Source organism: Streptomyces sp. NPDC033165 (assembly GCF_055577965.1).
On the sequence record NZ_JBVIPK010000005.1, the window covers coordinates 39,224 to 81,232 of the forward strand.

Genomic DNA, 42,009 nt, shown 5'->3' on the forward strand with positions numbered 1-42,009 from the left:
TCCCTCTCCCCCCCCACCCCTCCCCCCCCCCCCCCCCCCCCCCCCCCCCCCCCCACCCCCCCCCCCCCCCCCCCCCCACCCCCCCCCCCCCCCCCCCCCTCCCCCCCCCCCCCCCGCGGCTCTTGTGCGTGCCCGGCCGGGGCGACCTCAGGGCGTGAGGGGCGGGCGGGGGTCCTGGGGGTCCTCGTCGGCACGGGAAGGGGCCTGGGTGCCGTCCTCGCGGATGACCTCGCCCGGGACGACCTTGCCGTCCGGCCGGTACATCCTCGCCTGCTGGAAGGCGTCCGAGAGGCTGCCCGGCTGGGCGGCCCGCATCCGGCGCTCCAGGGAGCGTTCCGCGTACCGCCCGATCGTGGTGCGCACCGGCGGCACGAGCAGGAGCAGTCCGGCCGCGTCCGAGATCAGGCCGGGAATGAGGAGCAGCAGCCCGCCCAGCATCAGCAGGCCGTTGCCCTTGGTGCCCTTGCCGCCCGCCGAGGCGATCGGCGGGGCGTCGGTCGCGCCGGGCTGTCCCGGCATCTGCTGGAGGGTCTCGGTGAGGTTCTTGAAGGCCCGCCGGCCGGCGGCCTTGATGACCGCGGCGCCGAGCACGGCCCCGGCCACCAGGATCAGCAGGACGGTGAGGCCGCCCGCGGCCGATGCGACCACGGTGAGCAGCCAGATCTCCAGCACCAGCCAGGCGGCGAGGGCCGGCGGCAGGAATCTGCGGGCGCGCGAGCGCCGGGGACGGGTCGGGGGCGGAGTGCCGGTCGTCATGCCCCCAGTGTGCCCGTAGCGGCGGGGAAACGGGACAAGGGGGTGATCATGGACCGTGCCCGGCCGCCGACGAGAGCCGGTCAGGAGTTCTTGCGGCCCAGAATCTTGTCGGCACGGGAGGTGATGCCCCAGCCGGTGACCCGCCACAGCGCCTCGACGAGGATGTCCTTGCTCATCTTGGAGTCGCCGACCTCGCGGTCCACGAAGGTGATGGGGACCTCGACCACGTGGTAGCCCGCCTCGACGGAGCGGCGGGCCAGATCCACCTGGAAGCAGTAGCCCTGGGAGGCGACCTGGTCGAGACCGAGGCCCTGGAGGGTCTCGGTGCGGAAGGCGCGGTAGCCGCCGGTGACGTCGCGGACCGAGAGGCCGAGGGCGAGACGGGAGTAGAGGCTGCCGCCCCGGGAGATCACCTCACGGCTCTTGGGCCAGTTCACCACCCGGCCGCCGGGCACCCAGCGCGACCCGAGGACCAGGTCGGCGCCCTTGAGCGCGGTGAGCAGCCGGGGCAGCTCCTCGGGCTGGTGGGAGCCGTCGGCGTCCATCTCGACGAGCACGCCGTAGCCGTGCTCGGAGCCCCAGGCGAAGCCCGCGAGGTAGGCGGCGCCGAGCCCTTCCTTGCCCTTGCGGTGCAGGACGTGCACCTGGTCGTCGGTCGCGGCGATCTCGTCGGCCGCCTTGCCGGTGCCGTCGGGGCTGTTGTCGTCGGCCACCAGGATGTCGGCATCCGGGACGGCGGTGCGCACCCGGTCGACGATCGGCCTGATGTTCTCGACCTCGTTGTAGGTCGGGATGATCACCAGAACCTTGCCGAGCGGGCCGAACTGCCTCTGACCGCCGTCGTTCACTACTGCCCCTTAGAGTCCGTACACAGAGGGACACCATATCCAGCACATCGCCCCGTGGGACTCGCACCCACCGGCGGTCGGCGGATCGGGGCCCGGCGTCCTTCGGGCCGGCCTGGGACCCGCTGGCTGCGGGTCGACCGAATGCCGTTGTCTACTGAACGTCCGGGCCCCACCCGGGTCCCACCCTCCGGCCGGCTGAAACCTTCCCTCGCCCCCGAGGCGCGGGCGCTGAACCTGGCTGTCGGCGGTGGTGCGCCGGTGCGGCACACCACCTCATGACCCAGCGGCGTTCGACGACTGCGTGGAGTCCAACCGGCCGGACATCCTGTGGTGGACCCGGCCGAACCTACCGGCCCCTGGGCGCTTTCTGTCAACAGCCGCTCGACCTGCGACTTCTGACCAAACTACCTGGTCAGCGCCGAGGGCGCCCCGGCGGCGGAGCGGCCCGGCGGCCATCGATCGGCGGTACGAAATGTCCCGACGTCACTCGTTCGGTCGCACGTAGACCGTTTGTCCGAGGACCACCGTGCGCAGACAGACCGGGAGCGGCGCCCCGGGCGTGAGATCCGGCAGGCCGGGCGTGCCGGACCGGGGGTCGGTGGACCATCGGGCGACCCGGTCGTCGGGGGCCTGGACCAGCAGGTCGGCGGCCCGCCAGACGGTGTAGTCGGCCGGCGCCCCGGGCACCAGGAGCCCCGCGTCGTCCCGGCCCACGGCACGCCAGCCGCCCCGGGTGTGGGCGGTGAATCCGGCGCGGACCGAGATGCGGTGCTCCGGGGTGCGGTGGTGGGCGGCGGCCCGGACGGTCCCCCAGGGGTCCAGCGGGGTGACCGGGCTGTCGGAGCCGAAGGCGAGCGGCACACCCGCGCGCAGCAGGGCGGCATAGGGGTTGAGGGTGGCGGCCCGCTCAGCGCCCAGGCGCTCGGCGTACATGCCCTCCGGTCCGCCCCAGGCGGCGTCGAAGGCGGGCTGGACGGAGGCGGTGAGGCCGAGCTCGGCGAAGGCGGCGACGGTTTCAGGGGTGAGCATCTCGGCGTGCTCGACCCGGTGGCGGGCGGCCCTGACGCGGGCGAGGCCCAGCGTTTCGGCGGCGGCCCTGATCCCGGCGACGACGGCGGAGAGCGCGGCGTCACCGATGGCGTGGAAGCCCGCCTGGAGGCCCGCCTCCGTGCAGGCGGTGACGTGGGCGGCGATCCGGGCCGCGTCCAGGTGGCCGGTGCCGGTGGTGCGCGGGTGGTCGGCGTACGGCTCGTGCAGGCAGGCGGTGTGCGAGCCGAGCGAGCCGTCCACGAAGAGGTCACCCGCCGCACCGATCGCTCCGAGCTCCCGGATGCGGCGGGCGCCCTTCTCGTCGGCGATCTCCTCGGCCCAGAGGCCGAAGACCCGCGGTCCCGGCCGCTCGGCGGCGAGTGCGAGGAGGGAGGTGAAGTCCTCCTCGTCGGAGATGTCGGGCCCGGCGCACTCGTGCACGGTACCGATGCCGAGGGAGGCCGCGTGGTCGAGAGCGGCGCGCTGGGCGGCAGCCCGCTGCGCCGGGGTGACCGCGCCGTGGGCGGCGGCCCGTACGGCGTGGTGGGCGTCGCCGGTGAGCGGCGCGTCCGGGTGATAGCCGGTCATCGCGGTGACGCCGGGGACCAGGTCGAGGAGGGCGGTGGTGACGACGGCGGAGTGCACGTCGATCCGCGGCAGGTACAGCGCCCGCCCGCCCGCCGCCTCGTCCAGCTCGGCGCGCGAGGGGTGACGCCGCTCCGGCCAGCGCGCGGCGTCCCAGCCGTGGCCGAGCAGGACGTCTCCGGCAGCGCGGCCGTTCGCGAACGCACGGACGAGGCCGAGTGCCTCGGAGAGCGTACGGGCGCCGGAGAGGTCGAGCCCCGTCAGCGCGAGGCCGGTCGCGGTGGTGTGCACATGGGCGTCGGTGAACGCCGGGGTGACCAGGGCCCCTTCGAGGTCGACCACCTCGTCCACGCCGCTCGCGAAGGCGTCGGCGGCCCCTTCGGATCCCACCCAGGCGACATGTCCGCGTTCGACGACCATCGCGGTGGCGAACGGGTCGGCGGGGCTGTGGACGTCGCCGCCGCGCAGCAGCACGGTGCGGTGTTCGGGGGCGCTCTGGGGGGCGGTGCTCTCGCTCATGGGACCAGTCTCGCGCCTGCGGGCCGCCGCCGGGTCCGCGGCCCCCTCGGAGCGCGCGGAACAGGGGCTCTCAGATGCTCGGGGGCCGGGCCTCGTACGGGGTGGAAAGGACGACGGTGGTCCGGGTGGACACGCCGGCGAGCGAGCGGATGCGGGTGAGCAGGTGCTCCAGCTCCAGCGGGGTCGCCACGCGCACCTTGAGGATGTAGTTCTCGTCCCCGGCGACGCTGTGACAGGCCTCCAGCTCCGGCACCCCGGCGAGCCGTTCGGCGATGTCGTCGGGGGCGCTCGGGTCGAACGGCTTCACCGAGATGAACGCGGTGAGGGGCAGCCCGACGGCCTCGGGGTCGACGACCGCGGCATAGCCGCGGATCACCCCGCGCTGCTCCAGCCGGCGGACGCGCTGATGAACCGCCGAGGTGGACAGGCCCGTGGCCTTGCCCAGGTCGGTGTAGCTCATCCGCCCGTCCTTGACGAGCAACTCCACAATCTGACGGTCCAGCTCCTCCATGCGGATCAACCTACGGCCCCGGACGCCTGTCGGCACAGTCGCACGAGGTCACGGATCGGCACCTGCGGGCGGCATGTGACGAATGCCACAGGTTTACGGGTCGGTAGCGGGCCGCCTCGCGGTTATCGGCCACGTACGGCGGGAAGTGCTTGCTGTGGTCGAGGCCGTGCGCCTTGTCGGCCCACCCGAGGGGGGAATTCTCATGCAGAGCCTGAAGCTCACCGGACGTACCGATCCGGAGCCTGTCGATCCGGAGCCTGTCGATCCGGAGCCTGTCGATCCGGACGAGGACAGTACCGCCGACGTGTACGACATGTTCGAGATGGTCCGGGTGGTCTGCCCGGACTGCGCCCAGCCGATCGCGCTGCTGGCCGACGAGGATGTTCTGCCGGAGCACGCCCGCTGCCCCACACCGTGGAACCCGTTCGTCCTGACCGTCTGCGCCGGGACCGGCCGCGGCGCGGCGGAGGCCCGCCCCGCGGACGAGTCACTGGAGCTCCAGGAGCAGGAGACGGGGCTGCTGCTGACGCTCCCCCAGGGCCTGGACTGGCGGATGCAGCCCTTCTCGCACGCCGGAGGGCCCGGCTCCCGCCCGCTGCGCGTGCCGCGGATGCGGCGCGAGGCCGCCTGATCCTGGCGCCCGGGCCCGTACCGCGTCGCGGGCGTACCGCGTCGCGGGCCCGGGCGCCCGGGCCGTACGGCGGGGCCGCCGCGCCCGGCCCGTACGGCCTCGCGCGTCACGGACCTCGTGCGCCTGCCGGAGCATGTCTCCCGGGCCCCCGGCGAACGGGCTCTCGAATCGGCCGGACGGTGACTCCGGCGTGCCCGGGCGCGTTGGCCGCGTATGACCACGCTGCATTCAACAGCCGGAACGGGGCGTCGGCGCCTCGCCGCACCTGCCGCCGAAGAATCGATTCCGCAGCCGGGTACGCACGCCCCGCAGCCGGGCGCTGCGACCGGCCGGCAGCCGGTGCCGCACCCCGCTCAGCACTCCGCGCCCCCGCCCGCGCCCGCACCTCAGGGGCCGGTGACCGGCGACCGCACCCACCCTGGCGCCCCCGACCGGCCGCTGCCCCGTTCGACCGGGACCTCGGGCTTGGGCTCGCCCGCCGATCCACCGATCTACAGCGCACTGCTGCGGCACTGGGAGAGCACCGGCCGAACCCTGCCGGGCCGCCGCGACCCGGAGTGGACCCAGGCCGCGGCGCCGCCTGTCCGGTCCGACCGGCCGCTGTGGTTCAGCGGGTCTCAGGACCCGCGAGGTGGCGCGCGATGACCATGCGCTGGATCTGGTTGGTGCCCTCCACGATCTGGAGCACCTTCGCCTCGCGCATCAGCCGCTCGACCGGGAAGTCCAGCGTGTAGCCGTATCCGCCGAGGACCTGGACGGCGTCGGTGGTGACCCGCATGGCCGCGTCCGTGCAGAACAGCTTCGCCATGGCCGCCTGCCGCGAGAAGGGCTGACCCGCGTCGCGCAGCCGCGCCGCCTCCAGGTAGAGCGCCCGGCCCGCCTCGATCTGGGTGGCCATGTCGGCGAGCATGAACCGCAGCCCCTGGAAGTCCGCGATGGGGCGGCCGAACTGTCGCCGGTCGGTGGCGTACCGGACGGCCTCGTCCAGGGCGGCCTGGGCGACCCCGATCGCGCAGGCCGCGATACCGAGGCGGCCGGAGTCGAGTGCGGACAGGGCGATGGCGAAGCCCTGGCCCTCCTCGCCGATGCGGCGGTCGTCGCCGACCCGTACGCCGTCGAAGTTGAGCTGGGCGGTGGGCGAGCCCTTCATGCCCATCTTCTTCTCGGGGAGGGCCGCGTTCAGGCCTTCCGCGTCGCCGGGGACGAGGAAGGCCGTGATGCCACGGGGGCCCTCCACACCGGTGCGGGCCAGCACGGTGCAGAAGTCGGCGACGCCGCCGTGCGTGATCCAGGCCTTGGTCCCGGTGATGACCCAGTCGTCCCCGTCCCGTACCGCCCTGGTGCGCAGGGATGCGGCGTCGGAGCCGGAGGCGGGCTCGGAGAGGCAGTACGCCCCGAGCAGGCCGCCGGAGAGCATGGCCGGGAGATGCGCGGCGCGCTGCTCGTCGGTGCCGTATCCGGCGAGCGCGTGACAGGAGAGGGAGTGGACGCTGACGCCGAGGCCGACCGTGAGCCGGGCGGCCGCCAGCTCCTCCAGGACCTGGAGGTAGACCTCGTAGGGCTGGTCGCCGCCGCCGAGGGCGGAGTCGTACGGAAGTCCGAGGAGTCCGGCTTCGGAGAGGAGGGTGAAGACCTCGCGCGGGAAGACGCCCGCTTCCTCTTCCTCGGCCGCCCGGGGAGCGATCTCCTTCGAAACGATGTCGCGGACGAGCGCGACGAGCTGCCGGGACTCCTCGGTGGGCAGACGGCGTTCCACCTGCTGCGGGGCACGGTCGGACATGACGGCGCTCTCCTCCCTGTCGGGCGTTGCGGCGGTCGCGCACTCGGGGTGGGAGAGGCGCCGCCGGGTGATCTCCCGGACGGACCCGGGAAAAGCAGACTGCTCAGCCGATCCTGCCCTCCCGGGTCACGGGGGGCGAGGGGCAGCGGCTGTGGCGGGTTGAGTATGCCCGATCGGGTGCTTTCCGTCACGGGGTAACAGCCGGTCAACGGCAGGTCGGAGGGCTGGAGCGGCCCTTCGGTGATCGCCGGGTCGGTCCGGACCATTGCCCCAGCTGGTCTAGTCCTTCTGTGGTTCCACTGAACGCTTTGCCGCGTTCATGCCAAAGCAGGCGCCGTCTCCCGGAGCTTTTCCCCTCCCACGCACCAGCCCTCCCCCACGAGGAGCCACGATGATCGGACCGAACCGTTCCCGCGCCCGATCGGCGACTCCTACGCCGGCTACGGGAAGGCCTACACGACCGAGGAGCCGGTCGACGGGGACGCCGACACCTGGGACCAGGAACTGCGGGGCGACTTCAACCAGTTGCGCAAGCTCAAGGAGCGCCACCCCGGCCTGAAGGTCCTCTGGTCGCTCGGCGGCTGGAGCCGGTCGGGCGGGTCCGGTGAGGCCGCGCGGAACCCGGCCGCGTTCGCGAAGTCCTGCTACGACCTGGTGGAGGACCCGCGGTGGGCCGATGTCTTCGACGGCATCGACATCGACTGGGAGTACCCCAACGCCTGCGGCCTCACCTGCGACACCAGCGGCCGTGACGCGTACGGCGAACTGCCGGGCGGGGTGCCGAGCGGGGTGCCGGGCGGGCGGCACGCCCGCTTCCGTACGCGTCTCCCCGTTTCCGTACATGCCCCGCCGGTTCGCGTACGTGCGGGCTTCCCGTACGCACCCTCGCTCCAGGCGCTACAGCAGGCCGAGCTGGGTGACGAGCATCGCGAAGACGACCACGAACGCCCAGCCCGCGAGGTGCTCCAGCAGCTTCGAGCCGTCGTCGGGGCCGCCGGTGCGGGCGCGACGGGAGTGGTGGACGGTGGCTGCTGCTGCGGTGGTCGCGGTCATGGCGTCTCGCTGTTCGTCCGGCTTCGACTGGGGGTCCCCCGTAATCCGGTTCAGACTGCCAGGGGGCCGGGCTGACCGGAACGAGATCCCGGTCACGGCAGGGCGGCCGCCGACGGCACGGGCTCTTCCCGCTCCCCCGGTACGAAGCGGATTACCGGCCTCCGGACCGGCCGCGGGGAGGGCTCGGGAGCGGGGTTCGCTGTGGGCGACGCCACACCGCTCCCGAGGCTCCAGGGGCGTCCGCGCCCCAGACGAAGGTCTCGGTGCTCGGGCCGTGCTCGGATAACCGGCCCGCCGAGGAGACGCCCGCGAGGAGCCGCCGGAGATCCGCCCCGAAGCGGTCAGCACCGCCGCCTCGCCGCCACGCGTGCCGTGCGGAAGGACGCCGCGGCCTGCCCGCCCGAGGGGCGCAGACGGCGAAATACCGGTGAGCACCGCTCCGATGATCGCCAGACTGGGTCCCATGAATGAATCAGACCCCAAGGATATTCTTCGCTTCTATCTGCAGAACGCCCGTGACGCCCTCCTGTGGAAGCTCGACGGGCTCCCGGAATACGACATCCGCCGCCCCCTCACCCCGACCGGCACCAATCTGCTGGGGCTCGTCAAGCACGTGGCGAGCGTGGAGCTGGGCTACCTCGGCGACACCTTCGGGCGGCCGTCCGGCGAGGCGCTGCCCTGGGTGGCCGAGGGCGCGGAGGCGAACGCGGACATGTGGGCGACCGCCGACGAGCCGCGCGAGGAGATCGTGGGCCTCTACCGCCGGGCGTGGGCGCACGCGGACGCGACGATCGACGCGCTGCCGCTGGACACGGTCGGCAGGGTGCCGTGGTGGCCGAAGGGCCGGGACGACGTGACGTTGCACCATGCCGCGGTGCGCGTGATCGCCGATACGCACCGGCACGCCGGGCACGCGGACATCCTCCGGGAGCTCATGGACGGCGCCGTGGGGATGAACCAGGGCAACGACAGCATGCCGCCGGGTGACACGGCGTACTGGACGGGGCACCGGGACCGGCTGGAGCGTGCGGCCCGGGAGGCCGGGGAGAAGTACGGGGGCTGAGCCACAGGCCCGGGCCGGGGCAGGTGCTCCTCCGGCTCAGGGCGGGGACTGAAGCGGGCGGGAGGAGCGGGGCGGATCGGGCTCCCGGCCGGAGTGGCCGGAGTGGCCGGACATGTATGCCCAGCGTCCGAATTCACACGGGGGTGTTTCTGGCCATGCGGCCGACTACCGCCCCACGGGAAAGAGGCCTCAGCACGGGACCCGGGGTCGGGTCCCTCGACCGTGCTGGCTACCTTGTGTCCATGCGTGCACGGGGCGGCTGGCCGACGCGAGCGGCCAGGGGCCTGCTCTGCGCTTCGGCCTGCCTGCTGCTCGGCGCCGTCAGCCATGTCGCGGCGGGCGGGCAGCTTCCCGGCACGGGAGTGCTCACTCTCCTGTTCCTCGCCCTGACGGCACAGGGGGCCCTGCTCTTCGGGGGGCGGCGGCGCCGCTTCGACGTCGTGACACTGGTGCTGGGCGGAACGCAGTTCGGCCTGCACAACGCCTTCCACTTCCTCGCCGCACCGCAGCCGGTCGCCCACGGGCACCACATGGCCGGGGCGTCCGGCGGGCACGCCATGCACGCGGACTCCGGGCACGCCACGCACGCGGACTCCGGGCACGCCATGGACGCCGGGATGACCCTGGCGCACGCGGCGGCCACGCTCGGAACCGCCCTCTGCGTGATCTACGGGGAGCGGGTGCTGCGACGCCTCGCGACTCTGCTCGCCCCTCTCCTCGCCCTCCGGCCCGCTCCGTCGCTCCCCTGCCTCCCCCGGCTGCGACGGGTGCCGCCGGTGGTCAGGCGGATCCGGTTCGGAGCGCTCCTCGCCCGCTCCCGGCACCGGCGCGGCCCGCCGTCGGCGGCCCTGGCCTGACAGCCGCCCCGCTCAGCCGCAGACGCCGGATACGACCGGCGTCCATGAGGCATGCCTGCGGGGCTGTCCGGTCGCGCGTCCGCCATCGCCCGCCCTTCGAGGAGCATCCATGTCCCGCAGAACCGACGAACTACCGCAGAACGACCACGATCCCACCGACGCCGCCCCGGACGGACGGGCGACGGACGAACCAACGACGGGCGGACCGACAGACGGACCGCCCGCGGTCCGGCCTTCTCCCGACGCACCGGCACCCGGCGGGCCGGACGGCCCCGCGAAACCGGAGTCCGGGCAGTCCCGGCCCGCCCGCTCCTGGGAAGCCGTACGCCACCTCCTGGTGCGGCTGCACTTCTACGCCGGTGTGCTCGTCGCACCCTTCCTGTTGGTGGCCGCGCTGACCGGGCTGGCCTACACCTTCACGCCCCAGCTCGACCAGCTCGTCTACGGCGATCAGCTGCGGGTCGAGAAGGTCGGCGACGAGCCGCTCCCGCTGGCGGAGCAGATAGCCGCCGCGCGGGCCGCGTACCCCGAGGGCACCACGGCGTCGGTGATCACCCCGCCGGGCCCCGAGGACACCACCCGGGTGGTGCTCTCCGTTCCGGAGCTGGACGACAAGCAGCGCACGGTGTTCGTGGACCCGTACACCGCCGAGGTCCGGGGCGAGCTGACGACCTGGTTCGGGTCGACGCCGCTGACCACGTGGCTCGACGACCTCCACCGCAATCTCCACCTCGGTGACACGGGGCGCCTGTACTCCGAAGTCGCCGCGAGCTGGCTGTGGGTGGCCGTCGCGGGCGGCCTGGTGCTGTGGCTCGGGCGCAGCCGGGGGCGGCGCGCGAGATCGGTCCGGGGCGTGCTGCTTCCGGACCGTGCGGCCCGGGGGGTGCGCCGGACCCGCGGCCGGCACGCGGCCACCGGGGTGTGGCTGGCGCTCGGGCTGCTGTTCCTCAGCGCCACCGGCCTCACCTGGTCGAACTACGCCGGTGAGCGGTTCGGACGGCTCCTGGACGCGGCCAACGGCAACGCCCCGGCCCTCGACACCGCGCTCCCGGGTGCCGAGGCCCCCGCCGAGGACCACTCGGAGCACGCCGGGCACGGCGGTTCCGGCGAAGCGAAGGCCGACGCCTACCCGGCCGACTTCGAGGCGGCGCTCGCGGCGGCCCGGGACGCGGGCCTCGGCGGCACCGTGGTGATCACTCCTCCGGCGGACGCGGCGAGCACGTGGGTCGTGGCGCAGAACGACAACGTCTGGCCGGTGCACTACGACCGGGTCGCCGTGGACACGAGCAGCGGCGAGATCACCTCGCGCACCCGCTGGGCGGACCACCCGGTCCTGAACAAGCTCAGCAAGCTCGGCGTGCAGGGGCACATGGGCGTGCTGTTCGGCGTGGTCAACCAGATCGTGCTGGCCGCCGTCGCGATCGGCCTGACCGCGGTGATCGTCTGGGGCTACCGCATGTGGTGGCAGCGGCGTCCCACCCGCGCCGACCGTCCGGCACTCGCCGGGAAGGCCCCGGAGCGCGGGGCGTGGCGGCGGCTTCCGCTGCCGGTCCTGATCCTGGGCATCCCGGCCGTGGCCGCCCTGGGCTGGGCGCTCCCGGTCCTGGGAGTGACCCTGGCCGGGTTCCTCGTGGTCGACGTGGTGGCGGGGGCGCTCCGCCGGCGGCGTAGCGCCTGAGGTCCTGTCGGGGCCGTCCGGCCGACGGGGCCGCCGGACGGCTCCTGGGGGGATGTCCCGGCGCCCCCCCAGGACAGTGTCAGGAGGGACGCCTGGACGCCTGGATGTCCAGGCGTCCGACCGGGCCGTAGTTCCGGACGTCTAATACTCCAGTGTGATTTCGTGATCTATCCAGCAGGTTCGTCGGCGGATCGTCTTCGGTAGTGGCTGTGGCGGGCTGCCGCTTGGTGGTGTCTGCGCCAGATCGACCAGTGCAGAAGCCCGGCGGCAGTCAAGGCCGGCTGGCCGAAGACTGCGGTAAGCAGATGGCGGATCTCGGGGACGGTCAAGGAGATCGGGTCGCTGCTGTGAGCTGAGCGGTGCGGATCGGCGGGCCGCTTCGGTGCCGCATCGGCGGCGACGGCGGACAGGAAGACTAGAGCGAGCATGGCGAGTGTGATGTGCCGGTGCCATGAGGTCCAGTGCCTGACCTGGTAGTGGTCGAGTCCGACTTGGCTCTTCGCGGCCTGGAAGCACTCCTCGACGCTCCAGCGGACACCGGCCACGCATATCAGCCCGGGAAGGGTCACCGCGGTGGGTGACCAGCACAGGTAGAAGGCCAGTTCACCACTGGTGCGGTTGCGGCGGATGAGCAGATGGCGGTGTTCATCGACGCCGATGTGGATCCAGGCCCAGTCGTAGTAGCGCGGGCCCTTCGCGCCGGGGCCAGCACTCTGCCGCTGCCAGGCGGTGGCGGGCAGGCGTTCGGCGAGGGTGTCCGCGCGGACGGGGGTGCGTCCGTGGTTGATCCACACCCTGGTTGAGCAGGCGACGGCCATCACGTAGCCGGTGCCGCGCGCCTCCAGACCGGCACGGAGCTGTGGGTCCTGTCCATAGGCTTCGTCGCCGGTCACCCACGGTGCCTCCACTCCGGCGTCCAGCGCGGCGGTGATCATCTCCCAGGCCAGGCGGGGCTTGGTCGCGAACCGCACCGTCCTGGGTATCCCGGCCGCCCGGCGGCGTTCGGGATCGGTGGACCAGGAATGCTCGGGCAGGTAGAGCCGGCGGTCGATCAGCGCCCGCCCCCGGCTGGTGACGTAGGCGAGGAAGACGCCGACCTGGGAGTTTTCGATGCGCCCGGCGGTGCCGGTGTACTGCCGCTGGACGCCTGCTGAGGACCGGCCCTTCTTGAGGAACCCGGTCTCGTCCACGATCAGCACGCCGCCGTCGTCGCCAAGGTGCTCGACGGCGTAGGTGCGGATGTCGTCGCGAACGGCATCGGCGTCCCAGCGGGCGTAGCGCACCAGGCGCTGCATCGGCCCCGGCCGGGCGTGACCAGCCTGTTCGGCCAACTGCCAGCAGTTCTTCCGCTCTGCTTGCGAGAGCAGCCCGAGCAGATGGGCGCGGGCACTCGCCCTCGGCTCAACTCGACCGAAGCGGCCCGCCATCCGGGCCATGACCTGGTCGAACATCTTCCGCCAGAGGGCAGGATCCACGTCATGGCCCGCGGACACCGAACGATCTTCGTTTGTCCCCACACCAACCGATGATCACGCGGTGGCTGCTCCCGTTCCCAGCCGGGCCCGTCACGAGATCGCGCAATCAGAACGGATTACCAGGAGCCCCGTCGCCGTCGACATTGGCCACCATCCTGCGCAGCACCTTGAGCGCCGCCACGTACTCCTCGTCGCTGATGCCCTGGTGGACCACGGCGCGCACCTCGGTCGCCAGCTCACGGAGCCGTACTCTGGCGGCCTCCCCTGCATTCGTGAGGTGCAGACGCTGCCCGTCGTCGATGCGGAGCCATTCGCGGTGGAGCAACTGGTCGACGGCCCTGGCGATCTCGTGCGGCCCGTCGGCAAGGTGCGTCAACTCCGCGACGACCTCCTCGCGGCTCGGCGCCGCGGGGCCGCCGCTCACGCGGTTGAGTACCCAGTACTGCGGCTGCGTGACGTCGATCCTGGCCATGGCGTCGCGCAGATGCCGGGTGACGGCCGCTTGGGTCAGGCCGCACCAGTACCCGACCGGCTGAGTGGCCAGCATGTCATCGGTGGCGGCAGGGTTCGCCGGCGCCTGGTCGGTGGTGGATCCAGTCAGCAATTCCATGATCGCGACGCTACATTCCTCCGGCGCGCCGAACCATCGGAATACGACATCTACTACAACTCACGCCGGGTGCACATCGGAACCACCGGCCACCGTACTCTTCGGGTCCGTCGCAGCCCGCGCCGTCATGCCGAAGCCCACCGCGGCCTATGCCGACGATGGCTCACCCATGCAGCCAGCGGGTGCATCACGAAACCACACTGGAGTACTAGACCAGTCGGTCGTCCTCACCGCCATCCCCACCCTCCAGCAGTCGCTCGGCGCCACACCGGCCGCCGTGCAGTGGCTGGCCGCCGGATACGCGCTGACCCTCGCCCTGGGCCTCATCACCGGCGGCAGGCTCGGCGACATCTACGGGCGGCGCAAGATCTTCCTCATCGGCACCGCCGTGTTCACCCTGGCCTCACTGCTGTGCGGCCTCGCCAGCAGTGCGGGCATGCTCATCGCGGCCCGCGTCCTGCAAGGCGGCGGAGCCGCGGTGATGATCCCGCAGATCCTGGCGACCCTCCACGTCACCTTCGACGCCGCTGACGCCAAGAACCGCAGCCGGGCCTTCGCCCTTTACGGAGCGGTCCTGTCTGTCGGCGCCGTCCTGGGTCCGGTTCTGGGCGGTGTGCTCACCGAGGCGGATCTTCTCGGGCTGGGCTGGCGGCCGATCTTCCTGATCAACGTGCCCATCGGCCTCGCGGTGATCACCCTCGGGCGGAAGTTCATCACGGAGTCGACCGCACCGAAGGCCGAGCGCCTCGACCTCCCCGGCATGATGCTGTCCGCGCTGGCCGTGGTTCTGATCGTCTTCCCGCTCACCGAAGGCCACACCCACCGGTGGCCGCTCTGGTCCTTCGCCATGCTCGCCGCCGGTCTCCTGGCCCTCGGCATCTTCCTGCGCCACCAGCGCGGGAAGGAAGCCCCGCTCGTCGCCCTGTCCCTCTTCCAGAACAAGGCGTTCTCCGGCGGCCTGGCCGCGCAGTTCCTGATGGGTCTGCTGTCCGAGATGTTCTTCATGACCTGGACGCTGTACCTCCAGCGGGGCCTGGGCATGAGCCCGCTCCAGGCGGCAGGAGCCTTCGTGCTGATGGCATGCGGTGAGATGGCCGGTGCGGTGATCGCGATGAAGACCACTGGCCGCCACGGGCGCCGCGTGCCGCAGGCTGGAGCATTGTTCGCCGTAGCCTCGATGGCGCTCTACGGGATTCAGATCAGCAGCCGGCAGGCCGACCTGACCCTCCTCGCGATGACGGTCCCGCTCCTGCTGCTCGGTCTCGCCTTCGGCACCATTGGCGGGCCACTCGCCGACATATCCCTGGCCAAGGTCCCGCACAGGAATGCAGGATCGGCCTCGGGCCTGTTCAACACTGCGGTCCACCTCGGCATTGCCCTCGGCACCGCGCTGACCGCCCTGGTGTTCCTCTCCGCCACCGGCGGCTCGCCCGACGCCGCGGTCAACCGGGACGCGTTCACCGGCGTGCTCTGGTGGGTTGGCGGCGCCTTCGCTCTCATGTGGGCCCTGATGTTCTGCCTGCCCAGGCGCACGAACAGTCAGGCTGATTGATCCACACCGGCTCCCTGTATCGACCGCCACGATGTACAACACCTGTCACACACCAAACCGTCCGGTACCGAGTCGTTGACCAGCGCAAACGTCAGCCAGTCGGCAGATACTTCCGTCCTACACCAACAGAAGCGACGTGGTGCAGGCACGCCTTACGGCCGTCGGCCGTGCCGGGTCGTCTTCTCCTCGGTGACCGGGCCCTGGTGGGTGACCGGGTGGTCGTCGGAGGCGCCCTTCACACGGGCGCAGAAGTCGCTTTGGACCCAGAAGTCGCCGATCGCGCTCGCGGCGCGGGTCAGTCCGAGCAGGGCGGCGAAGGTGGCGGGACGATGCATGCTGGGGGTTCTCCTGATCTCGAAAAGGGTGAGGGAGCGGGGCGGCCGGCCCTTTGCCGATGCACGTACGCAGGGCGGCTCGTCGGCCCCGGAGTCGCCGAACCGACTCTGTTTCGGCACCTGGGGCGGCACGTTTCATCGGTATCCCCAGGTCGCGGGCCTCCCACGATCCTCTATGTCACACCTCAGTGGCAGACTGCGGCACAACGAAGCTTCAGAAGGAGCAAGGCGTTGCGGCAGGGTCACCCGTCGAGCGCCACTGCTTGGGGGTGGCTGGTACCACCGGGGGGAGATGTGCGGCTGTGATCTTCGACAGTCTTGATGTGTCGTACGGCGAGATGTGGGGTTCCTATCGGGGAATGACCCATCGGGTCCCGATGTCGCGCGCGCTCGCGGCACGCAAGCATGCGGCCGGGGTGGACTACGCGGTTCTGCTTTCCGCGCGGGAGCGACCGCTGGCACTGATCGAATACTGGCCGCGGCGTATGTGGCGTGTGTATCTGTTCGACGACAGGTCCTGGCGCATGCAGATGATCGACTTCAAGCCTCACAGCCCGGGAAGGTTGCTGGCGCAGCGGAACACTCGATGGCAGTTTCCCAACGAGCAGGCGCACTTGTACGGGAAGTGGGATGGTCAGGAGACCACGACCGTCTCAGCCGACGGGCAGGTCGAGGTTCGGTCCGAGTTCGCCGGACCGCGGGGCGGGTCACCGGAGTCATCGCACGATCGAGCATCCGGCTCGTCGAGCGTCTCCGTGCGGCAGTTCGCGACGCCCATCGAGGACTTCCTCTGTCACGCACCGGAATTCGGCGACTGGCAGGTGTTCGCGCCGTTCCTCGCTCAGCAGGGCCACGAGTCCGCCGCGACCGTAGTCCTGAACGACGTGTCGGTGGACGAAGGATCGGGACCGCTGCGCGCCACCGGAGTCGAGCAACTATTCAGCCCGGGTGCGTGCGACACCCGGGAGGGGCCGGCCGTCGTCGAGCCCATTGACGTCGGCATGCTGCGGATCACGTCAGGGCAGCTGGCGGTCTCTGACCCTGGCTGGATCAGCAACCCGCGGACCGTCGCTGTGCCACTGGGCGAGTTCCCGGTCACTCTGTCGCTTCTGCGGACGACGCGCGGAGCCGGTGTCGCCGCGGCAAGGGTGACGTTCCTGGACGTCCCTCCCCAAGAGTGGGAAATGACCCTCCGGCCTGACGAGGACCTGGGGTTGCTCGGCGAGGGCCAGTTCTACGGGGTTGGCGTGGATACCGGCACAGCGGCTTTCATGGATGCGACGCGGGCTGTGACCGAAGACCAGCTGGACGACGACATTTTCATACCCCTCGACGGCGACAGCCAATTCAGCGTCGAACTGCCCGGCACAGAGCCCGAGCCGAACCTCATCGCCTTCCGTGCCGGCCAAGGCGACGGGGCCTACCCCGTCTGGACCGGCCGCACCGAAGACGGACAGGTTAGTTGCGTCGTCGTCGACTTCCAGCTCCGTTCCGCCGACGGAGCAGAGTAAGGACCGCCGACCACCGGCGCGGGCCGCACTGCCTGAGGCTGAGACCACAACGAACCTCCACACTGCACACGGCGAAGGCTCCTACCAGTTGCCTCCCGAGCCAGGAGCGCAATCGGATAGAACCGGCCGGTCAGCTGGGCGGACTGCTCCAGTTCAACACGCTGAACTTGACAGAGAAGTCGTCACTGACCAGGGCGCTGAACTTGTCGAGCCCCAGGACCTGCGTGGCGGGCCAGCTGGCGGCCCACGTGCTCTTGCCCGAACCAGCCGCGCCGATCAGGCAGACCAGCGACGGGGCGGGGATCGTCGTGTCGAGGGGCAGTGCGTTGTCCAGACGGAAGGTCTTCATGCGGATTCTCTCTGCGGGTCAAGAGCACGGGGGGCGTAGTAGGTCTGCAGGCCAGCGTTCTCGGTGATGAGGGCCGCAGTCTCGTGCAGCGGGCACGACATCTCGCCGTCACGGTCCGGCTCGATGCGCCCGGCGGCCTGTCCGGCGACGGTGAGCAGCTGCGCGAGGGAGCCGAAGACGCCGTCCTGACGATGGTCTTCGTGGTGGAGCTCGCGCAGGATCTGTGCGAGCTCCTGGGCGGCGATCTCGCCGGTGAGGTCGTCCTCGATCTGCTGGAGAGCGAGCTTGGCGATGCCGGCGGCAGCGCGGACTCGGTCCAGGCGGGTGCGGGTCACTGGCGTACGCCGGGACGGGTGGTCAGCCAGACGGTGACGGCAGCGGCGCCGATCGCGCGGTGCAGAGCGGCATCCCGCTCCATCCACGCACTGCCCGGCCCGGCCCGGTGAGCTCCGAGGTGGCATTGCCGTCGTCGTCGACGCGAGCGACCTTGCAGTGCTCGATGTAGCCCGTCTTCTTGGTCTTCTTCGCCAGTATCGGCAGGTTCGGATATTCGACTGTGCCGAATAGCGTTTGTGAGCCCACCGCGGGGCAGTCGGACGACGCGGGGGCGGTTCCTTGGTCTGGCATCAATACACTCCTCTCATCAGCACTTACGTTCGGGTGCTGCATCTGAAAGCAGGGGGGATGTGATGGCGACGGTCGACGTGCAGAGGGTCTGGAAGCCGTCCGTAAGGGACCTCTGGGCGGGACGACGCCCTCTGTGGTGGACCGTTGGCCCGACGGGGGAGCTGGCTGTTCTGCTCGTCCATCGGCAGTGCCTACGCCGAAGCCGCTACGTGAAGGGTTGGGTGGGATGGGGCCCGCAGGTCCCATTCGATGCGGTGCTCGTGATACGCCAGGCTGACGGGTCGCTTCAACGTCGACCGATCAAGGACGTCCCGGTCAGGCCGAGCCACATCGCTCTTCTCCCGAAGGCCCGTCTTCTCATCGCAAGCGGTCGAGCGGGCAAGGAGGAGTCGGGAGCATGGAGCCCGAACGCCGTGGTGTTCTCTCTGGAAAGTGGTGACCAAGAAGCCACCTTCTGCATCGGCGACGACATCCCTGCTCTGGTGACCGATCGCGGGGGATCGATCTGGACGGCTTACGGAGACGAAGGCATCTACGGAGGGCATCCGGAGTCTGCAGCCGGTCTTGCCGGCTGGAGTGCCGATGGTCGCGCAACCTGGGCTCCGGGAGGTCGCCTTCCTGACGTGCCTTTGGAGGGATGCACTGCTGCCACCGAGGGGGACCGGGTCTGGCTGATCTGGTATTCCGGCAGTCGGCGGGGAGGCACGTTCTTGACGCGGATCACCCCGTCGACCGGTGAGGTGACCAGTTGGCCCAGCCCCGTACGTGACCCGGACGGGTTCGCCGTGCGCGACCATCGAGCGGTCCTGACCAAGCGCGTTCACAACCAGAGGTCAACCGAAGTGGTGCGAGCCGAGTTGCATGGTGATACCTGGAGTGTGACCGAGCGACGCAAGATTCGAGTGCCCGGACGGGTGGTCATGCGCTGCGGTCAGGGTCGCGACGGTCTTCTATGGCTTCGCGCCGGCGACACGTGGCTTCGCATCGAAGCCTGATAGCGGCCGAGAGCGTGCAGCTCACGATCGACGGGCCACCTCAGCTGCGTAGGCCATTCTGACCGCGCCGGCAGACCACCGTTCGGCCGCCATAGGGCTGATACCGAGCAGCCGTTGCAGCACAGCTGGCGGCATCTGTGTGCAAAGGTCGAGCAGGGCGGCGCATCGTCCGGCTTCGGACGGGAGGCCGATGTTCCGCAGACGGGTCGCGAGCCGGCTGCTGGTCAGTGCTCGTCCGGGACGCTGGGTCGGGAACAGCCAAGGCGCGTTTGTCTCGTTGCTGTTGACGGCGTGCTCATGGCTGTGCGCGATGTCGACGAGTTGCAGGACAAGGGCGTCCAGGGGTGGTGGCAGCCTGAGCGGTGTCTTGTTGATGCGCAGTGCGACGCCGTCCTCGTCGTGCAGGACGTGGTCGGTGGTCAGGCGGCAGGTTCTGGCGGGAGTCTGGCCGTAGAGCAGGACCATCAGGCCAGCGACGCGGTCCTTGGTCTCGAAGGAGTCGTCGTTGAGGAGCTGGCGGGCGATCTTCCATCGTTCGTCGGCATCGAGCGGGCGGTAGGAGACCCGATGGGCCCGGGTGGGGATGCTGATCCCGGAGGCGAACTTGCTGCGGACCGCCCAGGCGACGAAAGGACCGGCGGCGTAAGGACCCTGGTGGGGTTCGGAGGTGAGCCAGAGGTCGATGTGTTCCTGTCGGCAGGTCGCCAGCCTCTCACCCTGGTTCTTGAGCCAGGCCAGGAACAGCACGGCCTTGGAGATCTGCACTTGTGTGATGTCAGCTGTCGATGCGGTGATCGTCTTTCCGCGGGCTCGTCGCCGGATGCGTGCGACCCGGTCCCAGCGCGCGTAGGCGGTGATCAGCTGCCGGTGCTCGGGATCATTCAGGGCGGCCGTCTTGTACTCGATCCACCGTTCCAGGCGGGCGAGGTATTCGTCGCGGACAGGCAGGATGCCGGCCGCGACCACGACGGACCGGAACCAGTCGACGGCCAGGTCGCGGCGGTGCCCGGCACTTCGGGCGTCGAGAGCCTCATGACTAAGTTCGCAGACCCCGGACGCCAGGTCGTTCAGGAGGCTGGCGGCCTCTTTCGACTCGCGCGTGTAGAGCAGTGCCCTGCTGGGATTGTGGTCGAGCAAAGCGGCTGCAATCTGGTCGAGCTCTGGACGTGGCCTGCCGTCCGGCGGCGTCAGGAGCCTGCGTAGATGCCGCTCACCGGCGCAGCGACGGCACCGACCGAAATGAAACAGCCGCTCGACCTTGCCACAGTCCTCGCACGGCTTTCGGGCCTCGGGCGCCACTTCCCAGCAGTTTTCGCAGAACGGGCCGCGGGCGACCCTGGCAACGACCCGCTTCGTCCGGCCGCAGTCCGTGCAAGGTTCTGGCGTGGTCAGGCAAGCCCGGCAGCGGGAGGAGTCGGTGGTGCTGTGGAAGCAGGGACGGACGTTGCCGCAGGAGGTACACGTCATCGTGGGCGGCTTTCGGCACGCCGAGCAGAGCGGCCCCTGACCAGTGCGGGCGGAGACAGCCCGGTATTTGCCGCAGACGATGCACGTCTCCTGGCAAGTTGCCTCCCTGTCGCGGCAGGTGTTGCAGAACGGGGCCCCGCTGGCGTCTCTGCCTGCGGGGGTGCGGGAGCGACTGCACCACTTGCAGGGTTCGGCGAGGGAGCGGTTGTAGCAGTTGCCACAGACTCGGAGCCGTTTGATCGAGTGTCCGAGCCGGACGGTGCGCTGGCAGTGCGGGCACTTCGGAGCGGAGACGCCCGTGGCGCCGGCGTGGTGGAGCCGGTCGACCAGGAGCACAGTCCGCGGTGAGTAGTGGTCGGCCTGGCCGGTGAGCAGGGCGGGTTCGTTCTGCACGTCCCAGTGCAGGCGCCGCGTGATGGTGAGCTTGCCTTCTGTCACCTCGGCAATGACCGCCCGCAGAGTGTCCTCGCTCACTCCCAGCGGGCGACCGGCCAGGAACTGCAGCAGGTCACTGGCCGGGTCCTCCGTACATTCGGCCTTGAAGCACGAGCGGCATGCCTCGCGGCCCGTGCGATCGAGCCCGTAGCGCGGAGTGGCGTTGTTGCCGCAGACCGCGCAGGCCCAGCCTTTCGTCTTGTTGCTGCTGCCGCATGAGGCGCACAAGCGCAGGCCGGCTCCGTTGGTGTTCGTCAGCGGGCGCAGTTTGCCGCAACGCGAGCAGGGTGGCCGGACGACGTTGACGGCCCCGAACTCCTGCAGGATGCGGATGAACCGCTCCACCGAGGCCGGGCCTTCGGCCCGGCCCGAGATCAGCAGACCGCCTTCCAGCGCCTGGGCCAGACGCACAGCTGCCGACTTCGAGGCCACGGCACGCTGGACCGCCTGCTGAATGGTCTCGGGCGACAGTTCCGGCTCGACCGCAGCGACCAGCTCGCAGATCACGGCATGCGGGTCGGCCTCGAACGGGGCGGTAGCCCTCATGAGGGCCGGGTGATGCGGGCCCGCTTGGGCCGGAAGTCTCCGACACCGGTGGCCTCAGTGCCATCCGCTGCCTTCTTCGCGCGCGGCCTGCCGGCGGACACGGGCTCGATCAGGTCGTCCATGGTGCAGCCGAGGATGTCCAGCAAGGCCATGAGCACCTTGAGATTGAGCCGCTCCGGCGTTTCGACCACCAGGCGGTAGATCTGGCTGGCGGACAGCTCGATGCCCCGCTCGGCCAGCAGCGGCCGCAGGTCGGTGGTGGAGAACATTCCTTTGGTGGCCATCACCTCGCGCAGGTGCCACCGGTAGTCGAGCTTCGCAGTCATCGTCGTCCGCTCTGTTGCAGGGTCTGGGTGCCAGGGTCGTTGTCGAAGACCAGGTCGATGGCCTTGAGCATCATGGTGTTGGCGAAGTCGTCGCTGACGGCCGTGTAGAGGGCGGTCGTGGAGGCGTAGAGGTGGCCCACCTGTTCCTGGATGAACTTCGGTCGACACCGTCTTCGATGCTGTGCGTGACGTACGAGTGCCGCAGGCAGTGCGGCGTCAGCTCGTCCGGCAGGCCAAGTTCCTCGCGGTAGAGCGCGAAGCGGTCCTCGATCTCACGGGCTCGCAGCCGGCCTCCGCGCTCGGTCAGCCAGAGGGCCGGATGAGTCGGGAAGCCGTATCGGGGGCGGATGTTGACGACGTAGTCCTCAAGGGACTCCACCGCCCACGGCATGATGCTGGCGACGTTGCGCCGGCGCGGTCCGGACCCCTTCGTGCCCTTGGCTTTGCGGACGTGGACCATGCCGTACCGGCCGAACTGGGGAGCCTTCGCGTTGCGGTAGAGGTCCACGAGGTCCAGGCCGGACGCTTCGGAGACGCGCAGGCCCCATCCATAGATCGTCTTGAATAGGGTTGAGTCCCTGTAGGCAGTCAGGGCTCCTTTGCGGCCCCGTCGAGTCGCCCGCTCCACCCGTTCGTCGATGTGGTCGAACAGCAGCTGGCATTCGTCGCGGGTCATCGGCCTGCGAGCCGGGTCGCCCTCGTAGTCCGCCAGGTGTTCTCGCCGATTACCATCGTGCAGGATCGGCGTCGGGTGCGTACCGAAGCGGTCCAGGCAGACGTCCACCCAGCCGTAGACCGGGTTGAGCAAGTAGTCCATGAACAGGCCCACGGCACCCTGGTAGGCGCGGAGCGTCGACCGAGCCCGGTTGTGGCTGACGACGAGATCGGTCATCCACTCGTCGATGTGCGAGGCTGTCCAGTTCCACGGGTACTCGTTCGTGAAGTCTCTGAACTGCTCAACCATCGCGCGGCGGCCCTCAGCCGTACGCGCTTGGAGCCCCCGTCCCCCCAACTGCTGGCGCCCCCAGCCCGTCAACATCGCCTCAAGCACCATGTCCTCGGGGTGAAGCAAGTACACACCAGAGACGAGCTCCAACTTTGCGGCCCCAGGTATCTCCCGCGTGCTGTCGGACACTCCCACCCTCTCTCACTAGAGGGTGAAATCATGCATCTGATGAACGTGGCTGATCAAATTGGCAGGCCAGACCACCCAGCGAAGCGGATCCTGACGGTGGAGACCGTAGCTACACTTCCTCCAGCACCAGGGAATATGGCGCCTCCCCGCGTGCATCTGATGCAATTCCCCGGGGTCCCACAGCAGAGCGGCGCCGCGGTCGATCGCGGCGTGTGTTCCGGCGTTGATGGCCGCACCGGCGAGCAGCGCGGCCGGGGTGACGCGGGCGTGCCGTCGAAGCACTCCTCTGCAGTCCACTCGCACGACGCCTCGTTTCCGGCGGAGGATCACCGCCTTCCTCTCACGAGGCTGCCGAAGCAAGGCCGGAATCGAGCGTGGGTGTCAGGCGCCGGACCTGCACGCGCCGGGAGGCCATACGACGTCGACAGTCAGCCCGGCCGCGCGGGCGGCGGCCACGGTGTCCGCTGTGCCGCCGCCTTGGCCAGTGGGCGGGCTGCCGTCCCAGACGGCGAGCAGATGGTCCACGCCTTGGAGAAGGCGTAGGTTGGCGGCTTCGTAGGCCGCGCGCCCCGCGTGCTCGAATGGCATGATCACCACGTCATCGGCGGCCTCGCACAGCACGTCGAACCTGCTGAGGTCTGCCGGGGCCACAACCGCGTCCCGGTAGTCCCTGGACGGGATGATCGCGGACAGCCGACCGCCGAGGGCCAGGACTTCCTCGGCGAAAAGGGTGTCAGCGCCGCGGGCCAGACAGGAACGCCCCACGAGTGCGTCGTCGCGCAGGTCGGCCAGCAGTTCACGCAGAGCCGTGCGCACCGCTCCAGCTGCCTCGTCGGCCAGGTCCATGTGACCGGTGACGGCGACCGTGACCACGCGGCAGTCCCCTTCCGGCCCGAGCGATGTGGCCGTCACTCTATCCGGCGCGGTCACCGATCGGGCCGATCGAGCCGATCCAGCCGAGCGAGCGGTATGGACCGTCCGCGGGCCTCACAGAGCCATGGCAGCGGCGAACCCCAGGACGTATGCCCCGGCGAAGAGGAGGGGGATCCACCGCTCGACCCGGTTCAGCGGCAGATAGACGCGCCAGTCCCGGCCCTCGCCGAGCGCGCGCCACTCGGCGGCCACGAAGGTGCGGGCCGGCAGCCGCTCCTCCAGCGCACCGATCACCTCGAACTTGCCCCGGTTCAGCTGGTGATAGGAGCGGATGGTGAACCACCAGGTGACACACATGCCCAGCACAACCAGCAAGGCCGCGAGGGCGAGGACGACCGTCACCTCGCGGTGGTCTCCCTGGGACAACCAGGCGCCGAGGAGGGCGAGCAGGCCGGTGTGGAGGGTCAGGAAGAAGGTGTTGGCGAGGTTGCGCCGGGCGCTGACCCTGTCGGCCATCTCCACACACAGCTTGTACTGCTCGAAGATCGCGGCGTGATACGTGGCCTTCGCGTCGTGATAGTCCTCCGCGCCGATCCCGTCGTTCCACAGTGCGCCGCTGATGTCGGCCATGGCGGCATCTCCTTGTAGTCGCTACGCTCACCAACCCTGCTGGAAAGATACGTGCTTTGATCGCAAGGCGGGCATAAGTCCCCTGAAAGGAAGGTGAGTTGTGTGTCCCGGAGCGAACCTTCGGCCGATGACGCCGAGGCTCTGCTGTCGATTCCGCCGGAGAAGTTACGCAGGCATCCCCGGTTGCTGTACGCCCGGCGCGCGAGCGAGGCGGCCGCCAAGGCGCTGGCCTATGCGCGGGGCGGGGCAGAGCGGACGTACGACGACATCGCGTATCGCTATCTGTGCGCCTGCCCGCAGGTGCCGTTCCAAGGTGTCGAGACCCTGGCGGCCCACGCCGAGCAGGAGCGGCGGCAGCAACGGGCGGGACTGCCCGCGGACCTGGCCCGGCTCACGAGGCAGCGTGACTTCCTGGCCCACCGGCACCTCGCCATTCCTGACGGGGAGTTCCGCATGGGCATTCAGCGGGGGCTGCTGTACGCCATGGCCGAACCCGGCGGCGAGATCGTGGGCAGGTTTCCCCTGACCGTTCACCACCGCATGCTGGACGGGCTCAGTAAGCCGCAGGACGTGACTCCCCAGCCCACCATGTCGATCTGGAGGAACCTGACCGAGTCGCGCTGGCTGCCCCTGGACGAGCTCATCCGGTACACCCGCTTTCCCCGGATGCAAGAGGCGTCCCTCTTGGTGCGCGGTGTTTTCCCCCAGCGGCACCATGTCTTCGTCTCGCACCGCTGGCTGGACACCGGACAGCCCGACCCGGACGGCACGCAGGCGCGCCTGGTCGCATGGCATCTGGTCGCCTCGATGTGCGAGGCGGTCCTAGTCGCGCACCGGCGTGGCCTGCACACCCCTCGTCAGGTGGCTCCCGCCGCGATGCACATGCCGGTCGGCGTGGCCGGGTCGGATCTGGCGGAGTGTCTGCTGGTCGGGGTCCTGCGCGAAGTACTGGACGGCACCTCGCTCGCGCCGGTGGCCCAGGAACTGGAGCAGGTCGGCATCGACGCGGTCGAACTCGGCGCGGCCGAGGCGTCCGAGGACATCGGCCTGGAGCGCCTGAGCGCCCTGCTCGACACCCTGCCTGCATTCCGGCCGCTGCTGGAGCGCGTCCACATCTGGTACGACTACACCTGCGTCCCGCAGGCCCCGAGAACCCCCGAGGAAGAGGGGCTGTTCCGCAGGACCCTCGAATCGCTGTTCCTGCTGCAGTTCGCTGGGCGCACCCTCGTACTCCTGGACGACGTCGCCGACTACCTGAGCCGGGCATGGTGCAGCCTGGAGGCAGCGGCCTCGCTGGCGGCCACGGCAGGTGGGCGCCCGGACATCCTGCACACCGGTGGACCGGCGCGTCCATCGGGCCCCGCAACGGACGCGGAGTCACTGCGCAGCCTGGTGCTCGACCGTCAACTCGTCATCTGGCGCGGGCTGCTGGACACTGAACTGTTCCGGCTGCAGACCCGCGAGGAGTGCCTGCGTCGCCTCGGACTGTCCATGGCGAAGCCGGATGACCTTACCTACCTCTACGACCGCATGCTCTCCTTCGCCGTGCCGAACGGCCGGATGAGTCGGCAGGCCCTGGCCACGGGTGTGGTTCCGCTGCCGGACATGGGAGACGGCAAGATCCTCATCCCGATGCCGGACTACTCGGGGTCACAGCCGGTCGACGGCGCACGGCCGGTCCGCGTGATCGGCACTTTTGACGGGTGGGGCGGCCTGAACCTGCGAGGCCACGTCGAGAAGAGACAGGCCGACGCCGGTCCTCCCGACGTGACGCCCTACTGGCGCGTCGCCGGTCCGGACACCACCGGCACCACGCCGACCTGCCATGTCGCGGTCGTCGGCGAGTGCGAGGGGGAAGCCGTGCTCATCTCGTCCTGGATACGACGGCACCGGGCGGAGCTGGAGAAGCAGCTGCGGGTCACGGTCGTCTCGGGAAGCTGGACCGCGGTGGACCCCGTCCCTGTCGGGCATCTGCCGCACGGGCGGCTGCGGGCGCAGCCCGTCCGGGCCGACGTGTGGGTAGTGATGGGGAAGTCCGGCCTGGTAACCAACGAGGTGGGCCAGGCGCTCTGCCGCGTGGTGCACGAGGCCCGCCTCCAGGCCATCACCATATCTCTGGACCACGCCAAGGAGAACGTGGCACGGGTCGTCGGCGATGTCGCGCCCGGCGCACCGCACAGCGGCCTGCTGTCCGGGTGGGGCTCCGGCTACGAGCACCCTTCCGGGCTGCTGTACATGCACCTGTACCGCCATCTGCTGCAGTGGGGGGCTCCGGTCCATTGAAGGTTCCACATCTGGGGGAGTACGTCGAAGGCGAGCTCGGACGTGTGCTGCGCGCCCTCAGCGTGGCCGACCGGGACGGGGACCACGCTGGCTTCCGCGCGCTGTGCGAACAGCACGCCGCGGAACTCGACGCCGACCGGGACTCATGGCTGAGCGTGCCCCGGGAACTGAGGGAGAGCTTCCGCAGCAACATGGACGGCATGGGGCCCTTCATGCTGACGGCTCTGCGGATCGCGCGCGAGCTGGATGGGTTGGGCCGTCCCGCCGCGCTGCGCCGACTGTCGGGAGCCGGCGAGCCCGGCAACCCGATGGAGAAGCTCCACGAGGCGGAGATCCTCGCCGAGAACGGGGAGTTCGAGGCTGCCGACGCACTGCTCCGCGAAGAACTCGGCGAGGGGCTGGCCGACGACCGCTGGGTGGCCACCATCCACTCCCGCTTGGCCACGCACGCGGCCAAGCGGAACGACCTCGACACAGCCATCGAGCACGCCAGCCGTGCGCACGAACTGACCCGCCGTATGGGGAGCCGAGGCGCGGCACAAGCCGCCGAAGTCCTCGACGACCTACTCACCGCCCGCGAGATACGCCGCGGCACCACCGACGGACGCTGGCTGGGTGCCTGTCGGGAAGCCCTGACGCAAGCGCAGCGGCTGAGCGACCGAGCCCTGTTCGCGGAGAGCAACCGGGCACTGCTGCGGCTCCTCGACGAACTGGACGCATACCCCGGGGACTCGCCCGCCCGTCGCTTCCTCGGCAAGCTCTGCGGCCTGCTGGGCGTGAACCACTTCCATCTCGGCGACCGCGCCGAGGCCCGGGCATGGACCCGCAAGGCCCTGCACGAGTGCCGGCTGCGCGGGGACCGCGTCGGCGAGGAGGTCTACGAGGCCAACCTGAAGGAGATCAACCGTAGGGAGTAGTCAGCATTGCCACGCGACCGCCCTCTTGCGGGGCCTGCTCGTCCTGACGAGCAGGGAAGTACAGCGGTGACGGACGATAACCCCGAAATGATCAACGCCCTGACCCGCACAACCAGCAACTTCACGACGACACTTCCTCATTGAGATCGTTCCATCCTGATTCCGCAGGTCACAGAGCTGGTGTGGGCCGGGAGTGACGGGCTCGCACCGAACAGGAGCATGATCGTTGCGGGGAGATCATCGGTCACCTCTGGACTTCGGTGTTGGCGAGGACGAGGAGGGCTCGCAGGAGGGCGGTCGCGTGGCGGGAGTTCATGCGGACCTTGGTGAGGATGCGCCAGGACTTGAGGTTGGCGAAGCCGTGCTCGACGGCCGCGCGTTCGCGGTTTAGCAGGCGGTTCGCTTCCTCCTCCGCGTCGGTGAGTTTGTGGTTCTTGGTGGCCTTGCGGCCGGTGATGATCACCGGGTCGGTCTCTGGCTGGTCGTCCAGGCCGACGAAGCCGAGGTCGGCCAGGGCACCGAGGCCGGCTTCGCGGAGTTGGGCGGTGATCTTGTCGTGGCGGGCGCCTGTGATCTCGCTGGACCGTCCGGGCCGGGCCGAGGAGATCCAGAGCAGGTTGCCCTTGACGTCGGTCAGTGCGAGGAACAGCAGGCCGTGGGCCTTGTGTTTCCTGCTGTAGTTCTTCCGGTTCTCCGCTCCGGTGCGGCGGCGGGTGCGGATCAGGGTGCCGTCCAGGAGCACGGCCACCCCGCCTTTCTTGGCGATCTTCTTCAAGGCGCGGTCCAGGCGCGGGGCCCGCGCGGAGAGCAGGTTGATCACTTCGGTGACCCAGCGGCGCACGGTGGAGGCCGAGACGGCGTTGCCACCGGCCATGTCGGCCAGGCGTTGGTCGTGGCGGAGGACAGCCAGGACGACGATCGCCGGGCTGCCGGCATCGAGCTTGCGCCATCGGGTGCCGAGCCGGTTGCGGTGCTGGCGTATCAGGCCGACGACGAGATCGATGGTCGACTTCGACAGCGGGAGCCGGACCTGGTAGACAGCATCGTGAGAGCCCTCGGCGGGCTGGTTTTTCGTCACAGATTCACCAACACCCACCGGGGGCCCTCGCGTTACGGGCAGACATGGCCCCTCCGCCGCTTCCCCTGGAAGGTCAGCGCGGCAGGTAGCGGCCCGCTCCGGTACGGGCCGGCCAGCCCCGGTCGGCGAGTTTGCGCAGCTGGCCCCGGACCGGCTCGACCTTCGCCGGGGTGAGTTCACGGCCCAGCGCACGGGCGACGTCCTTGGCCATCACCGGACCGCCCGCATCGGCGACCATCTCCATGATCCGCCGATAGTCCGAGGTCAGAGCCTCCACCCCCATCCCGTCCGCACGGTCGGGGACCAGCCGCATCCCGGCCGCACCTGGCGTCACCGCCACAGGCTCCGGGTCCGGGTCCGGCTCCACGATGCCCGACGACCTCCGTCCGCCGTCCGTCGCCTCGGCCCACTCCCCGAAAACCGCCTCGGCGGCCTCCAGCCGAACCAGTCTCCCCTCGACCTCGGCCAGCTCCTTGCGTAACACCTCTGCACGTTCCTCCAGCTCAAGCCGCTGCTGAACCGTCCACGTCAGCACATCTGTCATGCCGCGGAACCTACGCGGCCGACCGCCGAGCCCGCCCCGGAAAGCCAGACCTCACCCGTGACGGACGATCGCGTGCCAACGATCTCGCCCCTGGCCAGCCCGAGCTCGCCAGCCACAGCCCACGCCAGGCCCGTGACCTGCGACTTCAGAATGAAACTTGATCATTGAGGCCGCCGCCATCTGAGGAGAGCAAGGTCGGGCAGCGCGAGCCCAGCGGGCCCGGACGTTTCGTTTCGAGCAGACAGCCCGGTGGGACACCGACGGAAGTCGCTGATGAGCGGTGACAGAGCTGGTGCAGCTAGGGCCATCCCACGTTGGTGGAGATCGTTTCCCACGTTCCTGGCGTACGGCGTGGTGCTTACGGCGTCGCTTCGGGGCAGTCGGCTGGGACCCATGTGGCGGTGGAGGCCACGGATCGAGGGCGGCATGACCGCACACCGACACCCGGCCAGGCCCGAGACCTCAGCACCGGATGGCTTACCGCTGCCGCGTAAGGATGTACCGCTCACCCGAATCCGGCTCGCCGATCCAGGTGAAGACCGTCGGGTGTTCCTCCGTACCGCCGATGTCCCAGCCGAAGGACAGGCTCTCGCAGTCCGCGATGCTGAGCTCGAACGGCCGGCCGGCACCCTCGTTCTCGGTCAGCTGCCATTTCCCGGTGCAGTTGTAGGCACCGGACTGCTCACCTGTGGCCTCGTACTCGTTGACGCCCTTTGCCGTCACTGTGCCGTCCGCCTCGAAGCGGAGGCTTCCGCCGCCGCCGTCCGTCCAGGTGCCGACCATGTCGGCTTCAGTGAGCCGGGGCGGTTCGTAGATCTTGAGGATCCCCGAGCTGTACGCCGCGACCCCGACCGCAAGCGTCACCGCGAGCAGCCCCAGACCGCCCAGCGCCACGCCCCCGAGCACCCGCCATCGGGCCCCGGGCTTTCCGGGGTTCCCCGCCGCCCGGGCGCACAGGGTCGCGGGTGCCAGCCCGACGATGAGGCTGAGGGCAAGGACGGGATAAACGAGCAGGCCGCCGAAGCCGGCCAGGAGCGTGCAGGAGCCGATGAGCAGCGCCAGGGCGACGGCAACGACCGCCACAGTGGCCAGGGTGAGCTGCCAGCTGTCGTGCCGGCCCGTACGGCGGGCCACCGCACGCCCGAGGAGGACGAGGGGAAGCACCGCCATCGCCGAACCGGCCAGCCCTGCGATCACCGACATGACTGCCAGCAGCACGAGCGCAAATATGGTGCCGAACAGCCATCCGAGGCCGCCTTCGCCTCCGTGGGACTCGGACTGCAAGCTGATCAGGACGGCGACCAGCGCGGCGATCACGGTCTCAGCCACGATTGCCACAGTCCCGACGGTGAACACCGCACCGTTCCCGCCGTCCGGGGGCCGCACGGGCATGAACCCCTGCGGCGGCACACCCGGATTCCCAGGAGCCCCCGGCGATGTCAGCCCCCATCTCGGCGGCGTGGTCTGCGTCATGCGTCCCCCCTATGTCCAGGCACATCATGCACCTAGCCACACCGGAGTGATCAAGGGGGGAGGCAAAGCGCTCACGCCACCGCCAGCTCCGACTCCGCTACCAGGCCGCATGCTCCTGGAACTGCACTCAAATCCTCCTGCGAGCCCTCCTTGTCCTCGCCAACACCGAAGTCCAGAGGTGACTGATGATCTCCCCGCAACGATCACGCTCCTGTCCGGTGCGAGCCCGTCACTCCCGGCCCACACCAGCTCTGTGACCTGCGGAATCAGGATGGAACGATCTCACTGGTGGGAGCACACTCTGTTCCGACTTGCCGAGGTACATGAAGAGCTCGTGCCGGTGGTCGGCGCTGAGCCGGAACTGGTTCCCCTTCTCCTCGAAGTAGCTGTAGGTCAGGGAGTTGTCGCCGTTCGGGCGGCCCGACACCTCGGTGAGGTGGTCGAGGTAGCCGAGCGACACGTCCTTGACGGCGGCCTGCATGTCCGCGGTGGCCGCCCCGTAGGGATTGCCCTCCAGGTCCGTCAGCGACGACAGGGTGTCCTGTCCCCGGGCGATGGAGTCGAGCAGGTTGAAGGCGGCACGCCGCTGGTCGCCCCTGGGGTCCTCGCCCTCGGCGGGCAGGGTCGCGGAGCGGATGAGGTCGCCCGCCGCGCCGGGGTCCTCCCAGCTGGCACTCAGCATCCACTCGCGGAAGTAGTCGTCGTTGATGAGGGTTGCGGAGGCCACATCGTTCAGGGCCACCGAGCGCAGGGCCGCGCTCGCACCCGACATCTTCAGGTCCCCGGCCCCGGCCTGGTTGCTGACCAGGTCGACCCCGTTCTCGGCCCACAGGGCGGCGTACGCCAGGTCCTGGCTGAAGCCGGTGCCCGCCCGTGCCGTGGCGTTCCCCATCAGGTCGCCGAAGCCGTCGAAGAGCCGGTAGTGCTCGATCTGTTCCTCGAACGGCTTGTTCACGATGTCGTCCGGATCCCGGACCATCGCGGCGATCGGCTCGGGAAGCCGGTCGAAGTGCGACGGCTGGTGGGTGTCGAGGCCGCCGACGTCAGGGTTGGTCATGACGTTGATGCCGTTGGCGGCGGCGCGCTGCGCCGTCCGGACGGCCTCGGCCGCGGCGGGGCCGTCGCGGTTCGGATCGGACTCCAGCTCGCCGAGCGCCGCCAGGCCCTCCGAACCCAGGGAGTCGTAGAAGCCGGTCAGGTAGGCGAGCTGCTCCTCCGTGAGCTGCTCGGGGTCGACGGCTATTTCGCCGTTCTCGTCCAGAACGCCGCCCATGGCATCCTCCAGACCCTGGGTGTAACGTGCCACGGCGGCCGGATCGGGGTTCTCCCTCTCCAGCTCCAGCGCGAGCTGCTCCCCCTCGTACTCCACTCTGCCCTCCGAGTACCACAGGTCCAGGGGTGTGCTGCCGGTGTCGTAGCCGTCCTCGGCCAACCGGTCCTCGCGGTTGCTCAGGAAGCCGTAGTAGTCGTCGAGTTCGTCCGTCATCCGGTCGTACACGTCGGCGCCGTACTTCCCGGCCCGATCGGTGTAGGCGTCCTCGATGATCGAGCGGACGTTGGCGCGGGGGAAGTTCTCCACCTCGCTGGTGTAGCTCTCGCCGTGCCCGGACCACGAGTAACGGGATTCGGGGTCCAGGCTGTTCAGGTCGTCCTCAAGGGACTCGATCTCCTCGTTCGCCTGCCCCGCGTACCACTCCCGCCAGTACTCAAGACCCATCTCCCCGACGATGGAGTCGTCCACGTACGTGCGGGTGGCCTCCATCTCCTCCTTGATCTCGCCAAGAGTGGTGGAGACGACGCGCAGCCCGGCCTCGCCGAGGTCGTCGTAGGTCTGCTCCAGGTGGGCTGCGCCGTCCTCGTAGATGGCGTTGGAGCCCCGGGTGCCCGCCCGTTGCTCCAGGTCGGAGGCGTACTGGGACACCGAGCCGGTCTCGGCGGCCTCCTCGGCGCCGTTCTTGCAGATCGACGCGAGGGCGTCGACCGCCTCGGGGTCCGTGTCGTTCTTGAAATCCGTCCGCAGCTCGTAAGGGTCGCAGCCCGCCGCCTCGACGAGCATGGCGCGGGTGATGGTGAATCCAGACACGGCTTTTCCTGAGCGTGGGAGGAGAGTAGGAAGAGGGAGGCGTGGGGGGCCGGGGTCGGCTACATGCCGTCCGCGACCGCCCGCACCACAGCCGCGTCAGCGGGAGTCCGCAGCGCCGTACGGGCCCGGATGTCGGTGTCCTCGCCGAGGTCCGCCGTCGTCGCGCCGCCGTGGCCGATGACGTCGCGGTCCTCCTGGGCCCGGCGGGTGCGCCGGGTGCGGTCGGTGGTGCCCTGGTTGAGGCCCGCCGTGTAGGAGGCGGCGCGGGTGCCGCCGAACTCGCCGGATGCGGCCGTGGTGTTGGCCAGGCGGCGGGACAGGCTGTCCGCGCCGTCGGCGGCCTCGCGGTTGTGCCGGGCGCTGGTCCGGAACTCTTCGGGCAGGTACTCCAGATCGCCTTCGTCGCTCACCGGTTACTCCTGTCGGGCGTCGTCCGTCACGGGTCGAGACACCCCCTGGGGGTGCTGTCAGCTCACTCGCCGAGCACACCGCCGGTGGCCCGCCCGCGCCGCCGCCAGACCTCGGGGTCCTCGGTCAGATCGGTGGGGGCGCCGGGGCGCCGGGGCGGCCGGTGCGGTCCGGGCGGCCCTGCGTGCCCCGGGCCGCCGCGGCGGCGGGGCGGCGGGCGTGCCGGTGAGCCGGTGGCGGGCGCCGGCGTCTACGGTCCGGCCCCGCCAGGTGCCCGCGGACGCGGTCATCGCGGGTCGGCGGGCACCCACGGCTCCGCCGCCCCGGGCGCCGGGCGCGCCGGAGCCGTGGGCGCCGGGCGGCGGCAACTACGGTCGCCCGCCCTGCGCCGCCTCTCGCATCACCATCCGCCCGGCGACCCCGGCCCGCCGGTCGAGCTGGTGTGCGGCCTGGCGGGCCACCTGGCCCTGGGCCGGGCCCGCGTGGGCGATGCTGGGCGGCATGGCGCCCCCGTACATGCCGGCGAAGACGGCAGCGCCGGCGCCACCCGCGAGGGCGGTGGGCGCCAGGCCGGGGCCGCCCACCAGGCCGGTCGGGCCGCCGTTCAGTCCCGCGAGACGGGTGGCGTACTCGGTGACCTCGCCGAAGGGCCGCCCGGTGACCGGGTCGATCCAACGTCCGGAGGACGGGTCGAACTCCCGCCCGGTGGCGGGGTCCACGAGGAACCAGGTGTTCGGTGAGCGCACCCAGCCCGCGAAGTCCCCGCCCTCCGGGCCGATGACGCTGGAGTAGGGGTAGTCGCCCATGCCGACCCGGCTGCCGTTGGGGGCGGTGGCGTAGGCAGCCTGCTGCGCACCGCCGCCCGCCTCCGCCCCCGGGCCGCCCGCTCCACCCCCGTAGGGTCGGGTCGGCCCGCCTCCGCCCGCCGCGCCCACGTCCGGCGCGGCCGGGGCGTTGCCTTTGGTCACGCTGGCGTAGACGGCGTCCAGCGCCGCCAGCTCCTTGCGGGCGGCATCGGTCAGTTCGCCCATGCGGTCCTGGTGCATGGACGCCGCGGTCATCACGTCGGCTTGCGTCTTCTCGTTGCGCAGCCGCTCCTGCTCGTCGTAGCGGTCCTCCAGCTCCATGACGCGTTCGACGGTGGCGGACGTGGAGTCGGCGGCCGTCTGGAGCTGTCCGGCGATGGCGGCGGCCACGGCGCTCGCGCCGTCCCCCCAGCCTCCGACGGCGGTGAGCCGGTCGGCCAGCTCCAGCAGGCCCACACCCGGTTCGGCCTCGGCGTCCCCGGCGATCCCCCGCAGCGTGTCCTTGCTGCGGGTGGCGGCGCCGGCCAGCGCCAGCCATGCCCCGGCCGCCGCCCGCATCCCGTACTCGCTGGGGCTGTAGACCGTTCGCGCGGTCTCCCGGAAGTCGTCAGCCACCGCTCAGTACACCTCCCGGAACTGGCCGCCGCCCGAGCTCTGGGCCAGCTTCTGCTGGAACGCCGCTTCCTCGTCCGTCATGTCGGCGATCTCCCCTGCCGTACCGGCGTTCCCCGCGATGTTGTCCACCGAGATGCCCGCGCGTTCCAGCTCGGCGAGCATCGCGGAAGCCGCCCCGGCCAGCGCCGCTTCGGCCGCCGCGCCGTTGGCCACCGTGCCGAACACCCCGTCCACCGAGGCGATCTCGACGAAACGCGAACGCATCTGCCCGAGTCCGTCCAGGTCGCCGGTGCGGTTCTGTACGTTGTAGAGCTCGTCGGAGTTGTGGTGCTCGGTGTCCCCCGCACCCATGTCCCGCTGTTCCTTCCCCTGTGCCCGGTGCCCCTGCTCGGCCCGTCTCAGAGACTCGCGGCCCGGCGCAAGGCCTCGCCGCCGTCGGCCGCGATCTCCCGGGTCCGGCCGACCGCCGTGTTCTGGAGCCCGAGGTCGTCCACGTAACTCTGCACGTCCCGCTGGTACTTCTCGTTGCGTTCGCTCAGGACGCCCGCGAGACCCGCGTCGATGTCCCCGTCCGGGAAGAGTGCGCCGATCTGCGTCATGACGTCGTTCCAGATCTCGTTGCACTCCTCGACCTGGAGTGTTCCGACGCGCTGGACGTCCGCCATGCAGCTCCCGAGCCTCCCGGATCGCCTCGTCCAGGCGACCGCTCAGCGCGAGGCAGGGGACGAGGTTGTGCCGGGCGTTGGTCTCCTCCTCCCGCACACCCAGCTTCGCGAACAGGGCCATGGCCTCGCGCAGGAGCACTTCGCCCCTGGCCCCGTCGTCGCGCTGTCCGGCGATCTTCCCGAGCTGGCCCAGCGCCACGGCCCGGGACCAGGTGTCGCCGCGGCGCTCCCCGATCCGCAGCAGGGCCTCGCACAGGTGCTCCCGGGGGCGCCAGCGCAGCCGGAAGGTGAGGTAGGTCTCCAGGGCGCGGCAGGCTTCCAGCGTGAAGTCGGCCAGGGCGGGCGGCGCGTCGTCGAAGGCGGCGTCCGACAGCTGGTCGGTGAGGGCGACGACGTCCTCCATGGCGCCGTCCACCCAGGCCAGCGCCTCGTCGGCCCGCTCGAAACGCAGCCCCCGGGGAAAGCGGGCGATGCCGTCCTCGGCCCGATCGAACCTGACGACGCGCAGGGGTCCGTTCAGCCGGTAAAGGCTCCCGAGATACCAGGCCGCCAGGCCCTCCAGGGCGGCGCGGCCGCGGGCGCGCGGCAGCAGGGCCGCCTGGCCGACGGCGGCCGTCCGGACGAGGTCGTGCAGCTGGTAGGCGCCCGGCCGGGCGCTGGTGGCGATCTGGGCGTCGGTCAGCCGCTCCAGCGCGTCCCGGGCCTCCCCCGCGGTGTGGGCGCCGAGGGCGGCGGCGGTGTGCGCCCCGTAGCTCGTGATCGCCGCCGTGCCCAGCAGTGGGAAGAGTTCCGCGGCTCGCCGGTCGGCCTCGTCGCCCTTGGCCAGTTGCTCGATGCTGAGCAGCAGGGGCGCGACCTGGCCGGGCCCGCGGCGTTGTCGAGGACCAGCAGGACGCGGCGCCCGGCCAGTTCGGCGTGGTAGCGCTCCAGCAGCGCCGCCGGGTCGTCGGGCAGCTCCTCGGCGGCGGCCCCGAGTCCGGTCAGCAGCGCGTGTGCGGCGTCCTCGGTGGCGAGCGGCGACCGCTGGGGGTCGGCCCCGCGCAGGTCCACGTGGAGCAGTCCGTCGGGGAAGCGGGCGGAGACGTCGTGCGCGGCCCGCAGGGCGAGCGCCGACTTGCCGACGCCGCCGGGCCCGCCTATGGGGCAGACCGTGGGCGCGGCGGCGGAGTGCGACAACTGGCCGCAGAGCCGGGCCAGTTCGCCGTCCCTGCTGACGAAGACGGATGGGACGGGCGGGAAGGAGCTGTGGGTGCGTCCGGCGCGCGGCAGGGCCGGTGCGGCGCTGTGGGCGGTCAGGGCGAGGGGCGGGTCGTCGCGCAGGATGGCCTGCTCCAGCGCCCGGGTCTCCGCACCGGGTTCGATGGCCAGTTCGGCGACGAGTTCCCGGAGCACCTCCTGGTAGACGGCGAGCGCCTCGGCCGCACGGCCGCAGCGGTGGAGGCGAGCATGAGGAGCCGGGTCAGCCGCTCGCGCAGCCGGTGCCGCCGGGCGGCCGCGCTCAGCTCGTCGACCAGCGTCTCGTGGCGCCCCAGGGCGAGTTCGAGTTCGTAGCACTCTCGGTGGCGCTGAGGTGCAGCTCCTCCAGGCGCGGCCGCTGAGCGGCGCGCAACGGCAGGTCGGGCAGGTCGGCCAGTGGTGCCCCGCCCCACAGGGACAGCGCCTCCCGGAGCAGGGTCACAGCCTCTTCGGTTTCCCGGGGCGCGAGCTCCCTCGCCCGCAGGACGAGGGAGCGGAAGCGGCCGAGGTCGGTCTCCTCGGGCTCGGCGACCAGCAGGTAGCCGCCCGGTACGGTACGGATACGCTCGCCGGGCAGCGCCCTGCGCAGCCGCATGACGTAATTGCGCAGGGTGGTACGGACGTTGGCGGGAAGCTGTTCCCCCCGCAGCTGGTCGGCCAGCTCCTCGGCCGGGACCGGACGCCCGGCCCGCAGGATCAGGGCGGCCAGGAGCGCGCGCAGCATCGGGGCGGACACCGGCAACGGTTCGCTCTGGTGGTCCACGGCCTCCACCGGCCCCAGAACGCGAAACTGCACGCTGCCCCCACTGCCGTCACCGGTCCTCCGCGCACCCGCCCGAGTGGGCAGTGCGCCGCCCTCGCACCGGGTCCGCCGACTCTGCGCAACTGTCGCGGTCGGCGAAAAGCGCGGTTCCGGTTGGCGGGACGGCTCGCCCGGGTCAGCTCACAGGAGTCCGAGCGACCACAGGACACGCCGCTGCCACGGCGTCGGCCGCTCGGGCCAGTAGACGTAACAGACCCCGCCCGTACCGCTCCTGACCTGTCCGTTCGCGTCGTAGCGCTTAGTGCGGAGCCAGATGTTCTCCCATTCACGTCGCCGGTAGACGCGGCGTACGGCGTCGTTGTCGGGGGACGCGGGGTCGTTGGCGATCACATCTCCGTCGGCGGTGAAGCCGATCACCGCCATCAGATGTCCGGAGGTTCCGTATCCGGCGCCGGTCAGTTCCTCCTCCAGGAAGGACTGGGAGGTGATGACGGGGATTCCGGCGGCGATCAGTTTCTCGACGTCGGTGAGCGAGCCGAGCCGGGTGACGACGGCGTTCAGGTCGCGGTACGTGGCGGCGTAGGCGGCGTTGAAGGGCCAGTTGCCGCAGCCGCCGTACTCGTAGTCGTAGGTGTACCGGGCGGCGTGGCAGACCTGGGGGTCGGGGAGGCCAGGCCTCACCCATGCGAGGTCCTCGGCGGTGGGCCTCCGGCCCCAGTATTCGATGATCATCTGCGAGGAGGTGGGGCTGCACCAGGCCTCTCCGCCGTTGTCGTACTCCGGGTACTGCCCGATGTGGACGTTCTGGGAGTAGCGCGGGACGGCCAGTTCGCGGGCGAGCGAAGGGGCGGTGGCGGGCACCGTGAAGCGGTCGGGCACGTCGGAGGCCATCGCGCCGGCCCGCCAGACGGTCGGGGTGAGGCGGCAGCCCGGGGCGCGGTACAGGGTGAGCCGCAGCCGGTAGGAGACCAGGCGGATGCCGCTCGCGGGGTCGTCCACCGAGAAGGTGTCCGTCCAGACGGAGCTGTGCGGGTCCCCCTGGCCGCCGACCGACGTGCGGCGGATGTCACCGTCCGAGCCCGCCCAGCGGCCCATCACGAACCAGGGGGTCGCGGTGCCGTCCGCGTAGGCGCCGCTCAGCTCGATCTGGAGCCAGGTGCCCGCCGGGGTGCGTGCGTTCCAGGAGGCGATCACCTCGGTGGCGGGGACGGCGGAGCGGTGGACGGGAGAGGTCCAGGTGGCGTAGTCCCAAGCGGCCGACTCCCCGGTGTGCGGGTCGGTGTAGTCGGTGCGGCCCGCCGGGGTGGCGATCACCAGGCCGGGGCGGGCGCCGGGGAGCACCCGGGTTCCGTCACCCGCGCCGCAGCGCCAGTCGGTGTACGTGTGCCAGAAGCGGGTGTCCACGAGCGGCACCCGGGAGGGGCCGGGCCGGGCAGCGGGCCCGGCAGGGGCGGCGGCCCGGGCGGTCCCGGCCACCGTGCCGGTGGCGGCCGCTGCCGCGAGCGCGGCGCCGAGGACGGTTCTGCGGGACGTCGGACTGGTCATGGTCGTGACCCCCGGTCGTGGGTGGGAGTGGGGCTGCGGATGCCGTTGGATGCCGTTCGGTGGGCCAACTATCCCGGTTCCGGGCCGGGTCGGGCCAGCGGTTCGGCAGGGACCGCCGAACCGGCATGGCCCTGGACCACCGGCATCGCCTGGGGCCCGGACTCCTGGCATGGCCGGGGTCCGAACCGCTGGCGTGGCCGGGTCCGGACCCCTGGCCTGACCTGGGTCCGGACCACACTGTGGCCTTCGGCGGTTCCCGGGCGCCTTCGAGCGGGACCGTACCCTGGAGCCATGGACGACCTGGCCCGCCACGCCGATGGCCTGCGCTCCCTGCCCCCTTCCTGCGGGCCCGTGCGGCTTGTCGCGGTCGACGGGCACGCCGGGTCGGGCAAGAGCACCTTCACGGCCCGTCTCGCGGCGGCGCTGGGCGGTGCGCCCGTCCTCCATCTGGACGATCTCGCCACCCATGAGGAGCTGTTCGGCTGGACGGGGCGGCTGCGGGACCAGGTACTGCTGCCGCTCGCGCGCGGCGAGAGCGCCCGGTATGCCCCGTACGACTGGAACCGTCGGATCTTCGGCCCGGAGCGGACCCTGGAGCCGGCGCCGGTGGTGCTGATCGAGGGTGTCGGGGCGGGGCGCCGCGCGGTGCGCCCGTGGCTGGCGGCGCTGTACTGGATGGAGCTGGACCGGAAGACGTCCTGGGGGCGGGGGCGGCGGCGCGACGGCGCCGGGCTCACGGAGTTCTGGGACGGGTGGACGTCGGCCGAGGAGCGGCATTTCGCCGACGACCCCTCACGCCCGTACGCCGATGCGCTGGTACGCCAGTTGTCCGAGGGATATGCGTGGCTGGAGGGGCCGGGCTCGACAGCAGCGGCGAACCATTCCGTCACCCGGAGTAGCCACAGGGTCCCGCCCTCCTGAGCCGTCGGAAAACGTCCCGGAAGTGCCCCAGCTCTGCTTGACCGGGGGCCCTTACTGGTCTTACGTTCTCAATGTGCGGCTTTTCGGAGCCCCCGCAGACACGAAGCCCCCGGTTGTTCCCCCGTGATCGGGGGCTTCGTTCTGTGCTCGTGCCGCCGTTCCGGCGACTACACAGAGCGATGCACTCACCCTCGGTCACCACCCTGGCAGGTCGGCCATCCAGCGGCCGCCTCCCCCGTGCGCAGGTACGATGCACCTCGGTGTGGTCAATTCCCTACCCTCGCGCAGTGATTCAGCACGCTTCGGTGGGCATGCTGTGCGGGCGGGACATCCTGGGGGCACGGTTTGTGGGGGACCTGATGGACATCGGCACACAGGGCGCACAGGCCCCCGCCGACCTCGCCTGGCTGCGCGGCATGGACGCCTACACGATGGGCGCGTATCCGCAGGCCGAGGAGGAGTTCAGGGCCGCGGTGCGGTTCGATCCGGGCATGGCGGACGGCTGGCTCGGCCTCCATGCGCTGCGCATCGACACCACCACGGCTCTCTTACGCATGTACCGGCACCGCGACCGCTTCGGCGAACAGCGCGCGCGCCACCGCCGTGCGCTCAACTCCTGGTACTGGCTGGGCTGGTGGGTGCAGCCGGTGCTGGAGAGCCCGCGCGACCTGCTGCTCGCCCACGCCTCGCACTGGCTGGACGGCCGCCATGTGCCGGAGCTGGACCGGGCGTTGGCCGGACTCCCGCCGGTGGACGCGGACCCGCAGGTGCGGTTCCTGCACGCCTGCCGCTCCTATCTGGTCAAGGACTGGGAGCAGTTGGTGCGCTGCACCGAGCCGCTCGTGGACGATCCGATGCTCGGCATCGAGGCCGGTCTCTTCGGCGGTATGGCCCGGGTGCGGCTGGAGATGTACGGGCAGGCGGAGCCGCTGCTGTCGGCGGCCCTGATGCGCTGCCGCAGCGAGCAGCCGCAGCGCAAGGAGCTGCGCTACTGGCTGGCGCGGGCCCACGAGGGCACCGGCCGCAGCGCGGCGGCCCTGCCGCTGTACCGGGCGGTGCACCGGGTGGATCCGGCCTTCATGGACACCTCCGCCCGGCTGGCCGCGATCTCCGAGGGAGACGGCTACGACGAATCGGCGGATCTGGCCGCCGTGACTCTGTCCGGCTTCGGTTCGGAGGGCTCGGGGGCGGAGGCTCAGCCGGAGGGTGACGGACTGCTCGGCACCGATCTGGTGGACGGGCGGGAGCCGTGGCCGGTCGGGGAGGCCGGGCTGCTCGACGACGAGCCGGCGCCCGTCCCGCCCGCGCGCGTCGAGGGCGTACGCCGCAAGGGGGCCGGGAAGCCGCCCGCCTTCCCGGCCGGACCCAGCGATCCCGCCCTGCTGGCCGAGGCGCTGGCCCAGCTGGAGCGCATGGTCGGGCTCGAACCGGTCAAGCGGCAGGTCAAGGCGTTGTCGGCACAGTTGAACATGGCCCGGCTCCGGGCCGAGCAGGGGCTTCCCGTCCAGCCGCCGAAGCGCCATTTCGTCTTCTCCGGGCCCTCCGGCACCGGAAAGACGACGGTGGCCCGCATCCTGGGCCGGGTCTTCTACGCTCTCGGGCTGCTCGGGGGCGATCATCTGGTCGAGGCCCAGCGCTCCGATCTGGTCGGGGAGTTCCTGGGGCAGACGGCGGTGAAGGCGAACGAGCTGATCGACTCGGCCCTCGGCGGGGTGCTCTTCGTGGACGAGGCGTACAGCCTGGCCAACTCCGGTTACAGCAAGGGCGATGCGTACGGGGACGAGGCGCTTCAGGTCCTCCTCAAGCGGGCCGAGGACAACCGGGACCATCTCGTCGTCATCCTGGCGGGTTACCCGGAGGGCATGGACCGGCTGCTCGCCGCCAACCCCGGGCTGTCCTCGCGCTTCACCAGTCGGGTCGACTTCCCCAGCTACCGCCCGCTCGAACTCACCGCGATCGGGGGCGTTCTGGCCGCCGAGAACGACGACGTGTGGGATGAGGAGGCGGTGGACGAGCTGCGCTCCATCAGCGGCCATGTGGTGGACCAGGGGTGGATCGACGAGCTGGGCAACGGGCGCTTCCTGCGGACGCTGTACGAGAAGAGCTGCGCCTACCGTGATCTGCGGCTCTCCGGCTACCCGGGCGAGCTGTCCCGGGAGGACCTGTCGACGCTACGGCTGCCGGACCTGATGCAGGCGTACGGCGAGGTGCTGTCGGGACGCGGTCCGGTGGACCGGGGGCGGCAGGAGCCCGGCGGGGTGTGACGAGACGCTGAACGGTGGACCGGGGCGGCAGGAGCCCGGCGGGGTGTGACGAGACGCTGAACGGTGGACCGGGGCGGCAGGAACCCGGCGGGATGTGACGGTACGCGGGCCGGGGCGCGCTCGCCCGGTCCCTTACGCGAGCGGGGGGGGGGGGGGGGGCCCCCGGTCCCCCCCCCCACACTCCCGGACGCTCCCCCGCCCCTTTTCTGGCCCCCCCGCCCCACCAAAGAGC

The 42,009-nt window shown here is 70.9% G+C and carries 37 protein-coding genes and 2 pseudogenes; 12 read left to right on the plus strand and 27 right to left on the minus strand.

Going from position 1 to position 42,009, the window contains the following annotated elements:
• Positions 1-147: 147 nt before the first annotated feature.
• The 4 genes from fxsA to ACZ5WC_RS13910 all read right to left on the minus strand — a co-directional run bounded on the left by fxsA (position 148) and on the right by ACZ5WC_RS13910 (position 4,248).
• A complete protein-coding gene (gene fxsA / locus ACZ5WC_RS13895) occupies positions 148-756 on the minus strand; it encodes an FxsA family membrane protein (RefSeq protein ID WP_468541013.1) in 609 nt (202 codons plus the stop codon).
• 80 nt (positions 757-836) lie between these two features.
• On the minus strand, positions 837-1,604 hold the full coding sequence (locus ACZ5WC_RS13900) for a polyprenol monophosphomannose synthase (RefSeq protein ID WP_468541014.1): 768 nt from the start codon (positions 1,602-1,604) through the stop codon (positions 837-839).
• Between the two features lie 483 nt (positions 1,605-2,087).
• The gene (locus tag ACZ5WC_RS13905; RefSeq protein ID WP_468541015.1) at positions 2,088-3,737 is read right to left on the minus strand and encodes an amidohydrolase; all 1,650 of its coding nucleotides are present in this window, start codon (positions 3,735-3,737) and stop codon (positions 2,088-2,090) included.
• 70 nt (positions 3,738-3,807) lie between these two features.
• Positions 3,808-4,248 carry an Lrp/AsnC family transcriptional regulator gene (locus ACZ5WC_RS13910; protein WP_096632408.1) on the minus strand — a complete coding sequence of 147 codons (441 nt, stop codon included), beginning with the start codon at positions 4,246-4,248 and terminating at the stop codon, positions 3,808-3,810.
• Positions 4,249-4,450: 202 nt separating this feature from the next.
• Between ACZ5WC_RS13910 and ACZ5WC_RS13915 the strand changes: the two genes are divergently transcribed.
• Positions 4,451-4,879: a hypothetical protein gene (locus ACZ5WC_RS13915; RefSeq protein WP_468541016.1), complete on the plus strand. Its 429-nt coding sequence runs from the start codon at positions 4,451-4,453 to the stop codon at positions 4,877-4,879.
• 607 nt (positions 4,880-5,486) lie between these two features.
• Here ACZ5WC_RS13915 and ACZ5WC_RS13920 read toward each other — a convergent pair.
• Entirely contained in the window at positions 5,487-6,659 is a 1,173-nt protein-coding gene (locus tag ACZ5WC_RS13920; RefSeq protein WP_468541017.1) for an acyl-CoA dehydrogenase family protein, read from the minus strand.
• A 420-nt stretch (positions 6,660-7,079) separates the two neighbouring features.
• On the opposite strand from ACZ5WC_RS13920, the pseudogene ACZ5WC_RS13925 reads away from it, so the two are divergent.
• Positions 7,080-7,433 (plus strand): annotated as a pseudogene (locus ACZ5WC_RS13925) (glycosyl hydrolase family 18 protein); the annotation flags it as partial.
• Positions 7,434-7,556: 123 nt separating this feature from the next.
• On the opposite strand, the gene ACZ5WC_RS13930 reads toward ACZ5WC_RS13925, so the two are convergent.
• Positions 7,557-8,177 carry an SCO1431 family membrane protein gene (locus tag ACZ5WC_RS13930; protein WP_468541018.1) on the minus strand — a complete coding sequence of 207 codons (621 nt, stop codon included), beginning with the start codon at positions 8,175-8,177 and terminating at the stop codon, positions 7,557-7,559.
• Here ACZ5WC_RS13930 and ACZ5WC_RS13935 point away from each other — a divergent pair.
• The 3 genes from ACZ5WC_RS13935 (at position 8,176) to ACZ5WC_RS13945 (ending at position 11,310) form a co-directional block, all read left to right on the plus strand.
• Complete coding sequence (locus tag ACZ5WC_RS13935) at positions 8,176-8,775, plus strand: DinB family protein (RefSeq protein ID WP_468541019.1); 600 nt, start codon at positions 8,176-8,178, stop codon at positions 8,773-8,775. The two genes, ACZ5WC_RS13930 and ACZ5WC_RS13935, sit on opposite strands and share 2 nt — an antisense overlap.
• Before the next feature lie 362 nt (positions 8,776-9,137).
• Positions 9,138-9,632 carry a hypothetical protein gene (locus ACZ5WC_RS13940; RefSeq protein ID WP_468541331.1) on the plus strand — a complete coding sequence of 165 codons (495 nt, stop codon included), beginning with the start codon at positions 9,138-9,140 and terminating at the stop codon, positions 9,630-9,632.
• A gap of 109 nt (positions 9,633-9,741) precedes the next feature.
• Positions 9,742-11,310 (plus strand): PepSY-associated TM helix domain-containing protein, encoded by a 1,569-nt coding sequence (locus ACZ5WC_RS13945; protein ID WP_468541020.1) that lies wholly within the window; start codon positions 9,742-9,744, stop codon positions 11,308-11,310.
• A 167-nt stretch (positions 11,311-11,477) separates the two neighbouring features.
• Here ACZ5WC_RS13945 and ACZ5WC_RS13950 read toward each other — a convergent pair whose 3' ends face one another.
• Positions 11,478-12,761 carry an IS701 family transposase gene (locus tag ACZ5WC_RS13950; RefSeq protein WP_468541332.1) on the minus strand — a complete coding sequence of 428 codons (1,284 nt, stop codon included), beginning with the start codon at positions 12,759-12,761 and terminating at the stop codon, positions 11,478-11,480.
• 130 nt (positions 12,762-12,891) lie between these two features.
• A complete protein-coding gene (locus tag ACZ5WC_RS13955; RefSeq protein WP_468541021.1) occupies positions 12,892-13,395 on the minus strand; it encodes a MarR family winged helix-turn-helix transcriptional regulator in 504 nt (167 codons plus the stop codon).
• 169 nt (positions 13,396-13,564) lie between these two features.
• Between ACZ5WC_RS13955 and ACZ5WC_RS13960 the strand changes: the two genes are divergently transcribed.
• Positions 13,565-14,947: an MFS transporter gene (locus tag ACZ5WC_RS13960; protein ID WP_468541022.1), complete on the plus strand. Its 1,383-nt coding sequence runs from the start codon at positions 13,565-13,567 to the stop codon at positions 14,945-14,947.
• Between the two features lie 152 nt (positions 14,948-15,099).
• Here ACZ5WC_RS13960 and ACZ5WC_RS13965 read toward each other — a convergent pair whose 3' ends face one another.
• A complete protein-coding gene (locus ACZ5WC_RS13965) occupies positions 15,100-15,282 on the minus strand; it encodes a hypothetical protein (protein ID WP_468541023.1) in 183 nt (60 codons plus the stop codon).
• A gap of 302 nt (positions 15,283-15,584) precedes the next feature.
• On the opposite strand from ACZ5WC_RS13965, the gene ACZ5WC_RS13970 reads away from it, so the two are divergent.
• Entirely contained in the window at positions 15,585-16,793 is a 1,209-nt protein-coding gene (locus tag ACZ5WC_RS13970; RefSeq protein WP_468541024.1) for a DUF4241 domain-containing protein, read from the plus strand.
• Between the two features lie 130 nt (positions 16,794-16,923).
• Here ACZ5WC_RS13970 and ACZ5WC_RS13975 read toward each other — a convergent pair whose 3' ends face one another.
• The 3 genes from ACZ5WC_RS13975 to ACZ5WC_RS13985 are packed head-to-tail and all read right to left on the minus strand — an operon-like array spanning position 16,924 to position 17,769.
• Positions 16,924-17,142, minus strand: a complete 219-nt coding sequence (locus ACZ5WC_RS13975; protein ID WP_468541025.1) for a hypothetical protein — start codon at positions 17,140-17,142, stop codon at positions 16,924-16,926.
• Positions 17,139-17,477, minus strand: a complete 339-nt coding sequence (locus ACZ5WC_RS13980; protein WP_468541026.1) for a hypothetical protein — start codon at positions 17,475-17,477, stop codon at positions 17,139-17,141. Before ACZ5WC_RS13980 ends, ACZ5WC_RS13975 begins: the two co-directional genes overlap by 4 nt.
• Positions 17,478-17,499: 22 nt before the next feature.
• Positions 17,500-17,769 carry a hypothetical protein gene (locus ACZ5WC_RS13985; RefSeq protein ID WP_468541027.1) on the minus strand — a complete coding sequence of 90 codons (270 nt, stop codon included), beginning with the start codon at positions 17,767-17,769 and terminating at the stop codon, positions 17,500-17,502.
• A 413-nt stretch (positions 17,770-18,182) separates the two neighbouring features.
• Between ACZ5WC_RS13985 and ACZ5WC_RS13990 the strand changes: the two genes are divergently transcribed.
• Entirely contained in the window at positions 18,183-18,764 is a 582-nt protein-coding gene (locus ACZ5WC_RS13990; protein WP_468541028.1) for a hypothetical protein, read from the plus strand.
• A 21-nt stretch (positions 18,765-18,785) separates the two neighbouring features.
• On the opposite strand, the gene ACZ5WC_RS13995 is transcribed toward ACZ5WC_RS13990, so the two are convergent.
• The 5 genes from ACZ5WC_RS13995 to ACZ5WC_RS14015 form a co-directional block, all read right to left on the minus strand.
• A complete protein-coding gene (locus ACZ5WC_RS13995) occupies positions 18,786-21,212 on the minus strand; it encodes a hypothetical protein (RefSeq protein WP_468541029.1) in 2,427 nt (808 codons plus the stop codon).
• The gene (locus tag ACZ5WC_RS14000; RefSeq protein ID WP_468541030.1) at positions 21,209-21,538 is read right to left on the minus strand and encodes a helix-turn-helix domain-containing protein; all 330 of its coding nucleotides are present in this window, start codon (positions 21,536-21,538) and stop codon (positions 21,209-21,211) included. The genes ACZ5WC_RS13995 and ACZ5WC_RS14000 overlap by 4 nt, the downstream gene beginning before the upstream one ends.
• Before the next feature lie 70 nt (positions 21,539-21,608).
• A complete protein-coding gene (locus tag ACZ5WC_RS14005) occupies positions 21,609-22,592 on the minus strand; it encodes a tyrosine-type recombinase/integrase (protein ID WP_468541031.1) in 984 nt (327 codons plus the stop codon).
• Positions 22,593-23,054: 462 nt separating this feature from the next.
• On the minus strand, positions 23,055-23,546 hold the full coding sequence (locus tag ACZ5WC_RS14010) for a hypothetical protein (protein ID WP_468541032.1): 492 nt from the start codon (positions 23,544-23,546) through the stop codon (positions 23,055-23,057).
• A 114-nt stretch (positions 23,547-23,660) separates the two neighbouring features.
• The gene (locus ACZ5WC_RS14015) at positions 23,661-24,176 is read right to left on the minus strand and encodes a RipA family octameric membrane protein (protein ID WP_468541033.1); all 516 of its coding nucleotides are present in this window, start codon (positions 24,174-24,176) and stop codon (positions 23,661-23,663) included.
• A gap of 102 nt (positions 24,177-24,278) precedes the next feature.
• Here ACZ5WC_RS14015 and ACZ5WC_RS14020 point away from each other — a divergent pair, with 102 nt between their 5' ends.
• Together ACZ5WC_RS14020 and ACZ5WC_RS14025 are read left to right on the plus strand one after the other, a co-directional pair.
• A complete protein-coding gene (locus tag ACZ5WC_RS14020) occupies positions 24,279-26,459 on the plus strand; it encodes a hypothetical protein (protein ID WP_468541034.1) in 2,181 nt (726 codons plus the stop codon).
• Positions 26,456-27,376 carry a hypothetical protein gene (locus ACZ5WC_RS14025; RefSeq protein WP_468541035.1) on the plus strand — a complete coding sequence of 307 codons (921 nt, stop codon included), beginning with the start codon at positions 26,456-26,458 and terminating at the stop codon, positions 27,374-27,376. Before ACZ5WC_RS14020 ends, ACZ5WC_RS14025 begins: the two co-directional genes overlap by 4 nt.
• Before the next feature lie 244 nt (positions 27,377-27,620).
• Here ACZ5WC_RS14025 and ACZ5WC_RS14030 read toward each other — a convergent pair whose 3' ends face one another.
• The 10 genes and pseudogenes from ACZ5WC_RS14030 to ACZ5WC_RS14075 form a co-directional block, all read right to left on the minus strand.
• Entirely contained in the window at positions 27,621-28,454 is an 834-nt protein-coding gene (locus ACZ5WC_RS14030; protein ID WP_468541036.1) for a transposase family protein, read from the minus strand.
• 73 nt (positions 28,455-28,527) lie between these two features.
• Positions 28,528-28,998 (minus strand): hypothetical protein, encoded by a 471-nt coding sequence (locus tag ACZ5WC_RS14035; RefSeq protein ID WP_468541037.1) that lies wholly within the window; start codon positions 28,996-28,998, stop codon positions 28,528-28,530.
• Between the two features lie 477 nt (positions 28,999-29,475).
• The gene (locus ACZ5WC_RS14040) at positions 29,476-30,327 is read right to left on the minus strand and encodes a hypothetical protein (RefSeq protein WP_468541038.1); all 852 of its coding nucleotides are present in this window, start codon (positions 30,325-30,327) and stop codon (positions 29,476-29,478) included.
• Positions 30,328-30,700: 373 nt separating this feature from the next.
• Positions 30,701-32,554, minus strand: coding sequence for a TPR repeat domain-containing protein (locus tag ACZ5WC_RS14045; protein ID WP_468541039.1), 1,854 nt, complete (start codon positions 32,552-32,554; stop codon positions 30,701-30,703).
• A 59-nt stretch (positions 32,555-32,613) separates the two neighbouring features.
• Entirely contained in the window at positions 32,614-32,964 is a 351-nt protein-coding gene (locus tag ACZ5WC_RS14050; RefSeq protein WP_468541040.1) for a hypothetical protein, read from the minus strand.
• A 366-nt stretch (positions 32,965-33,330) separates the two neighbouring features.
• Complete coding sequence (locus ACZ5WC_RS14055) at positions 33,331-34,383, minus strand: hypothetical protein (protein WP_468541041.1); 1,053 nt, start codon at positions 34,381-34,383, stop codon at positions 33,331-33,333.
• A gap of 3 nt (positions 34,384-34,386) precedes the next feature.
• Positions 34,387-34,734 (minus strand): hypothetical protein, encoded by a 348-nt coding sequence (locus tag ACZ5WC_RS14060; protein ID WP_468541042.1) that lies wholly within the window; start codon positions 34,732-34,734, stop codon positions 34,387-34,389.
• A 47-nt stretch (positions 34,735-34,781) separates the two neighbouring features.
• Complete coding sequence (locus ACZ5WC_RS14065) at positions 34,782-35,048, minus strand: hypothetical protein (RefSeq protein WP_468541043.1); 267 nt, start codon at positions 35,046-35,048, stop codon at positions 34,782-34,784.
• 678 nt (positions 35,049-35,726) lie between these two features.
• Positions 35,727-37,008, minus strand: a pseudogene (locus tag ACZ5WC_RS14070) (AfsR/SARP family transcriptional regulator).
• A gap of 219 nt (positions 37,009-37,227) precedes the next feature.
• Positions 37,228-38,592 carry a peptidase C39 family protein gene (locus ACZ5WC_RS14075; protein ID WP_468541044.1) on the minus strand — a complete coding sequence of 455 codons (1,365 nt, stop codon included), beginning with the start codon at positions 38,590-38,592 and terminating at the stop codon, positions 37,228-37,230.
• Between the two features lie 291 nt (positions 38,593-38,883).
• Between ACZ5WC_RS14075 and ACZ5WC_RS14080 the strand changes: the two genes are divergently transcribed.
• Both ACZ5WC_RS14080 and ACZ5WC_RS14085 read left to right on the plus strand, forming a co-directional pair.
• Entirely contained in the window at positions 38,884-39,513 is a 630-nt protein-coding gene (locus ACZ5WC_RS14080) for a uridine kinase family protein (protein WP_468541045.1), read from the plus strand.
• Positions 39,514-39,872: 359 nt separating this feature from the next.
• Positions 39,873-41,777, plus strand: a complete 1,905-nt coding sequence (locus tag ACZ5WC_RS14085) for an AAA family ATPase (RefSeq protein WP_468541333.1) — start codon at positions 39,873-39,875, stop codon at positions 41,775-41,777.
• Positions 41,778-42,009: the final 232 nt, after the last annotated feature.

Excerpts from the sequence above, each read along its gene's own strand:
- fxsA (WP_468541013.1), bottom strand. The coding sequence starts at position 756 with ATGACGACCGGCACTCCGCCCCCGACCCGTCCCCGGCGCTCGCGCGCC.
- ACZ5WC_RS13905 (WP_468541015.1), bottom strand. The coding sequence starts at position 3,737 with ATGAGCGAGAGCACCGCCCCCCAGAGCGCCCCCGAACACCGCACCGTG.
- ACZ5WC_RS13910 (WP_096632408.1), bottom strand. The coding sequence starts at position 4,248 with ATGGAGGAGCTGGACCGTCAGATTGTGGAGTTGCTCGTCAAGGACGGG.
- ACZ5WC_RS13915 (WP_468541016.1), top strand. The coding sequence starts at position 4,451 with ATGCAGAGCCTGAAGCTCACCGGACGTACCGATCCGGAGCCTGTCGAT.
- ACZ5WC_RS13920 (WP_468541017.1), bottom strand. The coding sequence starts at position 6,659 with ATGTCCGACCGTGCCCCGCAGCAGGTGGAACGCCGTCTGCCCACCGAG.
- ACZ5WC_RS13935 (WP_468541019.1), top strand. The coding sequence starts at position 8,176 with ATGAATGAATCAGACCCCAAGGATATTCTTCGCTTCTATCTGCAGAAC.
- ACZ5WC_RS13930 (WP_468541018.1), bottom strand. The coding sequence starts at position 8,177 with ATGGGACCCAGTCTGGCGATCATCGGAGCGGTGCTCACCGGTATTTCG.
- ACZ5WC_RS13945 (WP_468541020.1), top strand. The coding sequence starts at position 9,742 with ATGTCCCGCAGAACCGACGAACTACCGCAGAACGACCACGATCCCACC.
- ACZ5WC_RS13950 (WP_468541332.1), bottom strand. The coding sequence starts at position 12,761 with ATGTTCGACCAGGTCATGGCCCGGATGGCGGGCCGCTTCGGTCGAGTT.
- ACZ5WC_RS13955 (WP_468541021.1), bottom strand. The coding sequence starts at position 13,395 with ATGGAATTGCTGACTGGATCCACCACCGACCAGGCGCCGGCGAACCCT.
- ACZ5WC_RS13960 (WP_468541022.1), top strand. The coding sequence starts at position 13,565 with ATGCAGCCAGCGGGTGCATCACGAAACCACACTGGAGTACTAGACCAG.
- ACZ5WC_RS13965 (WP_468541023.1), bottom strand. The coding sequence starts at position 15,282 with ATGCATCGTCCCGCCACCTTCGCCGCCCTGCTCGGACTGACCCGCGCC.
- ACZ5WC_RS13975 (WP_468541025.1), bottom strand. The coding sequence starts at position 17,142 with ATGAAGACCTTCCGTCTGGACAACGCACTGCCCCTCGACACGACGATC.
- ACZ5WC_RS13985 (WP_468541027.1), bottom strand. The coding sequence starts at position 17,769 with ATGCCAGACCAAGGAACCGCCCCCGCGTCGTCCGACTGCCCCGCGGTG.
- ACZ5WC_RS13995 (WP_468541029.1), bottom strand. The coding sequence starts at position 21,212 with ATGAGGGCTACCGCCCCGTTCGAGGCCGACCCGCATGCCGTGATCTGC.
- ACZ5WC_RS14000 (WP_468541030.1), bottom strand. The coding sequence starts at position 21,538 with ATGACTGCGAAGCTCGACTACCGGTGGCACCTGCGCGAGGTGATGGCC.
- ACZ5WC_RS14005 (WP_468541031.1), bottom strand. The coding sequence starts at position 22,592 with ATGGTGCTTGAGGCGATGTTGACGGGCTGGGGGCGCCAGCAGTTGGGG.
- ACZ5WC_RS14015 (WP_468541033.1), bottom strand. The coding sequence starts at position 24,176 with ATGGCCGACATCAGCGGCGCACTGTGGAACGACGGGATCGGCGCGGAG.
- ACZ5WC_RS14035 (WP_468541037.1), bottom strand. The coding sequence starts at position 28,998 with ATGACAGATGTGCTGACGTGGACGGTTCAGCAGCGGCTTGAGCTGGAG.
- ACZ5WC_RS14060 (WP_468541042.1), bottom strand. The coding sequence starts at position 34,734 with ATGGGTGCGGGGGACACCGAGCACCACAACTCCGACGAGCTCTACAAC.
- ACZ5WC_RS14065 (WP_468541043.1), bottom strand. The coding sequence starts at position 35,048 with ATGGCGGACGTCCAGCGCGTCGGAACACTCCAGGTCGAGGAGTGCAAC.
- ACZ5WC_RS14075 (WP_468541044.1), bottom strand. The coding sequence starts at position 38,592 with ATGACCAGTCCGACGTCCCGCAGAACCGTCCTCGGCGCCGCGCTCGCG.
- ACZ5WC_RS14080 (WP_468541045.1), top strand. The coding sequence starts at position 38,884 with ATGGACGACCTGGCCCGCCACGCCGATGGCCTGCGCTCCCTGCCCCCT.
- ACZ5WC_RS14085 (WP_468541333.1), top strand. The coding sequence starts at position 39,873 with ATGGACATCGGCACACAGGGCGCACAGGCCCCCGCCGACCTCGCCTGG.